General features: G+C 65.8%; 53 protein-coding genes and 1 tRNA gene (2 of these 54 only partly in view). 21 read left to right on the top strand and 33 right to left on the bottom strand.

Translation table 11 applies throughout. The features are described 5' to 3' along the window. The 3 genes in view from lpxK to AC2EAL_RS05710 are tightly spaced (at most 3 nt apart) and all read right to left on the bottom strand, a layout consistent with a single transcriptional unit that may run on beyond the window. Positions 1–680 carry the 5' portion of a tetraacyldisaccharide 4'-kinase gene (lpxK, locus tag AC2EAL_RS05720; protein ID WP_484723201.1) on the bottom strand. 310 nt of this gene lie to the left of the window's left edge, so 680 of the gene's 990 nt are visible here — the first part of the coding sequence; the start codon lies at positions 678–680; its stop codon lies off the left edge, out of view. After that, entirely contained in the window at positions 680–1876 is a 1197-nt protein-coding gene (locus AC2EAL_RS05715; protein WP_484723200.1) for a 3-deoxy-D-manno-octulosonic acid transferase, read from the bottom strand. The genes lpxK and AC2EAL_RS05715 overlap by 1 nt, the downstream gene beginning before the upstream one ends. 3 nt (positions 1877–1879) lie before the next feature. After that, positions 1880–2125: a DUF4170 domain-containing protein gene (locus AC2EAL_RS05710; RefSeq protein WP_484723199.1), complete on the bottom strand. Its 246-nt coding sequence runs from the start codon at positions 2123–2125 to the stop codon at positions 1880–1882. A 161-nt stretch (positions 2126–2286) separates the two neighbouring features. Between AC2EAL_RS05710 and AC2EAL_RS05705 the strand changes: the two genes are divergently transcribed. From AC2EAL_RS05705 to AC2EAL_RS05695, 3 genes are read left to right on the top strand one after another with little or no spacing between them, the layout of a single operon-like run. Then, on the top strand, positions 2287–3168 hold the full coding sequence (locus tag AC2EAL_RS05705) for an SPFH domain-containing protein (RefSeq protein ID WP_137109915.1): 882 nt from the start codon (positions 2287–2289) through the stop codon (positions 3166–3168). Position 3169: 1 nt separating this feature from the next. Continuing rightward, positions 3170–3451 carry an NfeD family protein gene (locus AC2EAL_RS05700; protein WP_484723198.1) on the top strand — a complete coding sequence of 94 codons (282 nt, stop codon included), beginning with the start codon at positions 3170–3172 and terminating at the stop codon, positions 3449–3451. A gap of 1 nt (position 3452) precedes the next feature. After that, positions 3453–3899, top strand: coding sequence for an NUDIX hydrolase (locus tag AC2EAL_RS05695; RefSeq protein WP_484723197.1), 447 nt, complete (start codon positions 3453–3455; stop codon positions 3897–3899). Positions 3900–3996: 97 nt separating this feature from the next. On the opposite strand, the gene AC2EAL_RS05690 is transcribed toward AC2EAL_RS05695, so the two are convergent. Then, positions 3997–4872, bottom strand: coding sequence for an FkbM family methyltransferase (locus tag AC2EAL_RS05690; RefSeq protein WP_484723196.1), 876 nt, complete (start codon positions 4870–4872; stop codon positions 3997–3999). Positions 4873–4890: 18 nt separating this feature from the next. Then, positions 4891–5907 (bottom strand): LacI family DNA-binding transcriptional regulator, encoded by a 1017-nt coding sequence (locus AC2EAL_RS05685; RefSeq protein ID WP_484723195.1) that lies wholly within the window; start codon positions 5905–5907, stop codon positions 4891–4893. A gap of 239 nt (positions 5908–6146) precedes the next feature. On the opposite strand from AC2EAL_RS05685, the gene AC2EAL_RS05680 reads away from it, so the two are divergent. Both AC2EAL_RS05680 and AC2EAL_RS05675 read left to right on the top strand, forming a co-directional pair. Continuing rightward, positions 6147–6222 (top strand) — tRNA-Arg (locus AC2EAL_RS05680). Between the two features lie 77 nt (positions 6223–6299). After that, complete coding sequence (locus tag AC2EAL_RS05675; RefSeq protein ID WP_484723194.1) at positions 6300–7649, top strand: FGGY-family carbohydrate kinase; 1350 nt, start codon at positions 6300–6302, stop codon at positions 7647–7649. Between the two features lie 63 nt (positions 7650–7712). Here AC2EAL_RS05675 and rhaM read toward each other — a convergent pair whose 3' ends face one another. From rhaM to AC2EAL_RS05645, 6 genes are all read right to left on the bottom strand, one after another. Further along, entirely contained in the window at positions 7713–8027 is a 315-nt protein-coding gene (gene rhaM, locus AC2EAL_RS05670) for an L-rhamnose mutarotase (RefSeq protein WP_484723193.1), read from the bottom strand. After that, positions 8027–8983 carry an ABC transporter permease gene (locus tag AC2EAL_RS05665; protein WP_484723192.1) on the bottom strand — a complete coding sequence of 319 codons (957 nt, stop codon included), beginning with the start codon at positions 8981–8983 and terminating at the stop codon, positions 8027–8029. Before AC2EAL_RS05665 ends, rhaM begins: the two co-directional genes overlap by 1 nt. Further along, the gene (locus tag AC2EAL_RS05660) at positions 8980–9984 is read right to left on the bottom strand and encodes an ABC transporter permease (protein WP_484723191.1); all 1005 of its coding nucleotides are present in this window, start codon (positions 9982–9984) and stop codon (positions 8980–8982) included. Before AC2EAL_RS05660 ends, AC2EAL_RS05665 begins: the two co-directional genes overlap by 4 nt. Positions 9985–10135: 151 nt before the next feature. Then, complete coding sequence (locus AC2EAL_RS05655) at positions 10136–11647, bottom strand: sugar ABC transporter ATP-binding protein (RefSeq protein WP_484723190.1); 1512 nt, start codon at positions 11645–11647, stop codon at positions 10136–10138. 67 nt (positions 11648–11714) lie between these two features. Further along, positions 11715–12758 carry a rhamnose ABC transporter substrate-binding protein gene (locus tag AC2EAL_RS05650; RefSeq protein ID WP_484723189.1) on the bottom strand — a complete coding sequence of 348 codons (1044 nt, stop codon included), beginning with the start codon at positions 12756–12758 and terminating at the stop codon, positions 11715–11717. A gap of 40 nt (positions 12759–12798) precedes the next feature. Continuing rightward, the gene (locus AC2EAL_RS05645) at positions 12799–13599 is read right to left on the bottom strand and encodes a DeoR/GlpR family DNA-binding transcription regulator (RefSeq protein WP_484723188.1); all 801 of its coding nucleotides are present in this window, start codon (positions 13597–13599) and stop codon (positions 12799–12801) included. A 158-nt stretch (positions 13600–13757) separates the two neighbouring features. Between AC2EAL_RS05645 and AC2EAL_RS05640 the strand changes: the two genes are divergently transcribed. From AC2EAL_RS05640 to AC2EAL_RS05620, 5 genes are all read left to right on the top strand, one after another. Continuing rightward, the gene (locus AC2EAL_RS05640; RefSeq protein ID WP_484723187.1) at positions 13758–15827 is read left to right on the top strand and encodes a bifunctional rhamnulose-1-phosphate aldolase/short-chain dehydrogenase; all 2070 of its coding nucleotides are present in this window, start codon (positions 13758–13760) and stop codon (positions 15825–15827) included. Between the two features lie 9 nt (positions 15828–15836). Further along, entirely contained in the window at positions 15837–17123 is a 1287-nt protein-coding gene (gene rhaI / locus AC2EAL_RS05635; RefSeq protein WP_484723186.1) for an L-rhamnose catabolism isomerase, read from the top strand. 24 nt (positions 17124–17147) lie between these two features. Next, on the top strand, positions 17148–18203 hold the full coding sequence (locus AC2EAL_RS05630) for a DUF4037 domain-containing protein (protein ID WP_484723185.1): 1056 nt from the start codon (positions 17148–17150) through the stop codon (positions 18201–18203). After that, positions 18200–19186 (top strand): uroporphyrinogen decarboxylase family protein, encoded by a 987-nt coding sequence (locus AC2EAL_RS05625; RefSeq protein WP_484723184.1) that lies wholly within the window; start codon positions 18200–18202, stop codon positions 19184–19186. The genes AC2EAL_RS05630 and AC2EAL_RS05625 overlap by 4 nt, the downstream gene beginning before the upstream one ends. Before the next feature lie 245 nt (positions 19187–19431). After that, the gene (locus AC2EAL_RS05620) at positions 19432–21213 is read left to right on the top strand and encodes an alpha-L-rhamnosidase-related protein (RefSeq protein WP_484723183.1); all 1782 of its coding nucleotides are present in this window, start codon (positions 19432–19434) and stop codon (positions 21211–21213) included. Between the two features lie 3 nt (positions 21214–21216). On the opposite strand, the gene AC2EAL_RS05615 is transcribed toward AC2EAL_RS05620, so the two are convergent. The 12 genes from AC2EAL_RS05615 to AC2EAL_RS05560 all read right to left on the bottom strand — a co-directional run bounded on the left by AC2EAL_RS05615 (position 21217) and on the right by AC2EAL_RS05560 (position 34535). Then, the gene (locus AC2EAL_RS05615) at positions 21217–22002 is read right to left on the bottom strand and encodes a hypothetical protein (RefSeq protein ID WP_484723182.1); all 786 of its coding nucleotides are present in this window, start codon (positions 22000–22002) and stop codon (positions 21217–21219) included. Between the two features lie 3 nt (positions 22003–22005). Next, positions 22006–23733, bottom strand: a complete 1728-nt coding sequence (locus AC2EAL_RS05610) for a VWA domain-containing protein (RefSeq protein ID WP_484723181.1) — start codon at positions 23731–23733, stop codon at positions 22006–22008. Positions 23734–23800: 67 nt separating this feature from the next. Next, on the bottom strand, positions 23801–26251 hold the full coding sequence (gene gyrB / locus AC2EAL_RS05605) for a DNA topoisomerase (ATP-hydrolyzing) subunit B (RefSeq protein ID WP_484723180.1): 2451 nt from the start codon (positions 26249–26251) through the stop codon (positions 23801–23803). Positions 26252–26332: 81 nt separating this feature from the next. Then, positions 26333–26953, bottom strand: a complete 621-nt coding sequence (locus AC2EAL_RS05600) for a LysE family translocator (RefSeq protein WP_484723179.1) — start codon at positions 26951–26953, stop codon at positions 26333–26335. A 9-nt stretch (positions 26954–26962) separates the two neighbouring features. After that, positions 26963–27493 carry a GNAT family N-acetyltransferase gene (locus AC2EAL_RS05595; protein WP_484723178.1) on the bottom strand — a complete coding sequence of 177 codons (531 nt, stop codon included), beginning with the start codon at positions 27491–27493 and terminating at the stop codon, positions 26963–26965. Continuing rightward, a complete protein-coding gene (gene recF, locus AC2EAL_RS05590) occupies positions 27490–28581 on the bottom strand; it encodes a DNA replication/repair protein RecF (RefSeq protein WP_484723177.1) in 1092 nt (363 codons plus the stop codon). Before recF ends, AC2EAL_RS05595 begins: the two co-directional genes overlap by 4 nt. A 28-nt stretch (positions 28582–28609) precedes the next feature. Next, on the bottom strand, positions 28610–29728 hold the full coding sequence (dnaN, locus tag AC2EAL_RS05585; RefSeq protein ID WP_484723176.1) for a DNA polymerase III subunit beta: 1119 nt from the start codon (positions 29726–29728) through the stop codon (positions 28610–28612). Between the two features lie 120 nt (positions 29729–29848). Further along, positions 29849–31204, bottom strand: a complete 1356-nt coding sequence (dnaA, locus tag AC2EAL_RS05580; protein ID WP_484723175.1) for a chromosomal replication initiator protein DnaA — start codon at positions 31202–31204, stop codon at positions 29849–29851. 525 nt (positions 31205–31729) lie between these two features. Next, positions 31730–32005 (bottom strand): 30S ribosomal protein S20, encoded by a 276-nt coding sequence (gene rpsT, locus AC2EAL_RS05575; protein ID WP_484723174.1) that lies wholly within the window; start codon positions 32003–32005, stop codon positions 31730–31732. 163 nt (positions 32006–32168) lie between these two features. Then, on the bottom strand, positions 32169–32945 hold the full coding sequence (locus AC2EAL_RS05570) for an enoyl-CoA hydratase (RefSeq protein WP_484723173.1): 777 nt from the start codon (positions 32943–32945) through the stop codon (positions 32169–32171). Positions 32946–33004: 59 nt separating this feature from the next. Next, complete coding sequence (gene mutM / locus AC2EAL_RS05565; RefSeq protein ID WP_484723172.1) at positions 33005–33856, bottom strand: bifunctional DNA-formamidopyrimidine glycosylase/DNA-(apurinic or apyrimidinic site) lyase; 852 nt, start codon at positions 33854–33856, stop codon at positions 33005–33007. Beyond that, the gene (locus AC2EAL_RS05560) at positions 33849–34535 is read right to left on the bottom strand and encodes a hypothetical protein (RefSeq protein ID WP_484723171.1); all 687 of its coding nucleotides are present in this window, start codon (positions 34533–34535) and stop codon (positions 33849–33851) included. Before AC2EAL_RS05560 ends, mutM begins: the two co-directional genes overlap by 8 nt. An 84-nt stretch (positions 34536–34619) precedes the next feature. Between AC2EAL_RS05560 and ubiE the strand changes: the two genes are divergently transcribed. Together ubiE and ubiB are read left to right on the top strand one after the other, a co-directional pair. Next, a complete protein-coding gene (gene ubiE, locus AC2EAL_RS05555) occupies positions 34620–35372 on the top strand; it encodes a bifunctional demethylmenaquinone methyltransferase/2-methoxy-6-polyprenyl-1,4-benzoquinol methylase UbiE (protein ID WP_484723170.1) in 753 nt (250 codons plus the stop codon). Positions 35373–35469: 97 nt separating this feature from the next. Continuing rightward, positions 35470–37002, top strand: a complete 1533-nt coding sequence (gene ubiB, locus AC2EAL_RS05550; protein WP_484723169.1) for a 2-polyprenylphenol 6-hydroxylase — start codon at positions 35470–35472, stop codon at positions 37000–37002. A gap of 60 nt (positions 37003–37062) precedes the next feature. On the opposite strand, the gene AC2EAL_RS05545 is transcribed toward ubiB, so the two are convergent. The 5 genes from AC2EAL_RS05545 to AC2EAL_RS05525 all read right to left on the bottom strand — a co-directional run bounded on the left by AC2EAL_RS05545 (position 37063) and on the right by AC2EAL_RS05525 (position 41522). Next, positions 37063–37308: a MoaD/ThiS family protein gene (locus AC2EAL_RS05545; protein ID WP_484723168.1), complete on the bottom strand. Its 246-nt coding sequence runs from the start codon at positions 37306–37308 to the stop codon at positions 37063–37065. Beyond that, positions 37308–39560: a xanthine dehydrogenase family protein molybdopterin-binding subunit gene (locus tag AC2EAL_RS05540; protein ID WP_484723167.1), complete on the bottom strand. Its 2253-nt coding sequence runs from the start codon at positions 39558–39560 to the stop codon at positions 37308–37310. The genes AC2EAL_RS05545 and AC2EAL_RS05540 overlap by 1 nt, the downstream gene beginning before the upstream one ends. Then, a complete protein-coding gene (locus AC2EAL_RS05535; RefSeq protein WP_374429437.1) occupies positions 39560–40048 on the bottom strand; it encodes a (2Fe-2S)-binding protein in 489 nt (162 codons plus the stop codon). The genes AC2EAL_RS05540 and AC2EAL_RS05535 overlap by 1 nt, the downstream gene beginning before the upstream one ends. Next, positions 40045–40911: an FAD binding domain-containing protein gene (locus tag AC2EAL_RS05530; protein WP_484723166.1), complete on the bottom strand. Its 867-nt coding sequence runs from the start codon at positions 40909–40911 to the stop codon at positions 40045–40047. The genes AC2EAL_RS05535 and AC2EAL_RS05530 overlap by 4 nt, the downstream gene beginning before the upstream one ends. 212 nt (positions 40912–41123) lie before the next feature. Then, entirely contained in the window at positions 41124–41522 is a 399-nt protein-coding gene (locus tag AC2EAL_RS05525) for an FxsA family protein (protein WP_484723165.1), read from the bottom strand. Between the two features lie 117 nt (positions 41523–41639). On the opposite strand from AC2EAL_RS05525, the gene AC2EAL_RS05520 reads away from it, so the two are divergent. The 3 genes from AC2EAL_RS05520 to AC2EAL_RS05510 are packed head-to-tail and all read left to right on the top strand — an operon-like array spanning position 41640 to position 43924. Next, positions 41640–42299, top strand: a complete 660-nt coding sequence (locus tag AC2EAL_RS05520; RefSeq protein ID WP_484723164.1) for a Tim44/TimA family putative adaptor protein — start codon at positions 41640–41642, stop codon at positions 42297–42299. A 9-nt stretch (positions 42300–42308) separates the two neighbouring features. After that, a complete protein-coding gene (gene mltA / locus AC2EAL_RS05515) occupies positions 42309–43334 on the top strand; it encodes a murein transglycosylase A (protein ID WP_484723163.1) in 1026 nt (341 codons plus the stop codon). A gap of 5 nt (positions 43335–43339) precedes the next feature. Further along, positions 43340–43924, top strand: coding sequence for a Smr/MutS family protein (locus AC2EAL_RS05510; RefSeq protein ID WP_484723162.1), 585 nt, complete (start codon positions 43340–43342; stop codon positions 43922–43924). Between the two features lie 4 nt (positions 43925–43928). On the opposite strand, the gene AC2EAL_RS05505 is transcribed toward AC2EAL_RS05510, so the two are convergent. Then, complete coding sequence (locus tag AC2EAL_RS05505) at positions 43929–45038, bottom strand: alpha/beta hydrolase (RefSeq protein WP_484723161.1); 1110 nt, start codon at positions 45036–45038, stop codon at positions 43929–43931. Between the two features lie 116 nt (positions 45039–45154). Between AC2EAL_RS05505 and AC2EAL_RS05500 the strand changes: the two genes are divergently transcribed. After that, positions 45155–45898, top strand: a complete 744-nt coding sequence (locus tag AC2EAL_RS05500) for an SDR family NAD(P)-dependent oxidoreductase (protein ID WP_484723160.1) — start codon at positions 45155–45157, stop codon at positions 45896–45898. On the opposite strand, the gene msrA is transcribed toward AC2EAL_RS05500, so the two are convergent. Beyond that, positions 45895–46497: a peptide-methionine (S)-S-oxide reductase MsrA gene (gene msrA, locus AC2EAL_RS05495; protein WP_484723159.1), complete on the bottom strand. Its 603-nt coding sequence runs from the start codon at positions 46495–46497 to the stop codon at positions 45895–45897. The two genes, AC2EAL_RS05500 and msrA, sit on opposite strands and share 4 nt — an antisense overlap. Before the next feature lie 198 nt (positions 46498–46695). Here msrA and AC2EAL_RS05490 point away from each other — a divergent pair, with 198 nt between their 5' ends. Further along, a complete protein-coding gene (locus AC2EAL_RS05490) occupies positions 46696–48606 on the top strand; it encodes an alpha/beta fold hydrolase (RefSeq protein WP_484723158.1) in 1911 nt (636 codons plus the stop codon). Positions 48607–48622: 16 nt separating this feature from the next. After that, positions 48623–48868, top strand: a complete 246-nt coding sequence (locus AC2EAL_RS05485; protein WP_484723157.1) for a hypothetical protein — start codon at positions 48623–48625, stop codon at positions 48866–48868. A gap of 868 nt (positions 48869–49736) precedes the next feature. Here AC2EAL_RS05485 and AC2EAL_RS05480 read toward each other — a convergent pair. Next, the gene (locus tag AC2EAL_RS05480; protein ID WP_484723156.1) at positions 49737–52007 is read right to left on the bottom strand and encodes an adenosylcobalamin-dependent ribonucleoside-diphosphate reductase; all 2271 of its coding nucleotides are present in this window, start codon (positions 52005–52007) and stop codon (positions 49737–49739) included. A 145-nt stretch (positions 52008–52152) separates the two neighbouring features. Next, positions 52153–53328 (bottom strand): porin family protein, encoded by a 1176-nt coding sequence (locus AC2EAL_RS05475; protein WP_484723155.1) that lies wholly within the window; start codon positions 53326–53328, stop codon positions 52153–52155. A 79-nt stretch (positions 53329–53407) separates the two neighbouring features. On the opposite strand from AC2EAL_RS05475, the gene AC2EAL_RS05470 reads away from it, so the two are divergent. Together AC2EAL_RS05470 and AC2EAL_RS05465 are read left to right on the top strand one after the other, a co-directional pair. Next, entirely contained in the window at positions 53408–53902 is a 495-nt protein-coding gene (locus tag AC2EAL_RS05470; protein WP_484723154.1) for a CAP domain-containing protein, read from the top strand. A gap of 192 nt (positions 53903–54094) precedes the next feature. Continuing rightward, entirely contained in the window at positions 54095–54514 is a 420-nt protein-coding gene (locus AC2EAL_RS05465; protein ID WP_484723153.1) for a DUF1489 family protein, read from the top strand. Here AC2EAL_RS05465 and AC2EAL_RS05460 read toward each other — a convergent pair. Then, complete coding sequence (locus AC2EAL_RS05460) at positions 54511–54855, bottom strand: hypothetical protein (RefSeq protein WP_484723152.1); 345 nt, start codon at positions 54853–54855, stop codon at positions 54511–54513. The two genes, AC2EAL_RS05465 and AC2EAL_RS05460, sit on opposite strands and share 4 nt — an antisense overlap. Positions 54856–54949: 94 nt before the next feature. On the opposite strand from AC2EAL_RS05460, the gene AC2EAL_RS05455 reads away from it, so the two are divergent. Continuing rightward, positions 54950–54969: the 5' end (the start) of a DMT family transporter gene (locus AC2EAL_RS05455; RefSeq protein WP_484723151.1), read on the top strand. Its footprint extends 838 nt past the window's final position; the window shows 20 of its 858 coding nt (coding positions 1–20); the start codon lies at positions 54950–54952; its stop codon lies beyond the right edge, outside the window.

Genomic DNA, 54969 nt, shown 5'->3' with positions numbered 1-54969 from the left:
TCCATGCCCATGGCGAGGGGCCTAAGCTCTCCACGCAACCGGGGCACGGTGATGGCAACACCCCAGGTGGTGTCGAAGCGGGCCTGGGCGGCATCGTCGCCAATCGTCAGGACCAGATCGGCGCGGGCAAGGCCCGTGGCGACGGGTTCCCGCAGGGGGCCGGCCGGGATGCAGCGACCATTGCCGAAGCCGCGCGCCGCATCGACGACGACCAGCGCGAGGGAGGGCTTCACGGCGGGGTTCTGGAACCCATCGTCCAGAAGGATCACCCGCGCCCCGGCCGCCTCGGCTGCGCGGACGCCGGCAGCGCGGTCCTTCGCCACCCAGACCGGTGCGAAGGCCGAGAGGAGGAGCGGTTCGTCCCCCACATCGGCGGCCCGGTGGCGGGCCTCGTCGACGCGGACCGGGCCTTCCAACTGGCCGCCATAGCCGCGGCTGACCACCTGCACCGCATGCCCGCGTGACAAGAGGCGTTCGGTGAGCGCGATCACGGTCGGTGTCTTGCCCGCGCCCCCTGCCGACAGGTTGCCGACGCAGATGACCGGGACCTGCGGCGAGTAACCGGGCTGCCGCAAGCGGCGCGCGGTGCCGGCGGCATAAAGCCAGCCAAGGGGCGCCAGAAGGCGCGGGATGAGCCCCGGACGGTCCGGTGGAGCGAACCAGAATGCGGGGGCGCGCATCAGTCTTCCCCGTCCATGACGGCGCGAATGCGCTGCACGACGGTATCGGTGACCTCGGCCCCTTCACTGGCGACGGACCATGCCGCCTGCGCCAACCGCGCGGCCCGGTCGGGCGACAGAAGATCGCCCAGCGCCTCGCCCAGGTCGGCGGCAGAGGCCACCGCCCGCGTCGCCCGTGCAGCCCCGAGACGGCCGAAGACCGGACCAGACTGGCCGGTCTTCGGGCCATGCAGGATCGCCGAACCGAGGACGGCAGCCTCCATCGGATTGCGGGTGGGGCCCTTGCCGGACAGCGTCCCGCCCAGGAAGGTGACCGGCGCAAGTCGATACCACAGGCCGTATTCGTCGGGATCTTCGGCCACCAGTATCTCGACGTCGGCGTCGGGGCTTTCCTCGGCCGCGCGTTCGGCGACGATCCAGTCCCCGGATGCTTGCAGCGCCCTGGCCAAGGCTGCCGCGCGGGACGGCTGTTGGGGCATGAGGATCAGCAGCAGCCGGTGCGAATGCTGCATCGCGCGGCGATGGGCCTGCAGGACGGCGGATTCTTCAGCTTCGGTGATCCCGGCGGCGAACCAGACCGGGCGCGCCGCCAGCAGCCGGGACAGCACGGCGCGGTCGTCATCGGCCACCGGCAGGACCGCGCTTTCCTCCTCCATCCGGCCGATGACTGCGACGGATGACAGGTTGGCACCACCCTTGCGGAAGGCCCGCGCCGCCGCTTCGTCGATGGCCAGGATACCGCGGAACCGGCCCAGGATCTTGCGCATCAGGCCGGGATACCAGCCGTCGCGTTCGCGCAGGAAGGCGGGGGCCTTGCCGTTGACCATCAGCATCGGAATCTTCCGTTCCGCTGCCTCGTGCATCAGGGCGGGACGCAACTGGCCCCCGGCGAAGATCGCGACCTCGGGGCGCCAGTGGTCAAGGAAGGCGCGTGCGTCCACGACGTTGTCGGGGGGCGGTTCCTGCAGCACCACGCCGTCCAATGCAGGACCCGCGACCGGCGCTGTCAGCAGGACGGGCAGCCCGTCCTCTTCCACGAGCCTTCGGGCCAGGGCGCGGACCGGGCTGACCAGGCCTTCGCCCGGGGCATGCAGCCAGACCAGCCGCCCGGCAGGCCGCGCCGGTCGTGTTCCGGCCTCGGCCTGATCGCGCCGCTGACCAAGGTTGTACAGCGTCAGACCAAGCGAGGAGGCCATGGTCTAGTTGCCCAATTCCTCGGTCGCAGAGGCCGGGCGGGATTCATCGCGCAGCCGGTGGATATGGGCGATGAAATAGCGCATGTGGGCATTGTCCACCGTGCGCTGCGCCTCGCCCTTCCAGGCTTTGAACGCGCTGTCGTAATCCGGGAACATCCCGACGATATGGATCTGGCTGACGTCGCGGAAGACGTTCTTCTGGGGGTCCACAAGCTCGCCCCCAAAGACGAGATGCAGGCGCTGGGTCATGATCGGCTCCGTTCAGGTCAGGCGCGGCGACACTATCCGCTTATGGCGACAGGGGGAAGTGAGGCGGCGGGAAGTGAGGAAGGGGGGTCTTGCGCAGGCGGGGATGAGGGGTCACATTCCCGTCAACGCCTGCAGGGCGGAGTTGAACCGGAGGATTTGACGTGGATCTTGACTTTCTGATTGGCTGGCCGGGCGTCTACCTGGCCATCGCGCTTTTCATCATCCTTTGCATTTTCCTGGGCGTGCGGATCGTCCCGCAGTCGGAAAAGCATGTCGTGGAACGGTTCGGACGGCTGCGGGCGGTGCTTGGGCCCGGCATCAACTTCGTGGTGCCGTTCCTTGACCGCATCGCGCACAAGGTCTCCGTCCTGGAACGCCAGCTGCCGAATGCCTCGCAGGATGCCATCACCGCCGACAACGTGCTGGTTAAGGTCGAAACCAGCGTCTTCTACCGGGTGACGGAGCCGGAGAAGACCGTCTACCGCATCCGGGACGTGGACGGGGCCATCGCGACGACCGTGGCTGGTATTGTCCGGTCCGAGATCGGCAAGCTGGAACTGGACCAGGTCCAGTCGAACCGCGCGCAGCTGATCGAGCGGGTGCGCGAGCAGGTCACGGCGATGGTCGATGACTGGGGCGTCGAAGTGACCCGGGCCGAAATCCTGGACGTGAACCTCGATGAGGCGACGCGGGCGGCGATGCTGCAGCAGCTGAACGCCGAACGCGCGCGCCGGGCACAGGTCATGGAGGCCGAGGGCAAGAAGCGGTCGGTCGAGCTTGCCGCGGACGCCGATCTTTATGCCGCCGAGCAGGCCGCCAAGGCGCGCCGGGTGACGGCGGACGCCGAGGCCTATGCGACCGGCGTCATCGCCGGAGCCATCAAGGAGAACGGGCTGGAAGCCGCGCAGTTCCAGGTCGCGCTGAAGCAGGTCGAAGCGCTGCAAGCCGTGGCCGTGGGTCAGGGCAAGCAGACGATCCTCGTCCCCGCCAACGCGCTGGAGGCCTTCGGGGATGCGTTCAAGATGCTGAAGGGACGGGGCTGAGATGTTTGCGACCCTGATGGGAACCTGGTGGGTCTGGGTGATCCTGGGCTTTGCCTTGGGCGTGCTGGAGGTCTTGGCTCCCGGCTTTATCTTCCTGGGCTTTGCCATCGGCGCAGTGGTGACCGGTGTCCTGGTCGGCATCGGCGTCCCGGCCGGGCCTGCGGCGCTGATCCTGATCTTCGCGATCGTGTCGGTATTGTCCTGGCTAGTTCTGCGCCGCGTGGTGGGGGTCCGCGAGGGGCAGGTCAAGATCTGGGACCGCGACATCAACGACCAGCGCTGAGGTGGAGTTCGTCGGGTCCAAGGCCGCGCTGTTCTGCGACGGCTTCGTCCTGACCTACCTGCGCGACGAAAAGCCTGGGCTGCGCTGGCCCGGGCTTTGGGACCTGCCGGGCGGCGGGCGCGAAGGGGCGGAAAGCGCCGAGGACTGCCTGCTGAGAGAGCTGTGGGAGGAGTTCGGGCTGCGGCTGTCAGTGGACCGGCTGGTCTGGCGGCGGGTGTTCCCCTCGATGATGGATGCCGAGCAGAAGTCGGTCTTCTTCGGGGGCTGGCTGACCCGGGAGGAGATCGCGGCGATCCGGTTCGGGGACGAGGGGCAGGGCTGGGAGCTGATGCCGGTCGCAGGCTTCCTAGGGCATCCGAAAGGGGTGCCGGAAATGCAGCGGCGGGCCGGGATCGTCTGGGCCGAGTTCGAAACTGTCCACGGTGGACGGGGTTTGCTCCGCGATTGATTTCAATATGTTAGGCGCGGCGATTTACCGTTGGTTAACCTATCAGCCGCGTAGGGTGCGCTATAGCGCACCATCCGACGGTGCGCCGTAGCGCACCCTACGCTGTGGGACGAACGGCTTGCAAAAGGCGCTGGCGAAGGGCGTCCGACAATGCGCCCTTCTCAACCAGCAGCCCCGCCAGCCGCAGGGTTGCGCTGAGGGCGGGGTAGCACAGCGCAAGGATCAGGAAGAGCCGCGTCAGGTCTTCGACCGGCAAGCTGTCCCACCGGGTGAAATCGCGCAGGTAGATGGCATCCGCGTCGATCACTTGCCCGATGTCCTGCCGCTTGGCGGTGAAGTAGAGGTCGTTCGGTGTGCCTGTGAAGGGGAAGCGGTGCGCCGAGGCAAAGCCAAAGAACCGAAGGCCCAGTGACTGCAGCAGTGCGTCCTGATCCGCGAAAGACGGCTGGCCCTGGTAGATCGGGGTGAAGGCGACCTCGGTCTGGATGCAGAGGGCGCCCTGCAGTTTCTGCTGGCCGCAGCGAAAGGCCGCGAGTTCGCCGCCCTGGATGTCGATCTTCAACCAGTCGATGCGCGGCAGGTCGGCGAGATCGTCCAGCCGCACGGTCAGCACCGGTTGGCGCGCGGTGACCTCGGTCAGGGCGGCGAAGGAGTGGATATGGGCGGTGACGGCCGGATCGGGCGCAAGCGTCGAGACAAAGCCCGGATGGCGGGTCAGGTGCAGGGTCGCCGGGCCGCCGTCGCCGATCACGTGCGGCAGGTAGCGGCGGGTGGCTGAGGTCGGGAGTTTCGCCAGTTCGTCGGGGTTTGGCTCGAACCCGGTCAGGCGGGCAAGGCCTGCGGCCAGAAGCGGAGCGTAAGGTGGCTTTTCACTGGTTGGCAGACCCGAAGCCCCGACGTCCACCACCTCGATGGGCGCGGCAAGCGGCAGGGCGCGGATCAGGTCGGCGACGAGGTCCTCGGGGAGCTTCATGCCGCCGTCTTGTGCATGTCAGCGGCGAATCGTGTCGCCTGGCTGCAGGGTCGGGAACAGTTCGACCTTCTCGCCCTGGGTGGCCTTGCCGGCGATGATCTCGGCCGAGCGGCGACCGATTTCCAGGCGGCAGGCGTCCATGGTCGCAAGCTTGCGCGGCAGGCCGTCGAGGAGTTCGACCCCGTTGAACCCGGCAAGGCCGATGCGGCCGGGGACGTCGAGGCCCTGGTCGAGGCAGTAGAGAAGCCCCCCTGCCCCGATCATGTCATTGGAATAATAGAGGAAATCTACACCGGGTGTCCGGTTCAGCACGGCCGCCGTCATCTCGCGCCCCTTCAGAAGGGCCGAGCCGCCCGAGTAGTATTCGCGGTCGACGAGGCTAAGGCCGGCTTTGGCCAGCGCCTCTTCAAAGCCTTCCAGCCGCTTCTTGGCGCGGAAGTCGTTCGGCATCTGGGTGCCGAGGAAGGCGATGTTGCGGTACCCGGCGGCGATGATCGCCTCGGCCATTTGGCGACCGGCGCGGCGGTGGGAAATGCCGACGGCGTGGTCGATGGGATCGCCGTCGATGTCCATGATTTCCACGATCGGGATGCCAGAGCGGGCCAGCATGGCGTGCGAGGCGGCAGAGTGTTCGAGACCGGCAATAATCATGCCGGAGGGCCGCCAGGACAGCATCTCGTAGATGACCGACTCCTCGCGGTCGGGTAGGTAGTTGGTGACGCCGACGACGGGTTGCAGGCCAGTGCCTTCCAGGGTTTCGGAGATGCCGGTCATCACCTCGGGGAAGACCATGTTCGAGAGGCTGGGGATCACGACGCCGACGAGGTTCACCCGCTGGGACGCCAAGGCCCCCGCGATCTTGTTCGGGACGTAGCCCAGGGCGCGGGCGGCCTCCAGCACCTTTTCGCGGGTGGGGGCCGAGACATCGCCCCGGTTCCGCAGCACCCGGCTGACCGTCATCTCCGAGACGCCCGAAGCTTCGGACACATCGCGGAGCGTGAGGGTGTGGCGCGGGTCGGGGGTGGGCTTGGTCAACTGCACGGTTCCGTTACTGCGTCCCCCTTGTTACCGCCAAAGACAAGGCTTGTCCAAGGCGGTTTCGTCTGCTACTGTTACCGCTAACAGCCGTATGGTTGGCGATATCTGGCGCGTCCTTGCAAGCTCTCAAACTGGACACGACGGACCAAGGGGGAGGTAGTGGGCCAAAACTTGCCTCCCCTTTTCATTTCCAGTGGTTGCTTTTGTGCGCCTTTCGACGCATTCAGGTCGCGCGTGGCCCCGTAGCTCAGGGGATAGAGCGGCCGCCTCCTAAGCGGCAGGTCGATGGTTCGAATCCATCCGGGGTCACCACCTGCCTGTGTTGGCGCTTCCCCTTGTGAAATCAGTCGGATAGGCTGTTCCCGGCACTTTCGTTGGGGGAACGGGGAATGCGGCGGATCGCGGTACTGGACATCGGCAAGACCAACGCCAAGGTGCTGGTCGTGGACCTGGCGACAGGGGTGGAGGAAGTCCTGGCGCGGACGCCGAACGCGGTGGTGCGGGACGGGCTGTATCCGCATCACGATCTGGAGATGCTGTGGGGCTTCGTGCTGTCCGGTTTACGGTTGGCGGTGGAGCGGGGGGTCGATGCCGTGTCGATTACCACGCATGGGGCGGCTTGTGTGCTGGTCGATGTCGACAGCGGGCTGGCGCTGCCGATGCTGGATTATGAGCACGTGGGGCCGGACTCGGTTGCTGCCGAGTATGACACGGTGCGGCCGGGGTTTGGGGAGACGGGGTCCCCTAGGCTGCCTTTGGGGCTGAACCTTGGGGCACAGGTGTTCTGGCTGGCGCGGGCGTTTCCAGGGGAGTTTGCGAAGGTGCGGCATGTGCTGACCCTGCCGCAGTATTGGGCGTTCCGGCTGTCCGGCGTGGCGGCGAGTGAGGCGACCTCGCTGGGCTGCCATACCGATCTGTGGAACCCGTGGGAGGGGCGGTTTTCGTCGCTGGTCACGCGCATGGGATGGGAGGGGCTGTTCCCTCCGGTTCGGAAGGCGGCGGAGGTGCTGGGGCCGGTGTTGCCTTCGGTCGCCGAGGCGACAGGGTTAGCGGCGGGGACGCCGGTGTTGTGTGGCATCCATGATTCCAACGCGTCTTTGGTGCCGCATTTGGGCAAGGCTCCGTGTGGGGTCCTGTCCACAGGGACCTGGATGATCGTGATGGCCCTGGGGGGCCGGGCGGTGGAGCTGGATGCCGCGCGGGACGTGCTGGTGAACGTGAATGCGCTGGGGCAGCCGGTGCCGACGGCGCGGTTCATGGGGGGGCGCGAGATGGAAGAGATCATGGGGGGGCGGATTGTGGAGCCGTCTGCGGAGGATCTTCGCGCGGTGCTGGAGGGCCGGGTGATGGCGATGCCGTCGTTGCATCCGGAGACGGGGCCGTTTCCGGGGAAGCGGTTTGGCTGGATTGGGGGAGAACCGGAAGGCGGCGCGCGGATGGCGGCGGCGTCCTTCTATGCGGCGCTGATGGGGGCGGAGTGTCTGGACCTGGCGGGCGCGGAGGGGCCGGTGATCGTGGAGGGGGCGTTCGGGGGGAACACGGCGTTCCTGCGGATGCTGGCGACGGCGACGGGGCGGGTTGTGAAGGGCTCGGGTCAGGGGGCGGGGACGGGCTTGGGCGCGGCGCTGCTAGCAGGGCCTTTGGCGGTGAAGGCGGCTCCGGCGGTGGAGGTGATGCCCGAAGGTGATCCCCTATGGACCGGGTATGTGTCTGCGTGGCGGGAGGCTGTCGCCCGGTGACGGCTCCTCGTGCGCCTTCGGCTTCTCGTCGCAGCGACGAGTGACGAAGTCATCGAGGAGCGGTCAGGGGAGGTAGAAGGTCTCGGTCAGCGGGATCGCGACGGGGGAGCCGTCGGGGTTCGTGGCCATGATGTCGCCCATGTAGGACCACCACTTTTTCATCACCGGGTGGTTCGGCAGGTCGTCCATCGCATGGTCGTCACGGCGTTCGAGGTAGCCGAAGAGGGTGTTCGTTTCCCGGTCCAGGTGGATCGAGTAGTTCGAGATGCCGGTGTCCTTCAGAAGCTGCACCAGTTCCGGCCAGATCTCGTCATGGCGGCGGGTGTAGTCGGCCTCCATGCCGGGGTTCAGGCGCATCTTGAAGGCGTGGCGTTGCATTACGCTTCCTTTCGTTTGCGGGCTTTGAGGTCGGCCATCAGGTTCGGCAACAGGACCGAGCCGATCAGGAGGACGCCGATCACGCCGGTCTGCATGTGGCCAGTGATGCTCAGAAGGCCCATGCCGTTCCGCAGGTTGAGGACGATCAGGATCGACAGGAGCACGCCCACCATGCTGCCTTTGCCGCCGAAGATGCTGACGCCGCCCAGGAGGACCATCGTGATGATGTCAAGCTCGAACCCCAGCGCGGTGTCGCCGCGGACGGAGCCCAAGCGGGCGGCGTAGAGGAGGCCGCAGAGGGCGGAAATCAGCGCGGAGAGGAGGAAGAGGACGGTCTTCACCCTGGCGACGTTGAGTCCGGAGAAGCGGGCGACCTCGGCGTTCGTCCCGATGACGATGACCTGACGCCCGAAGGAGGAGCGGTGGAGGGTCATGCCGAGGAGGATGAGGAGCAGCACGAACAGGATCATCGAGAGGGGGATCGGGCCGATGAGGCCCTTCTGGCCGAGATCGGTGAACCATTGCGGAAAATCCCCAAGCGAGTTGTCCTGGACCAGGACCCGGGCGAGGCCGCGGAAGCCGATCAGCATGGCCAGTGTCACGACGAGGGACGGAATGCCGACGCGGGCGATGAGGACAGCGTTGACCATTCCGGCGATCAGGCCTGCGGCAAGGCAGATGAGGCAGGCGAGGCCCCCGGGCATGCCTGCGTTCACGAGATAGCCGAAGAGCGCGGCGGAGAGGCCCATGATCGAAGCGACGGAGAGGTCGATCTCGGCGTTGATGATGACGAGGGTCATGATCAGCGCGACGATGATCTTCTCGATGTGCAGCTGGAACAGGTTGATCTGGTTCTGCACCGTCAGGAATTCGGGCGCGAAGCTGGCGTTGAGCGCAAGGGTGGCAAGGAAGACGGCGAGAAGGCCGGTTTCCCAGGGGGTGAGGAGTTTGGTCACTGCGTTCCCCCCTTGCGAAGTTTGGACAGTTGGCGGCTGGCGAGCGTATCGAGGGTGACGGCGGCCATGATGAGGCCCCCCAGAAGCGCGTCGCGCCAGAATTCGGAGACGACGGCCCAGCGGGTCAGCGAGTTGTCGATGGTGTCGACGAGAAGCGCGCCCATCAGCACGCCGATCATCGAGCCGGAGCCGCCCATGATGGAGACACCTCCGACGACGACGGCGGCGATGGACTTGAGCTCGTAGCCGAGGCCCGCGACGACGGTGATGTTGCCGAACTTCGCCAGGAACAGGAAGCCGGAGAGACCGGCGAAAGCCCCGGCCAGGACGAAGGCGGTGAAGACGACGCGGTTGGCGTTGATCCCGGCGATCACAGCGGCGTCGGGGTTGGAGCCGACGGCGTAGAAGCGGCGGGCGGGGCGGTAGAAGGTGAGCGCGAGGCCAGTGACGAGGACGGCGACGAGGGCGAGGACCACGGTCACGCGGATGTCGAGGTCGCCGATGGAGAAGGCGTTGGCGGAGGGGAGGTCAACGAGCCACTGCGGCAGGCTGGCGGTGGTGATGGTCTTGGCATCGGACCATTCGACGAGGAAGCTGCGGAAGAGGGCCAGCGTGCCGAGGGTCACGATGATCGAAGGCACCCGGCCCCAGGCGATGATGATGCCGTTGATCGCACCAAGGACCGCGCCCAGCGCCATGCAGAAGAGGACGGCGAGGACGGGGTGGAGGTCGGGCATGGCGTTCAGGGTCTGCCCAGCCATGTAGGCCACGACGCCGAGGATCGAGCCTGCCGAGAGGTCGATGTTGCGGGTCATGATGACGATGGCCTGCCCGACCGCGATCGGCAGCACGACAGCGGCGGAGGTGCTGATCCGGTTGAACATGCGGGGCGACAGGTAGCCCTCGATCTGCGTCGCGAAGAAGAGGATCGTGGCGAGAAGGGCGAGGCCGAGGGCCACGAGGCGCAGGGTCTGCGGCGAGGCGCGGGTGAGGAGGGTCATGCGGTGTCCCCTTGGGTGGGGGCGGTTTTCGAAATGAGCGCTGACGCGCGAGCCTTATGTCTCGCCTCTGCGCGCGAAGGGCGCGCAACCGGCTCGGACTGCCTCCGGCGGGGATACTTAGCGACAGATGAAATGGTCGTGGGGCGCGCGGTCATGCAGCGGGTCTTTCTGCGGTGGCCTGTCCGGCGGCGAGCGCGATGACGCGTTCCTGGGTGGCGTCCTCGATGGGGAGGATGCCGGCCTGGCGGCCCTCGCGCATCACGAGGACGCGGTCGGCCAGCGCCAGGACCTCGGGCAGGTCGGAGGAGATGACGAGGATGGCGACGCCTTCACTGGCGAGCTGGCGGATGATGGCGTGGACCTCGGCCTTGGCGCCGACGTCGATGCCGCGGGTGGGTTCGTCGAAGATGAGGACGCGGGGTTTGGTCTCCAGCCACTTGGCCAGCATGACCTTCTGCTGGTTGCCGCCCGACAGTTTGCCGACCTCGATCAGGGTGTCGGGGGAACGGATGGCAAGGCGTTTGCGGTAGGTTTCGGCCATAGCGGCCTCGGCCTGCCGGTCGATGAGGCCGAAGGGTTTCAGGAGTTTCTTGAGGCTTGCGAGCGAGATGTTGGCGAAGATGGAAAGCGGCATCGCAAGGCCGAGCTTGCGGCGGTCTTCGGAGACATAGGCGATACCCAGGTCCATCGCCTGTTGCGGCGTGGTGATGCGGACTTCGCTTCCGGCGAGGGTGATGGTGCCTTCGGTCGCAGGGGCGATGCCGAAGAGGGAAAGGGCGACATCGGTGCGCCGCGCGCCGACGAGACCGGCGAAGCAGAGGACCTCGCCCTTGTGCAGGTCGAAGGTGATGTTCTGGAAGACGCCGGCGCAGGTGAGGTTCTTGACGGAGAGAAGCGTATCGCCATGCGGGTTGGCGGCGGTCTTGACCGCGAAGCTTTCCAGCGCACGGCCGACCATGTCCTTCACCAGGCCGTCTTCGGTGACCTCGGCGATGGGCTTGGTGGAGATATGCGCGCCGTCGCGGATCACGGTGACGCGGTCGGCGATGCGGAAGATCTCGTCCAGGCGGTGGGAGATGTAGATGACTGCAACGCCCTGGGCCTTCAGCGCGCGGGCGATGTCGAGGAGGCGGGCGACTTCGTGGGCCGAAAGGCTCGCCGTGGGTTCGTCCATGATCAGGACCTTGACCTTCAGGGACAGCGCGCGGGCGATCTCAACCGTCTGCTGTTCGGCGAGCGTCAGGCCCGAGGCGGCGCGGCGGACGTCAAGCTTGACGCCGAGGGGGGCGATCAGCGCCTCGGCCTCGGCATAGATCTCGGACCAGCGCATGATGCGGCCCTTGGCGCGGTTCGAGATGAAGATGTTCTCGGCGACGTTGAGGTCGGGGAAGACCATCGGCTCCTGGTAGATCGCGGCGATGCCGGCGTCTTGTGCGGCCTGGGTGGATCTGAGCGTGACGGGCTGGCCGTCGACCGTGATGGTGCCGGTGTCGGGCTGGTGGACGCCGGTCATGATCTTGATGAGCGTGGACTTCCCCGCGCCGTTTTCGCCGACGATGGCATGGACCTCGCCCGGCATGACCGACAGCGACATGTCCTTCAGCGCCTGGGTGGCCGCGAAGGATTTGGACAGGCCAAGAAGTTCCAGGACCGGCTGGGCCATGGGGGATGTTCCGGGAATGAAGGGAAGGGGGCCGCGCGTGGCGACCCCCAGGGAGCAAAGGCAGCCGTCAGTTGGCGGCGGCTTCGACGTTGTCCTTGGTGTAGACGGTGAACGGCCCCATCAGCACGCGCTTGGCGCCCGGACGGCCGGGGTCTTCCTCGATCTTGAAGGCGCCCATGCGGCCGGCGTTGAACTCCTCACCGATCTCGCCCTTGATCGCGCCGGTCGCCAGCGCATAGGAGGCGTGGTAGGTGAGATACCCGAGGTCGACGAAGCTCCACAGCGCGAACTGCGGGGCGCAGCCGTTCATCGTGTAGCTGACCATTTCCGCCGGCAGGCCGAGGCCGGAGACCTTGACCTTCTCGCAGAGGCCTTCGTCCTGCATGGCCTTCGACGCGGCGACGATGCCGACGGTGGTCGGGGCCATGATGACCTTGAGGTCGGGGTACTTGTCGACGAGGCCGAGGGCCTTGTTGTAGGACTCTTCCGACTGGTCGTTGCCATAGACGACGTCGACGAGCTTCAGGTCCTTGTACTTGTCGCCCTTCAGCGCCTCTTTCATCATGTCGATCCAGGCGTTCTGGTTCGCGGCGTCGGGGCTGGCCGACAGGACCGCGAATTCGCCCGAACCACCGGCAAGGTCATAGGCCATGTCGGCCATCACGACACCGATCGAGCCGAAGTCGACCTGGGCCACGAAGAAGGATTCGCCCGCGCCGTTCGGGATCGGGCTGTCCCAGGTCACGACCTTGGTGCCTGCGGCCTGCGCGGCCTCGGCGGCAGGCGCAATCTGGTCGCCCGCGTTGTTCGACAGCATGACCACGTTCTGCTTCTGGGTGGTGGCGTTGGTCAGCATTTCGATCTGGCCGGCTGCCGAGTTTTCCGGCGTCGGGCCGATGAATTCCAGCGTGCCGGTCGAGCCGAGCTCTGCCGCGGCTTCCTGTGCGCCACGGTTGGCCTGGTCGAAGGGCAGGATGCCCAGGAATTTCGGCAGCAGCACCGCATTGACCTGCTGGCCCGGAGTTGCGGTGACGGGTTCGGCCATCGCGGTCGAGCCCATCAGGGTCGCAAGGCCTGCGGCAAAGGCAAGGCCGGTAAGTTTCATCATCATTAGTCGTCTCCTCCCGTTTGTTATGCCTGCCGTGCCCTTCTCAGGCGGCGGTCAGGACTTTGGCTTCCTTCACGTCGATCAAGACCACCTCGACGCCCAGCTGTCGAAGGTGGTCCAGCATGTGGGGTGGCGCGCCCGTGTCGGTGACCAGCGTGGTGACGCGGGACAGGGGGCAGACCACCATGTTGCCGCGCGCCTCGAACTTGGAGCTGTCGGCGACGACAATCAGGTTTTCGGTGCGGGTCAGAAGCTTGGCTTCGGCCCGGGCCACCAGCGGATCGCTTTCGATGATGCCGAGCGGCGTGATCGAATAGCAGGACATGAACATCTTCGACGCGGCGAAGTGCTGGATCGCGTCTTCGTCGAAGGGGGAGAGGATGATCCCGGCCTCACGATACAGCTCGCCGCCCGGCAGGACGACGCGGTTCATCGAGTTGGCGATGAGTTCCTGCGCGATGGGGAAGGAGTTGGTCAGGACCTGCATCCGGTGCTGGCGCAGGTATTGCGCCATGAACCAGGTGGTGGAGCCCGCGTTCAGGATGATCGAATCGCCGTCATGGCAGAGATTGGCCGCGCCCTGGGCCACCGCTTGCTTCAGGTCGGCATTGAGCGTCTGGCTGGCGTCGAAAGAGGGAGCGGTCAGCGGGGTCTGGCCAGAGGCCACCGATTCCGCGCCCCCGTGGACGCGGCGCAGCTGGCCGGAGTCCTCCAGTTTCGCCAGGTCGCGGCGCAGGGTGGCGACCGAGGCGCCGGTGACGCCCACAAGGTCGGCCACGCGGACAATGCCGCGGTCCCGGAGGCGGGTCAGGATCAGCTGCCATCTTTCGCGTTCGTGCATCATGGTTGGGAAGGCTGTCAGAATCGCTCATATCCGTCAACAAACAATCGCAATGCTGCATTGCGGAAGATTCTCTGCGGTGCAGTATGGCGTTTCGTGATTGACTGTGAGCGTTTCGTCCCTATCCTTGGCTGCAACTTTTTCAGCCAAAGTCCGGACCGATGACCCAGGAAATCACGCTCAAGTCCCTGTGGGACGACGCTTATGCCGCCACCTTGGATGAGCCTGGGAAGCTTCTCTACCGGTCGAACCTGCTGGGGTCGGACCTTCGAATCACCAACTTCGGCGGGGGGAACACGTCCGCGAAGGTCATGCACAAGGACCCGCTGTCGGGTGAGGACGTGCAGGTGCTGTGGGTCAAGGGCTCGGGCGGGGACATTGGGTCGATGAAGCTGGACGGCTTCGCGACCCTCTACATGACCAAGCTGATGCAGCTGCGCTCGCAGTACCGGGGCCTGGACCAGGAAGACGCGATGGTCGAGGCCCTGGGGCACACGATCTTCAACCTGAACCCCCGCGCGCCTTCCATTGACACTTGGCTGCATGGGTTCGTGCCTTATACCCACGTCGACCACGTCCATTCCGACGCGGTGATCGCGATTGCGGCCTCGGCGGATCAGGTGCGGCTGACGGAGGAGATCTTTGGCGGGGAGCTGGGGTATCTGCCCTGGCAGCGGCCGGGGATCGACCTCGGGATCAAGCTGGGCCGCATGGCCGAGGAGAACCCGAAGCTGAAGGGCGTGGTGTTGGGGCAGCATGGGCTGTTCACCTGGGGCGCGACGGCGAAGGACTGCTACCTGCTCACGCTGGAGATGATTAACAAGGCCGCCGTCTGGCTGGATGCCAACGTGAAACGGCCGGTATTTGGAGGCGAGAAGGTTGCGGCTTTGCCGGCTGACGACCGCAAGTCGACGGCGCGGCGGTTGATGCCGCTGATCCGGGGGCGCATTTCAGGCGGGGCGCATATGGTCGGCCATTTCACCGACGCGCCGGAGGTGCTGGAGTTTGTGAACTCTCGTTCACTTGACCAGCTGGCACCGATGGGGACCTCCTGCCCCGACCATTTCCTGCGGACGAAGATCAAACCATTGGTCGTCCCGGCGGATGCCGATGCGGGCGCGCTGGACGGTCTGATCGCGGGCTATCGCGCGGACTACGCGGCCTACTATGACCGCTGCAAGCGCCCCAACTCCCCGGCAATGCGCGACCCCAACGCGGTGATCTACCTGGTGCCGGGCGTGGGGATGATCTCTTTCGCCAAGGACAAGGCGACGGCCCGGGTCTCGGCAGAGTTCTACGTCAACGCGATCAATGTGATGCGGGGGTCTTCGGGCGTTTCCCAGTATCAGGGCCTGCCGGAGCAGGAGGCTTTCGACATCGAATACTGGCTGCTGGAAGAGGCGAAGCTGCAGCGGATGCCGAAACCGAAGCCGATGGCGGGCCGGGTGGCCTTCATCACCGGTGGCGCAGGAGGGATCGGGTCGGCCTCGGCAGAGCGGCTCTTGCGCGAGGGCTGCAACGTGGTGCTTGCGGACATCGACCAGACCGCGATGGACGAGGTCGTGGCGGGCTTCGCCAAGCGCTATGGCAGCGACATGGTGCGCGGCGTGGTGATGGACGTGACGTCGGAGGCGGCCGTGATCGGGGCGGTGGAGTATACCGTGGGCGAATACGGCGGCCTCGATGTGCTGGTGAACAACGCGGGGATTACGTCAGCGGCGGCTGTCGAGGATACGACGCTGGCGATGTGGAACCGGACGATGGACATCCTGTCGACGGGGTATTTCCTCGTGGGGCGTGAGGGCTATCGTGTTCTGAAAGCTCAGGGAATCGGCGGGTCGATGGTCTTCATCTCTTCGAAGAACGGGGTGGCGGCCTCGCCCGGCGCATCGGCCTATTGCACGGCCAAGGCGGCGGAGATTCACCTCGCCCGCTGCATGGCGCTGGAAGGGGCGCCACTGGGGATCCGGGTCAACGTGGTGAACCCTGACGCGGTGCTGCGGGGGTCGAAGATCTGGAAGGGCGAGTGGTCCGAACAGCGCGCGGCGTCGAACAAGATCGCCGTGTCGGAGCTGGAAGAACACTACCGAAAGCGCAGCCTCTTGCAGCGATCGGTCTTCCCGGAGGATATCGCGGAGGGGGTCTACTTCTTCGCCTCCGACCTGTCGGCGAAGTCGACGGGCAATTTCCTGAACGTGGACGCGGGCAACGCCGTGTCCTTCACGCGATAGGGGGCGGGGATGCTGGTTTCCGAGGATCTGGTCGGCTCGCTGAACGAAGCGGCGCGCGTGGCGCATGAGGATGAGTTTGGCGCCTTGGGGCGGAAGCTCGCACGGCGCGGGGTGGACATAGAGGCGTTGGTGAAGCGGGCAATGGCCTGGTCGGTGGCCGTTCCGACCTGGGGCGTGGGGACCGGGGGGACGCGATTCGCGCGGTTTCCAGGGAAGGGAGAGCCGCGGAACATCCACGACAAGCTGGCCGATTGCGGGGTGATCCAGCAGCTGACGCGGGGGACGCGGACGGTCAGCCCGCATATCCCGTGGGACAAGGTGTCCGACTACAACGCGCTGCGGCAAGAGGCGGCGCAGTATGGACTGGGGTTCGATGCGGTGAACTCCAACACCTTCCAGGACCAGATGGATCAGCGGTTGTCGTATCGCTACGGGTCGTTGGCGAACGCCCGTTCCGATACCCGCGCGCAGGCGGTGGCGCACAACATAGAATGCATCGAGATCGGGAAGGCCCTGGGCGCCCCGGCTCTGACGGTCTGGATCGGCGACGGCACGAACTTCGCCGGGCAGCAGAGCCTTGGGCGGATGTTCGAGAACTATCTTTCCGCGATGGAAGAGGTCTATGCGGCCCTGCCTTCGGGCATGGCGATGTTCATCGAACACAAGATGTACGAGCCGGCCTTCTATTCGACGGTCATCAGCGATTGGGGGTCATCGCTGATGGCGGCGCAACATCTGGGGCCGCAGGCCAAGTGCCTGGTCGACCTCGGCCACCACGCGCCGAATGTGAACATCGAGCAGATCGTGGCGCGGCTGGTCCATGTCGGGCGGCTGGCGGGGTTCCACTTCAACGATTCCAAGTATGGGGATGACGATCTGGATTCGGGATCAGTAGACCCGTTCCGCCTGTTCCTGGTCTTCAACGAACTGGTCGAGGCGGAGTTGCGCGGTGCCAAGGGCTTTGCTCCGTCCTACATGATCGACCAGAGCCACAACGTGACCGATCCGATCGAAAGCCTGATGGGTTCGGCGGTAGAGATCGCGCGGGCCTATATCCAGGCGTCGCTTGTTGACCGTGCGGCTTTGACTGAGGCGCAGGAGGCCAACGACGTCATGGCCGCGCACCGTTGTCTGAAGGCCGGGTTCCTGACCGACGTCTCGCCCATTCTGGCCGAGGCGCGGATGCGGCAGGGCGGGGCTTATGATCCCATCGCGGCCTATCGCGCCAGTGGGTATCGCGACCGGGTGGCAAAGGAGCGGCCGGAGGTGAAGGGGTCCTCGTCCGGGATCGTCTGACGCGCCGGAGGGGAGGCCGGGAGGATGACAAAGCACTCGATCATCGACGAAAGCCATGCCTTCTGGGACGAGGTGGTGCATTCGTTCCTTGCGGCGCGCTTTCCGGCCGAGACCGCACAAATGGCGGCGGGGGTCTTCGGCTACGGGTCCGAGGTCCTGCGGCTGGATGACGAGTATTCCACCGACCACCACTTCGGGCTGCGGGTGAACGTGCTGCTGCCTGAAGTGGTGATGCAGGCACGAGGGGCGGCGATCGAGGACGCGCTGGCCGAAGGCCTGCCGCAGGTCTGGCGGGGTCGCGAGTTGCGCGAGGGGTATACGCGGACCAAGGGCGTGGCGCTGGGGTCGCTGGAGCATCACCTGCGGTCGACCATCGGGCTGGACGCCCCACCGAACAGTCATTCACAATGGCTGGCAATCCCGGAAGAGGACATGATGCATGTCATCGCAGGGGAGGTCTGGCATGATCCCTCGGGCCGGTTTTCTGCCGTGCGCGAGGCCTTGGCGGCCTACTATCCGGAGGAAGTCCGGCTGCGGCGGCTGGCGCATTGGTGCCGGTATTTCAGCGGCATGGGGGTCTATGCGCTGAAGCGCGCGCTTCTGCGGAACAACGAGCTTTACGCCAGCACCACCTTTGCCCGGTCCCTGCGCTGGGGGGTACAGATGGCGTTCCTCTTGGACCGGCAATACTATCCCTATGACAAGTGGCTGACAGTGATGTTCCATCGCCTGCCCCGGATGGGCGCGCGGCTGGCGGCCATCGTAGAGGAAGCGCCGAAGCTTTCGACGCCTTGGGAGCGGAAGCTGGAGCTTCTGCACCAGATGTCGGACGTGCTGGATCAGGCGATGGTCGAGGACGGGTTGATCGCGCCGCACCCGCGTTACAAGGTCTCTGCAACCTCGGGCTACCGGCTGCTTGAGTCAGCCTATGCCGAGCTGATCCGCAAGTGCCCGGCCGAAATCCGGGGCATCGTTCCGCAGTGGGAGCAGGTGCATTGGGAGGGGTTCCACTCTGAATTCGTCGCTGGAGTGGGGCTGGAGGACTGGCGGCGGATGCTGCTTCTGGAGGAATACGAATGAACGGTTATGAACGCGTGATGGCGACGATCAACCACCAACCGGTGGACCGCACGCCCATCGACTGCTGGCTGTACCAGAAGCAGTTCCTGGAGCGGCTTGAAGCCGACTACGGCCCGCGGGAGAAATTCATCGAGGAGTTCGGGATCGACGTCTTCGTCGGCCTCATGCCCTTCCCGAACCAGCACGGGCGCAAGTTCGACATCCATGAACTGGCCGACGTTCCGCTGGAGGACCCCCGCGATCCGAAGTGGCTGAACTTCACCGACTGGAACTACGATTTTGGTGGCACGAACATCGCCACGGCGATCCGCGACCACAAGGGCAAGCGCTGCGTGCTGGCGCATTGCTGGGGGATGGTCGAGGGCACGTCGAGCTTCCTTGGGATCGAGAATTGCTGGATGAACCTGGGCGGCAATCCGCAGCTTATGGCCAATTTCTTCGACCGTTACGCCGACTGGATGTGCGTGCAGGTCGACCAGATGATCGAGGCGGGGGTCGACATGATGACCCTGTCCGACGACTGGGGGTCGAACGGGACGATGCTGTTCTCGCCGAAGTCCTGGCGGGCGATCATCAAGCCCTATGCGATGCGGGTGGTGCAGCACGCAAGATCCAGAGGGATGCCGGTCAACCTCCATTCGGACGGCTATATCCTGCAGGTCGTCGATGACATCATCGAGATGGGCTACACCTCCTGGCATCCGGTGCAGGAAAGCGCGGGAATCAACCCGCGTGAGGTCAAGGCGAAGTGGGGCGACAAGATCGTCATCTACGGGTCGCTGGACGTGATCGACGGGCTCTTGAAGTACGACGGCGAGGAGCTGGACGAGTACATCACCGAACGCTTCGGCATCTACGCGCCGGGTGGCGGGTTCATCTTCAACGGCGGGCACTTCATTCAGCCGGACATTCCGCCGATGCGGCTGGTGCGAGCTTACCGGCTGGTGAACAAGCTGGCGGCGCAATACGGGACGCTGCAGTGAAGCCACCTAAAGGCACGGTCTGGATCGGCCCGGCGCATCCTTTTGACTTGCGCGACGCATATGTGAACTTTCGCTCGGATTTTTCGCTTTCGGCTGCGCCGCGCGAGGCCGTTTTGCGGTTAAGTGCAGACAGTCGGTACCGGATTTGGGTGAATGGGGTGTTTGTGGGGCGAGGTCCGGAGCGGTCCTGGCCTGCGTCAATGGCGGTGGATGAACGTTTGGTCACGAATCTGCTTCGCCCGGGAGTGAACCGGATCGCCGTACAGGTCTACTCGCCCGGTCATTCCCATTTTGCCTATGTCCATCGCGGGGCTTGTGGGCTGATCGGGTGGCTGGAAGTGGATGGAAAGGTCGCCGAGACCACCGGCCCGCACTGGAAATCCCGGCGGGATCGGTCGTGGTCAGACCGGGTGGAGCGGGTCTCGATCTACGGCACGGGGGTTGAAGACCGGGATTTGCGGCTGGAGGAGGATTGGGTGGAGGCTGATGCCTCTGCCTGGGACGCGGCGCGGGTGGTGCAGGGGGCGGAGGGGCCGATCTGGCAGAGCCTTCGGCCACGGGCGACGGCGTTACCGGGGGAGGAAGTGCGGTACCTTGCGACGCCCTGGCAGGTCAGGACGGGGGCCTCGGTGTTTCCTTCGGATGATCCGCACGGCGATCTGCGAAAAGCCTTTTCACTTACGCAGTCTGGCACGAACCCCGCCCTTCTGCCGCGCGGCACTTCGGCGATCTGGATCTTCGACCTTGGAGAAAGCCGGGCCTGTCTGGGCGGCGTCGAACTTACGGCGGCGGGGGGTGAGCGGCTGCTGATCTCGTACGCTGAGAAGCTGCGGGACGGGGAGTTGCTGCTGCCCGACCCGGAGACCTATTGCCGGATGCGGCCTACGGATCGGTTCACTTTGCGGCCGGGGCGGCAGGTAGTGGGGGGGTTCACTGTTCGCGGCGCCCGGTATCTGGTGTTTGCGCTGGAGGGGGGTGGGATTTCTCCTGCCCCCAAGTTCCATGCGCGGCTGCCGGTGACGCCGGTGATGGAGCGGCCTCTGCCCGCTTTGGACCAGACGATGCAAGGCGTGGCGGAGATGTGCCGCCGGACGACGCTTGCCTGCCTGCAGGACGGGTTCGTCGATGGGGTCTGGCGGGAAAGCAGTCTTTGGCTGGGCGACGCCGTGGCCCAGGATTGGGCGCTGCGGGGGATTTCGGATGATCCGCGGCCTCTGCTGTTCGCCATCGACATGGCGGCGGAGGGGGTGGATGCAGAGGGGCTTCTGCCCTCGGTCCTGCCGGGGGAAGTGCCAGCCTATGCGGTGACGGATTACAACTTTTCCTGGGTGGAGCTGCTGGCGGGCTGCGCGACGCATCCGGGGGTGGCCGAGCCAGAGGCGGTGTGGCAGCGGCACTGGGGTGTGCTGGTCCGGATGCTGGAGCGGATCGCCTTGGCGCGGGGTCCGGATGGCCTGCTGCGCAATCCGCCGGGGCGGCGGCTGTTTCTGGACTGGTCGCCAATGAGCCGGGCGGAGCCGAACCTGACGCTGAACCTGCGCTATCTGCACGCGCTGCGGCTGGCGGCGGGGATGGCCGGGCAGGTTGGTCGGACGACGGATTGGGCGGAGCAGGCGGGGGAGATGACGCGGGCCTTGCAGGGGCTCTGGGGGCCGGACGGATGGCGCGAAAGTCCGGGTGGAGAGGCGGCGAGTCAGCTTGGGCTGGCGCTGTTGGTCCTGACTGGGGTGGTCGAGGGGGCGGATGCGGAACGTCTGGCCGAGCGGATCGTGGCGCGGTCGCTGGACCTGCGCGACGGGGTGGTGGAGGGGCAGCCCGCGCTCGCCAGCCCCTTCATGCACCACTATCTTTTCCTTGCGCTGCAACAGCTTGGCCGCCGCAAGGACATCCACGCGATTATCGCGGCGCGCTGGGGGCGGTGGGTTCGCGAAGGCCGGGTGACCACGCCGGAGAACTGGTCGATCGACTTCCCCGACGGGTCTGCCTGCCACGGATTTTCGGCGCACCCGCTGGGCTGGCTGGTCTGACGGCTACTTGGCCGTAAAGCCCGCCTTGAGGTCGCGGCCCAGCAGTTCCAGCGCAGCCTGGTCGCCCTTGGACAGTGACAGCAGGGCCTGCGCGACCAAGGTGCCGAATTCGGCGACGGCGTGGTCCAGGGCCATCAGGCGGTCATCGGCATGGGCGACGAGGCTGCCCGTCGCCTGAACCTGAGCGCTAAGCCCGTCAGCGGCCTTGCGTGCGGTGGCGGCGACCTCGGGCTCGGCGCCTTCGGCAATGCGGGTGACCTCGGTCAGGCGCTGGCGGGCCATCTGCGCCATCCCGGCCTGAAACCGCGCTGCCCCCCGACGCGAGGCGGCGGAGCGTGCCTCATACGCGATGGTATCAAGGCGCTGATCCAGCGAGGGCAGGACCGTCCCCACTGCCCGCGCGAGGGCCCGGGGCGCGCCGGCCTGGGCGGATGCCAACTGCAGGCGCTGTTCGATGGCCTGCCGCGCGAGACGGGTGACATCGGGATCGGCGCGAATCTCTTCGCCGAAGAGGGCGGCCAGTTCTTCCCGCAGGACCATGGGGTCATCGGGGCGGGAGACGAGGCCGAGAAGCGCCCGCAGGACGACGAAGCCCAGGCCTCCGGCCAGGCCCGCCTGCCAGGCGACGGGGGTCAGGACCCCGCGCACGCCCAGCACATAGGCTCCGGCGGTCATGATCAGCACCGCCCCCAGCGCCAGCGCCGCGCCACGGTCGGCCAACGCATCCCAGAGACGGCGGCGGGCAAGGCGGCGGCGCAGCGAGGGGCCACGGTCGGGGGTCGGGGCCATGCGCTATTGCTCGGCCGAGATCTTGAGATAGGCGTTGCCAACCGAACCCACGGCGGCATCAAACCGCGCCCCGCCGGTTTCGCGCGCCAGGCGATCCATCAGCGGCCCGTCAACCTCGGTCCCGAAGGCGAGGACGAAGACCCTTGGGCCGTCGCCGGACTCATCGGTCGCCGACAGGCAGGTCGCCATCATCTGGTTGGCCGAGAATTCGCCGGTCGTGTCCCTGCCGTCCGACAGGACGACGATGCCGTAGAGGCGGTTTTCGCCCCGGGCGCGGTCGGCGGCCTGTTCCTGGCGGAGTAGATCAGCCGCCCGGCAGACCGCCCCGTGCAGGTTGGTACCGCCATCCGCCGGCAAGGACAGGACTTGCTGGCGCAGCCGTTCGACCACATCGGACACCGGCGAAATCGGGGTAAGGATCTGAGGGGTTTCGTTGAAGGCGATCAGGCCCACACGATCCTTCGGGTGCAAGCGCCCCAGAAACTCGGCCGTCGATTCCGTCGCAGTACGGATCGGTTCGCCGGACATCGAGCCCGAGACGTCCAGCGCCAGGATCACGGTGGCCTTGCGCTTGGTGTTGTAGAACTGGTCGATGATCGCCTCGGACACGTCCGGAGAGGGGATGGCGAAGTTCGGGATCGTCGCGGGCGAGGCCGCAAGATCGGTGAGGCCGACCTTCGCCAGCGCCGAATCCGGGGGAATGGCGCCGTCGAGAGGCCGGACGAAGTGGTTCGCCGCCTGGGCCTGCACGTCGGGGGATTTCAGGTGGTCGAGGAACAGCTGCGCGGCCTCGGCCTGTTCGGGCGTGACCCAGCTGGCCCCGTCCAGGATGCAGTAGGGATGGTCGCTCCAGAACGTGCCATCGGCGGGGTAGACGAAGACCAGGGGCCAGCGCAGTTGTGCGCCTTTTTCGGCGTTGGTGCGCATGGTGCCTTCCTCGAAGGCGGCGGCGACATGCAGGAAGGCTGGCCCCCGCGCGGCCATGGCGTTCAAGAGGTCGGTGGTGACCATCCCGTACTTCGAGGTGTTGGCCGCGAGCGTCTCCAGCGCGGTCTGCACCTGGGGGGAGTAGATGTCGGTGGCGGTGATGCCTTGCGTCTTGCCAGTGACGGAATAGATGACCTGGGTCAGGAACAGAAGGCCCGCGCTGGAGTATTGCGGGTGGGTATGCCCGAGCCGCAGCTTGCCCCATTCCGGATGACCAAGGCTGGACCAGCCTTCAGGATTGTTCGCCAGATCAATCAGTTGCGCCATGCGGATCGGCTGGTCGGGCCAACCTAGCGCCTCGGCCATCGGCTCCCAGATCGCGAGGCCAACGGGCGTGTGGACAGTGGGTGCGCAGGCGGCGCTGGTGATCGGCTTCGGGTTCTTCAGCGCCCATTTCTGGGTCAACTGGTCGACCCAGGCGGCTTCGCCCGGGCTCCACACCGTGGGTTGCAGGGTGCCGTCGGCGATCTGCAGCATGGATTCGCCGGACAGGACGGACGAGACCGTGACCATGATCGGTTGGCCCGCCGCGGTCTCGGCCCCGGTTTCGGCAAAGCTGGCGACGGCGGCTTCCAGCCAGGCCTTCTTGGTCACCGACGAGGCGATGCGGATCTCGACCGGTTCGCCCTGTTGGCCGGGCAGCAGGCTTTGGATGTTGCCACCCAGACCGAAGTAGACGGTCGCCGTCGCCGCCGCTGCGGCAGCCCCCAGGATGCCCAGGAAGTCACGTCGTCCGGATGCCATGGCCTGTCCCTATACCGTCACTGTCGGGCGGAGATTGCCATGACCGGAAGTATCCGAACAGCCCCCGTCAGAAATCCAGATGTTCGACCGACAGGGCGTTCTGCTGGATGAAATCGCGGCGGGGTTCCACCACGTCGCCCATCAGCTTGGAGAAGATGTCATCCGCCTCGGCCAGGTCGTCGACCTTGACCTGGAGAAGCGTCCGCGCCTCGGGGTCGAGGGTGGTTTCCCACAGCTGGTCGGGGTTCATCTCTCCGAGGCCCTTGTAGCGCTGGAGCGTGAGGCCCTTTTCGCCTTCGGCGAGGATGGATTTCAGCAGGTCGATGGGGCCGTGTATCGCCTGTTCGCGATCCTTGCGGACAAGGCGGGCGGGGTCGCGGTAGATGTCGCGGTACTGGCCGGCGATCTGGCTGAGCCTGCGCGCCTCGCCCGAGCGGAGGACGGCGCCGTCGAGGGTGCGGAGCTCCTCGACCCCGCGCAGGATGCGGGACAGGCGGATGCCGTGGTCTTGCGTGATGCGGCCTTGCCAGCCACGCTCGAACTCCGGCGCGATCAGGTTCAGGCGTTTGGCCACCGTGTCGGCGACCAGTTGCAGGTCGGCGTCGGCCTTGCCCGGATCGAAGGCGCCGGCGAGGGCGGCCTGTTCCAGGATCGGACGCGGGTAGTGGGTCGGGAAGGCGTCGAGCACGCGGCGGAACTGGCGGGCGCCTTCGATGACTCGGGCGAGGTCGTTGCCGGCGATTTCCTGCCCGTCGGTCAGGCGGAGGACGGCGCCTTCGGTGCCCATCTCGATCAGGTAGTCATCCAGCGCGGCCTGGTCCTTCAGGTAAACCTCAGACTTGCCGCGGGCGACTTTGTACAGAGGCGGCTGGGCGATGTAGAGGTAGCCGCCCTCAATCAGCGCGGGCATCTGGCGGAAGAAGAAGGTGAGGAGCAGCGTCCGGATGTGGGCGCCGTCGACGTCGGCGTCGGTCATGATGACGACCTTGTGGTAGCGCAGCTTGCCGATGTCGAATTCGTCGCGGCCGATGCCGGTGCCGAGGGCAGTGATCAGAGTGCCGATCTCCTGGCTGCCGAGCATGCGGTCGAAGCGGGCGCGTTCCACGTTCAGGATCTTGCCGCGCAAGGGCAGGACGGCCTGATTGGAACGTGACCGCCCTTGCTTGGCGGAACCGCCGGCGGAGTCGCCCTCGACAAGGAAAAGTTCCGACTTGGCGGGATCGCGTTCCTGGCAGTCGGCGAGTTTGCCGGGAAGGGATGCCACATCCAGCGCGGTCTTGCGGCGGGTCAGTTCGCGGGCCTTCCGGGCGGCCTCACGCGCCAGCGCGGCCTCGATGATCTTGCCGACGATGATCTTGGCTGGGCCGGGGTTTTCCTCGAACCATTCAGCGAGCTTTTCGTTCACCAGGTTCTCGACCGCCGGGCGGACCTCCGACGACACCAGCTTGTCCTTGGTCTGCGAGGAGAACTTCGGGTCCGGCACCTTGACCGACAGCACGCAGGTCAGCCCTTCCCGCGCATCATCGCCGGTGAAATCCACCTTCTCGCGCTTGGCGATGCCGGAGGACTGGGCGTAACCGGTGATAGTGCGGGTCAGCGCGCCCCGGAAACCGGCCAGGTGAGTGCCGCCGTCGCGCTGCGGAATGTTGTTTGTGAACGGTAGTACGGTTTCGTGGTAGCTGTCGTTCCACCACATCGCCACTTCGACGCCGATGCCGTTCTTTTCGCCCACCATATAGATCGGTTCAGCCATCACGCTGGACTTGGACCGGTCGATATACTTCACGAATTCGCGGACGCCGCCTTCGTAGAAGAGCTCGATCCGCTGCGGCTCGGCGTGACGTTCGTCTTCCAGGATGATGCGGACACCGGAGTTCAGGAACGCAAGTTCGCGCAGCCGCGTCTCCAGCGTCTTGAAGCTGTAGTCGAGGTTCGAGAACGTCCCGTCCGGCCGGTTGGTCTTGGCCGAGGCGAGGAAGCGCACCTCGGTGCCCTTGCGGCCGGGGGCCGGGCCGACCTCGTGCACGTGGATCGTGCAGTCGCCATCCTCGAACCGGGCGCGGTATTCGGTATCGTTGCGCCAGACCGTCAGCTCCAGCCATTCGGACAGGGCATTCACGACCGAGACGCCGACGCCGTGGAGGCCGCCGGAGACCTTGTAGGCGTTGCCGCTGTCGTCCGTGTTGTTGAACTTCCCGCCGGCGTGCAACTGGGTCATGATGACCTCGGCCGCCGAGACGCCCTCTTCGGCATGGATGTCGACCGGGATGCCGCGGCCGTTGTCGCGCACCGAAACGCTGTCGTCGGCGTGGATTTTCACCACCACTTCCGTCGCATGACCGGCCAGCGCCTCGTCGATGCCGTTGTCGACGACTTCGTAGACCATGTGATGCAGGCCCGAGCCATCGTCGGTGTCGCCGATATACATGCCGGGGCGCTTGCGAACCGCCTCTAACCCCTTGAGAACCTTGATGGAATCAGCGCCGTATGCGGCGGTGTTCTTGGGCTGGTCAGCCATGCGTGGGAAACCCTTGTCGTTGCCCGCGATTTATAGCGGTTTGGCCGGGGAATGTCACGTCCCGCACACAAGATTTAGCGATCAGAGGAAGGGGATTGCCAGCCCGACACCGATAAGCAGGATGCCCGAGGTGACATTCAGCTTTCGCACGCTTTCGGGGCTGGACAGAAGCTGCCGCGCGCGGTCGAGGAAGAGGGCGAGGCCCAGGTTTCCCAGCGCCGGGATCAGGGCAGAGATGGCGATGATGACGGCGATGTCGGGGGCGGTCAGGCGTTCCAGAGTGAAGAAGCCGGGCAGCGCGCCCATGTAGAACAGGATCGCCTTCGGGTTGCCGATCACCGCGGCGACGCCCACGGAAAAGCCCGCCCACATGCCGGGACGGGTCAGGCGGCTGTCGGCGTTCAGCGTGGCGGCGGGCTTGCGGATCAGGAGGTATCCCATGACCAGGAAGATCGCGGCGGCGACCCAGCGGAGAATGGACAGGAAATCTCCGTAGGCGGTCTCGATCCAGCTGAGGCCGAGGATGGCCGCAAGCGGCCAGATCAGGTCGCCCAGCGCCACGCCCACGGCAAGCGGCCAGGCGGCGGCAAAGCCTCCGGAGAGGGCGCGGGCGGTCAGGGCGACCCAGACGGGGCCAGGAACGGCCCATAGGCCCGCCATGCCAAGCGCGTAGAGGAGGAGTTCGTGGAGCGAGACGGTCATTGGAGGGGTTTAGAACAGGCCGCCGAGGAGGTCGAGGGGCTTGGTTTCGTCCCAAGGAGTGGACGCCAGATCAAGGACTTGCAGGTGCTCCTCGGGCCGGTCGCGGTGGAGCGGGCCACTGCGGGCATCGGTCAGGTCGATGTAGGTGAGCGGATTGCGGATCGGCCGAAAGCCCGCGGCGGGGTAAAGCTGCGCGGTGCCGAACAGGACGACATGGCGGGCCGGGGACTGCCGGGCGGTCGAGATGGCCGTTTGCAGGAGGGTCGCGGCATGGCCCTGTCCGCGATAGTCCGGGTCGGTGGCGACGTCGGCGATGCCTGCGATGGTCGTCAGGTCCTCTCCCAGCCGCACGGCGCGCAGCTGGACGGCGAGGTGGGCGATGACCTGACCGTCATGGCGGAGCACGTGGCGCCAGGTATGGCGGGTCTGGAAGAAGCTGCGGCCGCCAAAGTCGGTGGTGAAACAGCGGGCGAGAAGCGCGGCGATGGCGGCCTCGTCGGCGTTTATGAGCAAGTGTTCGGGAATGGTCTCCGGCCTCATGTGGTCACCGCGGACATACCTTGCGTTTCGGCGACGCGGAGGGTGCGGCCCCGGTCACCGAGTGCGGCGAAAAGGTCAGCTTCGGTGCCCGTCATCAGCGCCTGGGCATCCAGCGCGCAGATTTCATCATAGAGCGCGGCGCGGCGGTGTTCGTCGAGATGGGCGGCGACCTCGTCAAGGAGGAGGATCGGGGCACGGCCAAGGTCCTGCGCCAAAGCACGGGCATTGGCGAGGATCAGGCTGATGAGAAGGGCCTTCTGCTCGCCGGTGGAACACTGGTCAGCGGGGATGTCCTTGGCGGTGTAGCGGGCCAGCAAATCGGCGCGGTGGGGGCCGACAAGGGTGCGCCCCGCTGCGATGTCGCGGCGGCGGCATTCGGCGAGGGCCTGGGCGAGGTCTTGCGGTTCCTCGCTGCCCTCGGGGCCGGTGAGGGTAAGGTCGGCAGAGGGGAAAGCGCTGGCAGGATCGGCGGCAGTGGCGATACGGGCAATTGCGGCGCGGCGGTGGCGGGTGATGGCTTCGCCCGCCTCGGCCATCTGGGATTCGAGGGCGGCATACCAGTGCGCGTCGGTCACCTGGTCCTTGATCAGCCGGTTCCGGTCGCGCATCGCCTTTTCGTAGGTGAGCGAGTGTTCGGCATGTTCCGGGAAGAAGCTGAGTGTCATCCGGTCAAGGAAGCGGCGGCGGCCCTCGGCAGCCTCGATCCAGAGGCGGTCCATCGCCGGGACCAGCCACAAGACGCGCAGGATGCGGCCAAGGCTGGCCTGGGTTGCGGCCTTGCCGTCGATGCGGACCTGCCGCGCCTCGCCGGCTTCGGCCCAGGTCTCGAGGTCGTGGGCAGCCGTCAGGCCCTGGACGGTGGCGGTGATTTTCCAGCCCAAGCCCTCGGGCTTCCGGGCGAGGTCCTCGGCGGCGGCACGTCTTAAGCCCCGGCCTGGGGAGAGCAAGGAGACAGCTTCCAGGATGTTGGTCTTGCCCGCGCCGTTCGGGCCGGTGATTGCCACGGGGCGGCCGTCGAAGGTCAGCCGCGTGGCCCGGTGGCTGCGGAAATGCGACAGGGCGAGGGTTTCGATCGCCAGACCGCCCACCGGATTTCCCTTTCAGTGCAAGCGGTTGTCAGACCCGCATCGGCATGACGACGTAGACGGCAGAGGTGTCGTTGCCCTCACGCATCAGGGTCGGGTCGGCGGAGGAGTTGAAGAGGAACACGGCGTTCTCGCGGTCGACCTGGCTGGCGATTTCCAAGAGGTACTTGGCATTGAAGCCGATCTCCAGCCGGTCATCGCCGTAGGCGACGGCGAGCTCTTCCTCGGCAGCCCCGCTGTCGGGCGAGTTCACGGACAGGATCAGCCGGTCCTCCTCCAGCGACAGCTTCACGGCGCGGGAGCGTTCGGAGGACACGGTCGCCACGCGGTCGACGGCCTTGGCGAACTCGGACGCGTCGACTTCCAGCTTGCGGGTGTTCCCCGTGGGGATCACGCGGGTGTAGTCGGGGAAGGTGCCGTCGATTACCTTGGAGGTCAGGGTGATGGCCGGGGTCGCAAACCGAACTTTCGTCTCGGACACCGAGACGGCGATGGAAGCGTCGTCATCGTCCAGAAGCTTGCGCAGTTCGCCCACCGTCTTGCGGGGCACGATGACGCCGGGCATGCCGTCCGCGCCTTCCGGCAGGGGCGCGTCGATGCGGGCCAGGCGGTGGCCGTCGGTGGCGACGCAGCGCAGGACCTTGCCGCCCTCACCCTGCGAGACGTGCATGTAGACGCCGTTCAGGTAATAACGCGTCTCCTCGGTCGAGATCGCAAATTTCGCCTTGTCGAACAGCCGCCGCAGCTCCGGCGCCTTGGCAGAGAAGTTCGAGGAGTATTCCGACGAGGCCATCACCGGGAAGTCTTCCTTCGGCAGCGTCGCCAGGCTGAAGGTCGACCGGCCCGCGGTGATGGTCAGGCGACCGGCGGCGGCGTCCTCGGTCAGGTTGACCAGCGCGCCATCGGGGAGCTTGCGGACGATTTCGTGCAGCATGACGGCAGAGACCGTCGTCGCCCCGGCGCGTTCCACCATGGCGGGGGCGCGGTCCACCACCTCGATATCCAGGTCGGTGGCGCGGAAGCTGACTTGCGCGCCGTCCGCCTCGATCAGGACGTTCGCCAGGATCGGGATCGTGTTGCGGCGTTCGACCACCGACTGCGCCTGGGCAAGCGCTTTCAAGAGCGTGGCGCGTTCGATCGAGAGCTTCATCTGGCTTCCCCCTGCCGACCCGTTGAAGGGACGACGAATTTATCCGGTTTCCACCGGTTCACAAGTGTTGGAGTGGACTGTGAAAGGCTTTGCAGGGGCCGTCAAGTGCGGCCCCTGACCTCAGCCCTGCAGAAGGCGGCGCAGAAGCTGCAGATCGTCGGCCAGCTGGCTGTCGGTGGTCATCAGCTCCTCGATCTTGCGCACGCCGTGCATGATCGTGGTGTGGTCGCGGCCCCCGAAGCGGCGGCCGATTTCCGGCAATGAACGCGGGGTCAGCTGTTTGGCGAGATACATCGCCACCTGGCGCGGGCGCGCGATGGTGCGCAGGCGCTTAGGCCCGATGAGGTCGGACAGGCGGACGTTGTAGTGTTCAGCCACCTTGCGCTGGATTTCCTCGATCGAGAGCTTCCGGTCGGACGAGCGCAGGATGTCGGCCAGGCAGTCCTGGGCGAGATCCAGCGTGATCTCGCGCCCGACGAGCGAGGCAAAGGCAAAGAGACGGGTCAGCGCGCCTTCCAGCACGCGGACGTTGGTGGTGATGCGGTGCGCGAGGAACTCCAGCACGCCATCGGCAAGGACCAGGCCCTTGTACTGGCTGCGGTAGAAGTCGACCTTCTGCTGCAGGATGCCCAGGCGTAACTCGTAGTCGGTCGGATGCAGGTCGACGACCAGGCCGCATTGCAGGCGCGACTTGATGCGTTCTTCCAGATCCTTGATCTCGCCCGGGGCGCGGTCGGCGGAAATGACGATCTGCTTGTTGGCGTCCACGAGGGCGTTGAAGGTGTGGAAGAATTCTTCCTGGGTCGAATCCTTGCCGGCAATGAACTGGACGTCATCGACCATCAGCACGTCGACGGACCGGAACAGCTCCTTGAAGTCCATGACCTGGCGGTCACGCAGCGCCTGGACAAAGCGGTACATGAACTGTTCCGCCGAGAGATAGAGGACACGCAGTTCCGGGTGGCGGGCCTGCAGGTCATGCGCGATGGCATGCATCAGGTGCGTCTTGCCGAGGCCGACGCCGCCATACAGAAACAGCGGGTTGAAAGTCACCGGCCCGCCTTCGGCGACGCGACGGGCAGCGGCATGGGCCAGTTCGTTCGGCTTGCCGACCACGAAGCTGTCGAAGGTAAAGCGCGCGTCCAGCGGCGCGCCGGGCAGCTCTTCCTCGGACACCCGGGCCCGGGTCGTCCGGGCGGCAGGTTTCGTAGCCTTCTGGGGCTGGGCGGCCGGGGCGGCTCCCACGGCAAATTCCAGGCGGTCAACGGATTCGCCGGCGCTGGTCAGCTGGGTCCGGATGTGGTCGCCGTAATTCCGCTGCACCCAGTCACCGAAGAAGATCGTCGGCACTTCAAACCGCGCGACCCCGTTCTTCAGATGTGAAAGCTTGAGGGGTTCGATCCACGTTGTGTAGTTGTGCTTGCCGACCCGCTTGATCAGCTCTTCTCGAACCTGCCCCCAGGTTTCATTCGTCATTCGATAACCTGCCACTTCCCTGAGCCTCGGGCCTAACGCCCTGATCCTGCCCTGTTTCCTACTTGTGCGAGCCAGATCGACCAAACCGCCACCCAGCCCGAAAGGGCCGAAGGGACTGCAGTCTGTCAGTGGGACGGAACCGCGCACGCCAACCAGCCGGTCATCCGGCAGCATGGCAACGCAAGACGGGATGGCTTGAACGCCATCGCCAATCATTTGATCGCAAAAGAAAAACTCAGATCCCTTGCCCCTTGGGGCGCACGGTCTGTGCAGCAGCTTTTCCTTTGCGACCCGTTCTTGTCCCCCAAGACGAAGTGAATCGCAGGGTCACGCTAACAACCCCCGCGCGGGCTCTGCAACCGAACAACGCGCTTGACAGAGATTCCGGAAAATCGAATCCGATGGCTCTGGCAAATCGGCAACGCGGGGTCAAAAATCCTCATCCGGAAAGCGCAGAAATGCCGAAGGGCGCAACCCTTGCGGGCGCGCCCCTGACTGTTCCGGATTCGGTCCGATCCGGTCGGATCAGGCCTTCGGTGCGGCCACGGCCTTCACGCGCGAGGCCAGGCGCGACATCTTCCGCGCAACGGTGTTCTTGTGCAGGACGCCTTTGGTCACGCCACGGGCCAGTTCCGGCTGGGCGGCCTTCAGCGCAGCCTGGGCAGCTTCGCCGTTGCCCGAGGCAATGGCTTCTTCCACCTTGCGGAGGAAGGTACGGATGCGCGAGCGGCGCGCCTTGTTGACGGCGTAACGGGCCTCGGACTGGCGGGCGCGTTTCTTGGACTGTTCAGTATTTGCCATGGGTGGCTTCCTTGCGGTCGATCGGTTTCAATTCTGTCGCACGAAAGACCAGAAGGCCCCATCCCGAAGGATGGATCTGATTCTTGCCTAAGCGGGCCCACGCGCATGTGGCGCTGCCTATAGGGGATAAGAACCGGAAAGAAAAGCCCCCGCCTCGATCAACTCAGCGGTCGCGGAACTGCGGCTGGCGCTTTTCCAGGAAGGCGGCCATGCCTTCCTTCTGGTCCTCGGTCGCGAACATCGCGTGGAACATGCGGCGTTCGAACAGCAGGCCTTCCGCCAGGCTGGTCTCCTGCGAGCGGTTGACGCATTCCTTGACCACCATCGCGGTGACCGTCGACTTCTCGACGATCTTCTGCGCGGCCTTCATCGTCTCTTCGATCAGAGACTTGGCCGGAACCACTCGGCTGACCAGGCCGCAGCGTTCGGCTTCGGCGGCGTCCATGAAGCGGCCGGTCAGGTGCATATCCATCGACTTGGACTTGCCGACCGCGCGGGTCAGGCGCTGGGTGCCGCCCATGCCGGCGACGATGCCGAGGTTGATCTCGGGCTGGCCGAACTTGGCGCTGTCCGCCGCGATGATGAAATCGGCCAGCATCGCCAGTTCGCACCCACCGCCCAGGCAATAGCCGCCCACGGCTGCGATGATCGGCTTGCGGGCCTGGGCGATGACGCGCGCCTCGGGGCCGAAGAGGTCATCGAAGTAGACGTCGATGAACGACTTCTCGGCCATCTCTTTCACGTCCGCGCCAGCGGCGAAGGCCTTTTCCGACCCGGTGATGACAACGCAGCGGACCTTGTCGTTCGCTTCCGCCGCCGTCACGGCCGCCGCGAGTTCCCGCATCAGCTGCAGGTTCAGGGCGTTCATGGCATCGGGGCGGTTCAGCCGGATCAGCGAGACATAGTCCTCGGTCTCGACGATCAGCGTTTCATAGGCCATTGCGGCCTCCTTCTTGGCAGACTTGGGGGACTCCTAGCACCAAACGCCGCGTTGGCAAGTCACCTCTGGCAGGATGGGCACCAGAAGGACGACCGGCCGGACTGTACGGTGCGGGTGATCGTGCCGGTGCAACCGGGGGTCTCGCAGGGGTCGCCTTCCCGGTCATAGACCTGAAAATGCTTGGAAAAATAGCCAAGCTCGCCATTGGCCTGGCGGAAATCGCGCAAGGAAGAGCCGCCTGCCTCGATGGCTTCTGCCAGCACCTCGCGGATGATCGGGACCAGGCCGTGGACCTGGGCTTCCGCAAGGTCGCCCGCAAGCCGCAACGGGCTGATCCCGGCGCGGAACAGGGTCTCGGCGACGTAGATGTTGCCAAGTCCCGCGACGATCCGCTGGTCAAGGAGGGCGGCCTTGATCGGGGTCTTGCGGCCCCGTAGCCGCCCGGCAAGGTAGGGTTCGTTGAAGTCGTTGCCGAAGGGCTCGGGGCCGAGGTCCTTCAGCAGCATGTGGTCCCCTGCCCGGTCCGTCGGCATCAGGTCCATCGCGCCAAAGCGGCGGGCGTCGTTGAAGGTGATCCGCGCGCCGCCATCCATGTGGAGGACGACATGGTCGTGTTTCTGCGGTGCGGGATGGTCGTGGTAGAAGGTCCCCAGCTGCGCGCCGGAGATCAGCATCCGCCCCGACATGCCCAGATGCACCAGCAGCGTCTCGCCGCTGTCGAGATCGGCCAAGATGTATTTCGACCGCCGCCGCAGCGCGGTAACCCTGCGTCCGGTCAGCCGGTCGGCCATCCGGTCCGGCAGGGGCCAGCGCAGGTCGGGACGGTTGACCTCTGCCCGGGCGATGACCGCACCCTCCATGACCGGCAACAGGCCGCGGCGGACGGTCTCGACCTCGGGGAGTTCAGGCATCGGCCATCCGGTTGCGCCGGATCTGGGCCAGCGCGAAATCCTTGAAGTCCTCGACCCCGACGCTGTGTTTCAAGACCTTGGCCTTTCCGCCGGGGTGGAAGTGCAGTTGCAGTTCATAAGCCCCATCATCCCCGATCTTCCACAGGTCGCGCCAGCGGTATTCGCGACGATGGAACAGCATCCGGGTCACGATCAGCATGTCACGATCATAGCGCGTTTCGGAGGTGAAGATATAGATCACCCCGTTCACGGCGGCCATGAGGCACAGGGCAATCATGGTCTTGCCGGCGGGACCGGGATCCGCGACCTCGAACCCGTTGATATGACCCGCCGTCACCAGCTGATAGGCGAAGTAGAACATGGCGCCGCAGAGCCCCAGGACGAACAGCCGCACGCCGATCGCGGGCCGCAGCACGCGCTGGTCCAGCGTCATCGGCGCCTGCCCTCCGCTGCCGATCTGCGCCAGTTGGTCAAAGTGCCACGGCAGGGCCGCGCCCTGCAGCACTCCCGCCGGACCGATCGTGCCTGCGTCCTTGTGTCGTTCGATTTCCCTCAGGCGGCGGCCTAACTTACGCCTGGCTTGCAGGATCGGGAACACGATGACCAGCACGAAGAACAGGACGCCGAATACCCACAGCGTGAAGCTGCCACTTGTTTCGATCAGGTCTTTCAGGGGCATCGCGCGCACTTTCTCAACAGGGAGGTTTTCCTTTTGCGCACTTCAGTATAACTCGATCCCGGCAACAGTTGGGCGGCATTCTGAATGACTAAGGCATCGGACAAGACCACCCACTTCGGATTTCAGGACGTGCCCGAGGCCGAAAAGGCCGGGATGGTGCATGGTGTCTTCAGCCGCGTGGCCTCGAAATACGACATCATGAACGACGCGATGTCCCTGGGCATCCACCGGCTGTGGAAAGACGCAATGATGGACTGGCTGGCGCCCCGGCCCGGCCAGCGGCTTCTGGATGTGGCGGGCGGGACGGGCGACGTGGCCTTCCGCTTCCTGAAGCGCGCGCCCGGGGCGACGGCGGTCGTCTGCGACATGACCGAGCCGATGCTGATCGAAGGCCGCAAGCGGGCCGAGGCGGAAAGCCTGGCGGCGAGCCTCGACTGGGTCGTGGGCGATGCGATGGCGCTGCCGTTTGAAAGTAACAGCTTTGACGTCTACACGATTTCCTTCGGCATCCGGAACGTCACCCGCATTCCCGACGCCCTGGCCGAGGCCTACCGGGTGCTGAAACCCGGCGGGCGGCTGATGGTGCTGGAGTTCAGCCAGATCCCGAACGACCTGATGCAGAAGGTCTATGACCTCTACTCCTTCAACATCATCCCGGTGATGGGCCAGGTGATCGCCGGGGATCGCGCGTCCTACCAGTACCTGGTCGAATCGATCCGCAAGTTTCCGGACCAGGAGACCTTTGCGGCCATGATCCGCGCAGCCGGGTTCGGCCAGGTGAAGTACCGCAACCTGACCATGGGCATCGCGGCCCTCCATTCCGGCTGGAAACTGTGATGACGCGCCGCTCATCGGTCCCGTTCGGTCCCTCTTCGCTGTGTCGCCCCGCGATGAGCGACCGAAGGGACGCGAAGAGCCGTCCGGAGTGCGGCATTTGAAGGGACCCCACAACATCATCCGGCTGATCCGGACCGGCGCCACGCTGGAGCGGACGGGCGCCATGGACGTGGTGCTGGAAGCCTTCCGCGCGCCGCCCCGCCTGCGCTTTGCCGCGCGGATGCTGGGCTGGCCGTTCAAGTGGCTGGGCCTGAAGGGCGACCCCGAGCTGCCGCCCGCCACCCGCGCGCTGACCGCGCTTGGCCCGGCCTACATCAAGTTCGGCCAGATCCTGTCCACCCGTCCCGACATCGTCGGCGACGAGCTGGCGCAGCAGTTGAAATACCTGCAGGACAAGCTGCCCCCCTTCCCGAACGAAACCGCCAAGAAGATGATCGAGGCAGAGCTGGAGCTTCCTGTCTCTACGCTCTTCTCCGACTTCTCCGAACCCGTTGCCGCGGCCTCCATCGCCCAGGTGCACCGGGCGCGGCTGGCCGACACAGGCGAGGAGGTCGCGGTCAAGGTGCTGCGCCCGGGGATCGAGCGCGCTTTCCGCAAGGACATCGACGCCTTTTACCTTGCGGCCCGCTGGATCGAACGGCTGGCGCCGTTTTCCCGCCGTCTGCGGCCCGTTGAAGTCATCAAGCACTTCGAGGGCGTGGTGATGGCCGAGTTGGACCTGCGGCTGGAAAGCTCATCCGCCGCCGAGTTCGCGGCGAATACCGAGAAGGACGAAGGTTTCCAGGTGCCAAAGCCGCACTGGTTCCTGTCGGGCCGCAACGTGATGACGCTCGGCTGGGCCGAGGGCATCGGGCTGAACGACAACGCGCTGATCGATGCCGCCGGGCATGACCGCCGGGTCCTGGGTGCGCGCGTGTTGCAGCTGTTCCTGAACCACGCACTGCGCGACGGGTTCTTCCACGCCGACATGCACCAGGGCAACCTGAAGGTCGCGGCCAATGGCGACATCATCGCCTACGACTTCGGGATCATGGGCCGCATCGACGAATACACCCGCCGCGTCTATGCCGAGATCCTGATGGGCTTCATCCGCAAGGATTACCGCCGGGTGGCCGAGGTGCATTTCGAGGCCGGTTACGTCCCCGCCGACCGTGACATCGACGAATTCGCCCGTGCGCTGCGCGCGGTCGGCGAGCCGATCTTCGGCATGGACGCCAGCCGCATCTCGATGGCGCGCCTCCTCGCCTATCTCTTCGAGGTGACCGAGCGGTTCGGGATGGAGACGCGGACGGAACTGATCCTGCTGCAGCGCACGATGGTGGTGGTGGAGGGCGTCGCGCGGGGGCTCGACCCCCACATCAACATCTGGCAGGTCGCAAGCCCCATCGTCGAACGCTACATCCGCGAGAATGTGGGGCCGAAGGCGGTCTTGCGCGATCTGGTGAAAACTGCGCGCGTGCTGGCGCGCTTTGGCCCGAAGCTGCCTGCGCTGGTCGAGGCTCAGCTGATCCGCGCCGGGAACCCCGCGACGCTGCCGCCGCGCCCGCCAAGCTCGATCCGCTGGGTGATCTGGCCCTTGGTGGCCGTTGTGGCCTTCGCAATCGGGTGGCTGGCCAAGGCTTACCTGTAGCGCGCCACGAAATTTCTGCGTAATTTCGAGAACGATTTTTCGCCGAAAAATCGTGCGCCCTTAGCCGCCCTTCAGCCGCTGCAGCAGGAAGACCTCGCTGTCCGCCTTGACCGGCGCCGCGCGGTTGTTGGCGATCACCTCGCCGTCCACCGCGACCGACAACCCCGCCTTGATCGCGGGCCCCAGACCCGGATTCGCCTTCTCCAGCGCATCCAGCATCTGTCCCACGGTCGCGGCGTCCACCTCCACCACCTCTTGCCCGTCGGCGAAGCGCCGCAGGCTGGCCCAGAGATGGACCTTCGGCATTACGCCCGGTTGGCCTTGATCGCCGCCAGCACCTTCGGCGGCGAACAGGGCAGGCTGCGGATCCGCGCGCCCGTGGCCCCCGCGATGGCACTTGCGATGGCCGGCAGCGGCGGGGTGATCCCCGTCTCGCCCACGCCGCGCACGCCGTAGGGGTGGCCGGGGTTCGGGACCTCGACGATCACCGTGTCGATCATCGGCAGGTCGCTGGCCACGGGGATGCGGTAGTCCAGGAACACCGGGTTCTGGAGCCGCCCGTCTTGCCCATAGACATACTCCTCGTTCAACGCCCAGCCGATGCCCTGCGCCGCCCCGCCCTGGTACTGGCCTTCCACATAGGCCGGGTGTACCGCCGTCCCTGCGTCCTGCACCACCAGATAGCGCAGCACCGTGGTCCGCCCTGTCTCCGGGTCCACCTCAACGTCGACGACATGGGTGCCAAAGCTTGCGCCCACGCCTTCCGAGGCCGTCACCTCGTGGTGGCCGGAAATCGGCCCGCCCGAGCCGCCCATCTTCGACCCGATCTCGCCAATCGACATGGGTGGGAACTTGCCCGCATTGGGGCCAGCCGGGTGCGCAGCACCATCCTTCCACTCGACGGCCTCGGGATCGATCTCCCATTCCGCCGCCGCGCGCTTGCACATCTCCTTGATCGCCTGCCCGGCCGCCAGAACCGCCGCCTTGCCGCTGGCAAAGGTCGCGCGGCTGCCGTGCGTTGGTTCGTTGACGCCTAGCGCACCGGTTTCCACCACGTTCACCCGGACGTCTTCATACGGGATACCGAGCGTTTCCGCGACCATCAGCCCGATGGAGGCACGGCTGCCGCCGATGTCCGGCGTGCCGATCATCACCGTGGCCGTCCCGTCCTCACCCACCGCCAGCGAAACCGAGGTCTCGCCGCCATGGTTGAACCAGAAGCCCGAGGCGACGCCCCGGCCCTGGTTCTTGCCCAGGGGGATCTTGTAGTTCGGATGCGCCTTCGCGGCCTCCAGCGTTTCCTGCAGACCGATCACGTTGTAGACCGGCCCGTAGGACGACTTGGACCCGTTCTTCGCCCCGTTCTTCAGCCGCACCTCGATGGGGTCGAGACCCAGCTCACGGCACATCTCGTCGACCAGGCTTTCCACCGCAAAGGCCGCCATCGGTGAGCCCGGGGCGCGGTAGGCCGCGGCCTTCGGGCGGTTGGCGATGACTTCCACCGCCTCATGCTTCAGCGCGGGAATGTCATAGCAGGCAAAGGCACAGGGCAGTGCCTCGCCGATGGGGGACATGCCGGGGAAGGCCCCGCCCTGCATGCGGAAATAGACCTGGCCGGCGGTGATCGTGCCGTCCTTCTTCATGCCGAGCTTCACGTCCATCGACGCGCTGGCCGTCGGCCCGGTTGCCCGCAGCACCTCGGAGCGCGACATCACCAGCTTCACCGGCCGCCCGCCCGCCTTCTTCGACAGGGCCAAAGTCAGCGGCTCCATGAAGATCGTCGTCTTGCCGCCGAAGCCGCCGCCGATCTCGGACGGGGTCACCCGCAGGTTCGCCGCCTCGATCCCGAGGACCGCCGCAGACATCCGGCGGATGTACCAGTGGCCTTGCGTGCAGACCCACATCTCGCCCCGGCCATCTTCGCCCATCTGACCCACCGCCGCGTGGGGTTCGATGTAGCCCTGATGCGTCGCCTCGGTCTTGTAGGTGTATTCGCGGACGATGTCGGCAGCGGCAAAGCCCGCGTCCACATCGCCGTGCCCGAACTCCATGTAGCGGGCGACGTTGCCATGCATCCCTTCCGGCACCGAATAGTCCGCCACACCGGGACGGATCACCGGAGCGCCAGGGGCCATCGCCGCATCGACGTCGGTCACATGCGGCAGGACCTCGTAGGTCACCTCGATCAGCCGTGCTGCGTCCTGCGCCAGCAGGGCCGAAGTCGCCGCCACCGCTGCCACCGCGTGGCCGTCGTAGAGAGCTTTCTCCCCGGCCAGAGTGTTGTCCTGCAGGTTCAGGTCCTCGCCCGTCAGGCCCGTCGGGAGGTCGGCGCGCGTGACCACGGCCTTCACGCCTTCCAGCGCCAGCGCCTTGGACGCGTCGATCTTCACGATCCGCGCATGGGCATGGGGCGACCGTACCACGGCGGCGTGCAGCATCCCCGGCAGGGAGAAGTCCGCGCCGTACCGGGCGCGCCCTGTCACCTTGTCCAACCCATCCGGGCGGTTGGGCCGGGTGCCGACGTACTTGTAGCCAGTCTTCACATCATCCCGTGCCATCACGCAGCTCCCCGATGTTCCTGACGCATTTCCGCCGCCGCGTCCTGAACGGCGCGGATGATCTTGTCATAGCCCGTGCAGCGGCACAGGTTCCCGGCCAGCCAATACCGCACCTCGGTATCCGTCGGGTCCGGGTTCCGCTCCAGCAAAGCCTTCGCCGCGACAAGAATCCCCGGAGTGCAGAACCCGCACTGCAGGGCCGCATGTTCGATGAACTTGCGCTGCAAGGGGTGCAGCTCTTCCTTGGCCATACCTTCGATGGTTTCCACCCGCTTGCCGTTTGCTTCCGCCGCCAGCATCAGGCAGGAGCAGACCAAGGTCCCATCCACGGTGACCGAACAGGCCCCGCAGTCGCCGGTGCCGCAGCCTTCCTTGGTGCCGGTCAGGTCCAGATGGTTCCGCAGCGCATCCAGAAGCGTCTCGCGCGGGTCGGCGAGGAACTCCACTGGGTCGCCGTTGACGGTGGTGGTGACGTGAATCTTGCTCATTTGCTTGTTCCTTTCGCCCGGTCATAGGCGATCTTGGCTGCCCGGCGAGCGAGAACACCTGCCACGTCGATCCGGAACTCCTTCGTCCCGCGCTTGTCCGAGATGGGCTTCGCCTCACCCTCTGCCGCCTTGGCCAGCGCCGCCAAAGCCGCGTCGTCCAGCGTCGTGCCGATGATCGCCTTGGCGCAGGCTTCGGACAGCAGCACCGTCGGAGCCACCGCGCCAAGCGCAACCCGCGCCTCGACGACCTTGTCCCCGTCCAAACGCAGGCTGACCGCGCAGCCGACGACAGCAATGTCCATCTCGGTCCGGGGAATGAAGCGCAGGTAGCAGTCCCCGCCGTTCTTCCCGCGCGGCGGCAGGGTGATCGAAGAAATCACTTCCCCTTTCGCCAGATTGGTCTTCCCCGGCCCAGCAGGAACCTTCTCGACCGGAATGTCCCGCGACCCGTTCGGCCCGGTCACAGTGACCATCGCCCCGGCAGCATACAGCCCCGGTACCGAATCGGCGGCAGGAGAGCCGTTGCACAGGTTCCCCGCCAGCGTCGCCCGGCCCTGCACCTGCGTGGACCCCACCAGGTTCATCCCTTCCACGACGCCCGGCCAGTCCGCCACCAACTCGGCATGGCCGCCCATTACGATCCCCGGCACCGCGACGCCGATTCGCCAGCCGCCGTCCTTGGTGCGCTCGATCTTGTCGACGCCCGGGATGTGCTTGAGGTCGATCAGGTCATCCGGCTGCACCATCCCGGCGCGCATCTGCACCAGAACGTCCGTGCCTCCCGCCAGAAACCGCAGGGTGCCAGACGCCCCCGCCGCAATCGCGGCCGCATCGGCAAAGCTAGTTGGGGTGTGGTATCGCATAGCGCCTCCCTGACCATTCCCTGGGCGGTCTTTGCCGCCGTTCGTTGTCGATTTTGCTGCACCCGGGCTGCCGCCGCAATGGCAGTCTGCGACGCCTTCGGTCTGGCGGCGACCAAATCTGCCGAACCGCCTGTGGCCCGTCTGGCCGGAACACTTGCATTTGCATCCAGTCGAGTCCAGCCACACCACGACAAGTCAGGTGGGGACAGGGGTCACTCGATGTGTTCGCGGGTGATGATGGTCACCCCTTTCATCCGGCGCACGGCAAGCCGGATCAGCAGCCCCCGCACCGGCGGCAGAAGAAGCAGAAGGCCAAGCGCGTCGGTAAAGAACCCGGGCAGGATCAACAGCACCGCCGCCGCCGCGATCAGGCCCTGATGCACGACGGGCGAAAACGGGTCGTCGGCCATCCGGCCCCGGAAGCCTTCGACGAACTCCTGCCGCGCCACCCGGGCGCCAGAGACGGCCCGCGATTTCAGCAACAGCACGCCCAGAACCGCGGTCAGCACGACCCAGCCCAGTGTCAGCCACAGGCCCAGCCACGCCCCAAGCGTCACGAAAAGCGCAATCTCCACCAGCGGAAGCGCCAGAATTCCAAGGACGATCCACATCACCGCTCTCCGCCCGTCCGATCTTCCGCCCTTGTGGTAGACTTCGGCGGGCCCCCACCCTACATAGGGTCAAACCGTGCCCAATCCAACGGAACAACAAAGGTTCAGAGGTCAGCAATGAACGGCTCCTTGATCCAGCTCCTGGTGCTTGCCGGGATCGCGATCTTCCTAATCCTCAAGCTGCGTTCGGTGCTTGGAACGCGCGAGGGGTTTGAAAAGCCGCCGATTCCGCTGGAAGAGCTGCGCCCGCGCGTCCGCCGTGACTTCGAGGTGATCGAGGGCGGGCCGGACCGCGACATCACCGACCATGTCGCCGAAGGCTCTGACGCCGCCCGCGCGCTGGCCGAGATGAAGAAGGCCGAGCCCGGCTTTACCGTCGGCCCCTTCCTGCAGGGCGCGCGCGGCGCCTATGAGATGATCCTTACGGCCTACGAGAAGGGCGAGCTGGACCGCATCCGCCCCTTCCTGTCGGATGATGTCGAGGCGAGCTTCGCCGAAGCCATCACCCAGCGCGAGGTTGACGGGCTGACCATCGAGGCGAACTTCCTTGGGATCAAGGAATTGTCCCTGCACGATGCGACCTTCACCCCCGAAAGCCGGTTCGGCGAAATCTCGGTCCGTTTTGTCGCCGACCAGACCTATGTCGTGCGCAACAAGGCGGGGGAAATCGTCGAAGGCTCGCCGCGTGAGGTCAAGAAGACCCGCGACATCTGGACCTTCGCCCGCCAGATGGGGTCGGACGACCCGAACTGGCAGCTTGTCGCAACCGGCGACTGACGCGTTGGGATGCGCGGGTCCCTGGTCCTCCTTTCGGTTGCGGCGGTTCTGATGACCGCCTCACCACCCCGCGCCGAGGTGCTGGATTTTGAATCGCTCGACGGCTGGTTGGACGACGACCACCTTGCTGCGCTGACCACGTTCCTGCAGACCTGCGACCTGATCGACCAGCCCGACTGGAAACCGATCTGCGCAATGGCTGCGGATGTGCCGAAGGACGATGCCTCGGCCCGCAGCTTCTTTGAGCTTTTCTTCAAGCCGGTGGTGGTGGGCAATCCCCCTGCCCTCTTCACCGGCTATTTCGAGCCCGAGCTTGACGGCTCGCCCACCCGCACGGGCCGGTTCAAGTACCCGATCTACGCCCGCCCGCCGGAACTGCGCGATGGCGTGGCCTACCACACCCGCGCGGCCATCGAAGGTGGGGCGATTGCCGGGCGCGGGTTGGAGATCGCCTGGCTGGACGACCCGGTCGATGTGTACTTCCTGCAGGTCCAGGGTTCGGGCCGGATCCGGATGACGGATGGCTCTGTGGTTCGCGTGGGCTATGCCGGGAAGAACGGCCATGCCTACCGGTCGGTGGGGCAGGAAATGGTCCGCCGCGGCACGCATACGATGGACCAGGTCTCGGCCCCGGAAATCGCGAGTTACGTGCGCAGCAATCCCACCACGGGGCGCGATCTTCTGGACACCAACCCGTCCTATGTCTTCTTCCGCAAGATCGGCACGCTGAACCCCGAAGACGGACCTATCGGCGCCATGGGCCGGTCGATCACCGCGCTGAGGTCGGTGGCCATCGACCCCAAGTTCACCACCCTGGGCGCGCCGGTCTGGATCGAGAAGGACGGTCGCCGCCCGATCCGCAGCCTGATGGTCGCGCAGGATACCGGTGGCGCGATCAAGGGCATGCAGCGCGCCGACATCTTCTACGGCACCGGCAAGGATGCGGGCGATGCGGCTGGGACGGTCAAAGACCCCGGCCGGATGGTCCTGTTGTTGCCCATCGACCGCGCCTTCGCGATGCTGGACGACGAATAGGTCAGATGCCCCGCCGCCGCCACCTTTCGCCCGAGGAAGCCGACCTCTGGCGCAGCGTCGCACGGACCGCCCGGCCCTTGCACACGCCAAAGCTGCACCTGCCCGAACCGCCCCCCGCCCCAGAACCACCGCCCCTCGCCCACGCGAAACCCCGCCTGTCACCCTTCCTTCTGGGCGAAAAGCACCGCGCCCCGGAAAAGCGCGACGTGGCACCCAGCTTGCCCGATCTCCTCGGCCAGGCCCCGCTGCGGATGGACGCGGGCATCCACGCCAAGATGACCCGCGGCAAGCTGGCCCCCGAAGCGCGGATCGACCTGCACGGGATGACGCTGGCCGAGGCGCACCCCGAACTGATCCGCTTCATCCTGAACGCACAGTCCGCCGGATTGCGGCTGGTTCTGGTCATCACCGGCAAGGGCAAGCGGCGTGAAGACAATGGCCCGATCCCGCACCGCATGGGCGCGCTGCGCCATCAGGTGCCGCACTGGCTGAACCTGCCGCCGTTGGGTCCCGTCGTGCTGCAGATCAGTGAGGCGCATCTGAAGCACGGCGGCAGTGGAGCCTATTACGTCTACCTGCGCCGCCGCTGACCGCTTACCGGGGGACCGGGCGGGGTCGACTTTCGGCAATCGCGCCCACGGGGCTCAGGACGATCTCGGTCGCGTTTCGCACGGTCAGCACCAGCCCTGGCAACAGGCCAACCCGCGCCCGGGCGTCGGCGGTGAAGGCATCAGAAATTCCGACCAGCCCGCCGAACAGGCTGAGGAGCGCGGGGTTCTCGCCCAGGTTCAGGTGGCCGTCCCCCGTATTGTAGGCCGCCGTATCCAGATAGATCACGTTCAGCTCTGCGATCTTGGCCACGCTGTCCATGTTGCCCAGCCGGTCCCCTGTTCCCGACAGGGTGGCAGACAGGCCTAGCACCCGGTCGCGGGAACTGCCGAAGATCACAAAGGGCTCGGGCAGCTTGCCGATATCCTTCGCCTGGGCGCGGAACACATCCAGGTCCAGGTCCGGCGCGATCAGCACCACGCCCTTGATCCGGTCCAGCGCACCGGGGCCGTCCTTCAGCGCCATCTGCCGCAGCCCCTCCATCGTGAGGAACGCCCCCATGGAATGCGCGACGATGATGATCTCGCGCGCGCCCGCATCCTCGACCTCGTCCAGAAGCGAGACGAAGCCGGACCGCGCAAACAGCACCGAATCGCGGTCGTAGACATAGCCCAGCGCCGACCCGCGCGAGGGCCATGCGTAATGCACCGCCACCCCCGGCACCTTCAGGTCGTGGTGCATCTGCGCCACCCGGTACACGCCTTCGGCCATGGTGTTGTTGAAGCCGTGGACATAGACCACCGCATCGGTCTGCCCGCGCAGCTTCATCGCGGCCCGCAGGGCCCTGCTGAAATCATCGCCCGTATCAAAGTCACGCTGATCCAGCGTCAGGAAGTCGCGCTTGCCGTCCGGCTGCCGAACCCTTGGCGGCCAGTTCACCTCGCCCGGCTCACGGTCCGGCGGGATCGCCACGTCATAGCGCAGGAACGCGGGCTCATCCGATCGACCGAAGGCGTAGATCTCGCCATCCTTCATCCGCGTCGTGCCGACGAAGATCGTCTCGGGCGTCCCGCCTGCCAGCCCGTTTGGGGCCATCGTGAACTCACCCCGCGCCGAGCAGCCGGCCAGCACCAGGATCATCAACAGCTTGCGCAAAACGGTCTCTCCTTTCCGGCGACCCTCTGCCCCGCGCTGGCCAAGGTCAACCCATCCCCGGTGGACAGTGGCGCGCCTCCGCCGCAGACTGGAGGCCAGCAGGACAGGAGACCGCCATGCAGCTTTCCGGCAAGACCGCCCTTGTGACCGGCGGCAATCGCGGCATCGGGCTTGCGACCGTCCGCGCCCTGGCCAGCGCCGGGGCGACCGTCCATTTCACCGCCCGTAGTGCCGCCAACATCGCCGCCGCCCAGCGCGAGCTTGGCGACATCCCCGCCACCGGCCACCTGGCGAATATGACCGACCGCGAGGCGATGGCCACGCTGTTGGAGCAGCCCTTCGACATCCTGGTGAACAACGCCGCCGTCATCGCGCCCATCGGCCGCATCCTGGATATCGGGGCTGAAGACTGGGCCACCAGCATCGACATCAACCTCACTTCGGTCTTCCACGCTACTCAACGCGCCTTACGGCACATGGTTGCAAAGGGCGGCGGGACCATCGTCAACATCTCTTCGGGTGCCGCACACAGACCGCAAGAAGGCTGGTCCGCCTATTGCGCCGGGAAGGCGGGCCTGGCCATGCTCACCCGGTCGGTGCATCTGGAATATGGGTCGCAGGGCATCCGCATCTTCGGCTTTGCACCCGGGGTGGTGGACACCGACATGCAAGGGGCGATCCGGGCCAGCGGCATCAACCCAGTCTCGAAGATCCCGCGCGCCGACCTTGCACCCGTCGACCAGCCCGCCCGCGCCATCGCCTGGCTCTGCACCCCCGCCGCCGACGCCCTGGCCGGGCAGGAGCTTGACATCCGCGCCCCGGACCTGCGCGCAGCTGTCGGTCTGCCGCCGCTAGCCTAGTGCGACAGCGCCTCGGCGCCCCAAAGCTCGCGTACCCTTGCGTCCCGGCCGCAGGAATCGCGGTAGAACTTGTAGGCATTGGCCTTCTTCTTCGGGCCGGCGCGGGTCAGCACGATCTCGGAGGACTTGTAGTAATCCTGGTGATAGTCCTCGGCGATCCAGAAGGTCCCGGCATCCAGGACCGGGGTCACGACTGTCTGGCCCAGCACCTGTCCCGCCTTTGCCACCGCCGCCTCGGCCGACTTCCGCTGCGCCGCGTCCTGGACGAAGATCGCTGTCCGGTAGGCATCACCCCGGTCGCAGAACTGCCCGCCTGCATCCAGCACGTCGACCGAGCGCAGGAACTTGGCGATCAGCTCGTCATAGCTGATGACCGCCGGATCGAAGGTGATCTCGACCGCCTCGTAGTGGCCCTCGTGGTTGCGGTAGGTCGGGTTCTGCAAGTCGCCGCCGGTATAGCCCGAGACAACCTCGCTGACCCCGGCGACCTTCTCGAAATCCGATTCCACGCACCAGAAGCAGCCGCCCGCAACGATGGCCGTCTCGGCCTGCGCCGTCCCGGCAAAAGCCGCCAGCAGCACCAGCACCAAACTCCGCATCCCGGACCTCCATCCCTTTGGCGAGGCCAGCCTCTGCCGGTCCCAAGGGGCGGGTCCAATCACCGATCCGTGCATCACCGCATGGTGAAGCCGGCGCGGGCCATCGCTACCCCCTTGGCCAAAGCATCCCGTCGCACTAGCCTGCGCATTCCACCGGGGGCAGCCGCCGCCGACCCTCGCGCGAACGGAAAGGCCCCGATGCGTCACCTCGTCCTAGCCCTGGGGCTTATCGTCGGACCTGCCCATGCCGAAATCTCGCTGCAAGATGCCGCCTCGGGGCTGGACCTGTTTCCCTGCGACCTCAGCAACCTGACCTGCACCTCACTGACCGTCCCGCTGGACCACCGCGCCAACGACCCGTCTGAGACGCTGGAAATCACCTTCGCGCTGTCCTTTGCCACCAACGAGAGCCGCGGCATCCTGTTCTACTTCGTCGGAGGGCCCGGCGGATCGGGGATCGCGTCGGCAGATTCCTACCTGTCCGCCTTCGACCCGAGCCTCGTCGAAAACATGGACATCGTCTTTGTCGACCAGCGCGGGATAGGGTCAGTGCACGGGTTGTCCTGCCCCAGGGCCCAAGCCCGGTTCGACACCGCACCAACCTCGCTGGACGACCCCGAGGCGATCCTTCGCACCGCGCAGGACTATGTGACCGGCTGCATTGCCGAGCTTGACGCGGATGCCCTGCTACCAGTGGTGGCGACCGACCAGGCGATCCGCGATTCCGAGCTGTTCCGCCAGTCGCTCGGCGCGCCGAAGGTCTGGCTGTACGGCGAAAGCTACGGCACCCAGTTCGTGCAGGCCTATGCCACCCAGTTCCCGACCGCCGTTCGTGGCGTGATCCTTGACGGGGTGGTCGACCTGACCCTGGATGCCGAGGGCTTCTACCGCCGCTACACCCTGGCGGCCGAAGCTTTGCTGGCGGAAACCTTCGCCCTGTGTGACGCGCTGCCCGCCTGCGCCCGGGACTTCCCGGGTGGTGCCGCCGCCGCGCATGACGACCTTGCGCGCCGGGCGGCCGAGGCCCCGATCCCCGTCGCCTATCCCTTGGCCGACGGCACCACCGCCACGCGCTTCTTGACCACCGGCCTTCTGGAAATGAACGCCTTCTACGCGCTCTATTCCCCCGAAGGCAGGGCGGAATACCTGCGCACCCTGGCCGCGGCCCGGCAGGGCAACCTGGTGCCGATCCTGCAGCTTGGCTATGTGAACGCCTATATCGACGCCGAGACCGAAATCGGGTTCGAGGATCCGGGCTGGTACGGTGCTGCCTATTACGCGATCACCTGCACCGATTACGACAGCGGCCCGGGCACCCCCGAAGAACGCGCCCGCCGCATCCTCGACGAGGCGCAGGCCTTCGCGCCCCAAGCGCCGCGCCTGTTGCGGTCCTACTACCTGGAACGCGTGGCTTGCGCCCTCTGGCCACACCAGGGTCCGGCGGTGCGACCCGCGCCTTACGCCGGGGGTGATTGGCCGACTCTGGTGCTGAACGGCGACCGCGACCCGATCACGCCGATCTCGATGGCCTACTCGGTGCTGGACAATGCCGCCAATGCCTATGGCGTGTTCATGGCGGGCGGGCCGCATGTGATCTGGGGCCGGGGCCTTGCCTGCCCCGACACCATCGTGCAGGCGCTGATGTACGACGGCACGCTGCCCACCGCGCGCGAACAGCTGTGCGAACAGGAGCCGACGGCGCCCTACGAGCCGCTGACCCTGACCGACCCCGCCCAGCAGTCAGACCCCCTGACCGTCGCCCGGGCCGTCGAGACCGAGCTTGCAAGCTTCATCCCCCTGGCCGGCTGGGACGGCCAGCACCCCACCACCTTCGGCTGCCCGCTGGGCGGCACCCTGTCGGCCACGGCGACGGAGGAGGGCACCGCCTACAGCTTTGCCGCCTGCCGGTTCTGGCCCGAGATCACGGTGGATGGCACGGGCAGCGACGTGGCGACCGAAGACGGGGCGGATGGGCTGATGCTGGACCTGACCGTGTCAGGCAGCCAAACCGGACGCCTGAGCTACCACAACAACCGCGCCGACGAGGCCGTCAGCCTGACCGGCACCTGGAACGGCCAACCGGCAAGCCTGCCGCGGAGTGGGTTGTAAGGGGGTCGAGGGCCGGATGGACTGCGGAATCTACAAGACCTTTATGGGCCACGCGCTGGAGGGCCACCGCTTTTCCCTGTCAAACGCCTACAAGGACATGCGCTATCTCGAGAGCATGGCCAACTCCGCCACCGTCACGACGACGATGGCGAGCGCCGCGAAGAACAGCTTTGCGGGGGCGGCGACGCAGGGCGGAGCGGGGCCGGAGGACTATGTGCCCCACTTGGTAGATTTCGTGGCGCGGGCGAACGGGGCGAAGTAGGTCAAAGCCCGATCTGGCAGGGGCCATCGCCCCTGCCACTTCCTACGTCAAGTTGAAGGAACCGGGCGGAGGCCCAAAGCCTCCGTCCAGCCCCCGCCCGCCCCTCGGCGGGGGCTTCTCCCCCGCCCGGGCAGGGGCCGGACGGTGTTGCACTTGGTTCAACCGGTCTTGCGTCACCGTTGGGCATCAGCGCGGGGAAAGGCAGTGCCTTTCCTTCTCCGTGCTTACTGTGGCGGGGCCAGAGGACTAGGTGCCCCAGTTAACGGATTTCGTGGCGAGAACGGATGGGGTGAAGTAGCAAGCCAATTCTTAACGTCGAGATCGAAACCGGCTTTCTCGAATTTGCCCAGCGATTTCGTCTGCAAGGAATTGAGCAGCTCTTAACGATTCATGGATTTCGCCGAGCTTCGACCAGTATACAGCCCACAAGCCTGAATCGACTAGTTCTTCCAGATTCTCAGCGGATTGCGGATAGGCTTCAACGTATCGAGCTAAGCGATCTACTCTCTGCTCCAAGTCTTTGACTCCGCGCGACTTTGGAGAGTTCTTGGAATCACCCCTGACCCACTTTTCCCAATCTTGTCCACTCTTGGATTGATTGCATCTCCCGCATGCGGGTACGACATTGCCCTTCCCCGAAAAGAAGCCCGTTGGCCTCTTGTTTCTAACGAGAGGCAGCAAGTGGTCCCAGTCATTTGCGGAACTGCCGCAGTAAACACACGTCATCTCGCCTGAAGATTGGCCGAAGAACGCAAGAACTTCGGCCTTATCAGCCTCAGACGGTGGATCGAAAGGAATTATTGACTGAACGAATGCGTTCGTGATGCTTGAAGAGCGACTGGGTATCTTGAGTGGCTTCCTCAATTCATCACCCACACTTCGAATGCCCGCACGACCCGCAGGTCAGGCACCCCTCCACCATCCGCAGGTCATAGCTCCCGCAGGACGGGCAGGCCTTCCCTTTAGGCGCCTCTCCGACACGCAGCAGTTCGGCCTTGGGGTCGGATTTCAGGCCCAGCCCCTCGCCCTCGATGAAGCCGATGTCGATCAGGTGGCGCTCGATCACTCCGCCGATGGCGGCGAGGATGGACGGGATATACCGACCCTCCATCCAGGCCCCGCCGCGGGGGTCGAAGACGGCTTTCAGCTCCTCGACCACGAAGGAGATGTCCCCACCCCGCCGGAACACCGCACTGATCATCCGGGTCAGGGCCACGGTCCAGGCGAAATGCTCCATGTTCTTGGAGTTGATGAACACCTCGAACGGGCGGCGGTGGCCGGCGATGATGATGTCGTTGATGGTGATGTAGAGCGCGTGTTCCGAGCCCGGCCATTTGACCTTGTATGTTTGCCCTTCCAGCGCGGCGGGGCGGTCCAGGGGTTCGGACAGGTACACCACTTCGCCCCCCGTCACCGGCTGTGACGCCACGGGGGCGGTCTGCTTTTCGCTGACGGTCAGCACCGACCCCGTCACATCGTTCGGCCGGTAGGTCGTGCAGCCTTTGCAGCCCTGGTCCCAGGCAGCCATGTAGACCTCCTTGAACGCGTCAAAGCTGATGTTCTCGGGGCAGTTGATGGTCTTGGAGATGGACGAATCCACCCATTTCTGCGCCGCGGCCTGCATCCGGACGTGGTCCAGCGGCGGCAGGGTCTGGGCGTTGACGAAATGGTCAGGCAGCGGCTTGTCGCCATGCTTTTCGCGCCAGAGGCGGACGGCATAGTCGACGACCTCCTCCTCCGTCCGGGAGCCGTCCTTCTGCAGGACCTTGCGGGTATAGGCATAGGCGAAGACCGGCTCGATGCCGCTGCTGACGTTCCCGGCGTAAAGCGAGATCGTCCCGGTCGGCGCGACCGAGGTCAGGAGCGCGTTGCGGATGCCGTGCTGGGCGATTGCCTCGCGGACATCGGCGTCCATCTGCTGCATGTTGCCCGAGGCGAGGAAGCCCTCCGCATCAAACAGCGGAAACGCGCCTTTCTCCTTCGCCAGATCGACCGATGCGAGATAGGCTTCGCGCGCGATGGCATGCATCCAGTCCTCGGTCGCGGCCACCGCCTCGTCCGAGCCATAGCGCAGCCCGCACATCAGAAGCGCATCGGCCAGCCCGGTGACCCCCAGCCCGATCCGCCGCTTGGCCTGCGCCTCTGCCGCCTGTTCGGGCAAGGGAAAGCGCGAGGCGTCCACCACGTTGTCCATCATCCGGACGGCAGTGCGGACCAGCTTGGCAAGATCGGTCTTGCAGACATGCGCCTTGTCTTCGAACGGATACCAGACCAGCGTCGCCAGGTTGATCGACCCCAAGAGACAAGCGCCATAGGGCGGCAGGGGCTGCTCGCCGCAGGGGTTGGTGGCGGCGATGGTCTCGACATAGCCGAGGTTGTTCATCGCGTTGATGCGGTCGATGAAGATCACCCCAGGCTCGGCATAGTCGAAGGTCGACCGCATGATCTTGTTCCACAGATCGCGGGCCTCGACCGTCTTGTAGACCTTGCCGCCGAACACCAGCTCCCACGGGCCGTCGGCCTTGACGGCGGCCATGAAGGCGTCGGTCACCAGGACGGAAAGGTTGAACATGCGAAGGCGGGCCGGGTCGCGCTTGGCCTCGATGAAGGCCTCGATATCCGGGTGGTCGCAGCGCATCGTCGCCATCATCGCGCCCCGGCGCGACCCCGCCGACATGATCGTCCGGCACATCGCGTCCCAGACGTCCATGAAGCTGAGCGGGCCGCTTGCATCCGCCGCGACGCCCTTCACCTCGGCCCCGCGCGGGCGGATGGTGGAGAAGTCGTAGCCGATCCCCCCGCCCTGCTGCATGGTCAGAGCGGCCTCTTTCAGGCCAGTGAAGATGCCCTCCATCGTGTCCGGGATCGTGCCCATGACGAAGCAGTTGAAGAGCGTCACGCTGCGCCCCGTCCCCGCCCCCGCCGTGATCCGGCCCGCCGGGAGGAACTTGAAGCCTTCCAGCGCGGCATAGAACTCCGCCTCCCACTTCGCGGGGTCCTTCTCCACCTCGGCAAGGGCACGGGCGATCCGCCGCCAGCTGTCCTCGACGCTGCCGTCGATGGGCGTGCCGTCCGCCTCCTTGAAGCGGTACTTCATGTCCCAGATCTGTTCGGCAATGGGGGTGTCGAAACGCGACATGGGGCGAATCTCTCTGTCTGTTGTGGATAACTGGAACGAAGGACCCAAGATACGCCCCGAACCCCTTCGGGTCAACGAGAGGCTGCCGCCTTCGCGCGCCCGGGTCGCCGCAAGCACGGTCACCCCTGGCGCCGCTAGCTGCACCCTAGAAGCGTGACTGAAAGCCCAGGCTGGCCCTGAATTCGGAGGTGTCATAGCGCGCGACGTTCGACCGCGTCCGCGTGGCACTCACCGACAGGACGGGCGAAAACCCCATCACGGCAACCTGTTCGAACACCAGGCTGGCCCCCAGGCTGGCAAAACGGTCGCGCCGTCCATCAAAGGAAAGCACGAATTCATCGTAGTGCTTGCCACCCAGTTCCAGCGAAAACGTCGGGGCTGTACCCAGCAGCCGCCACGCCGGGCTGACGCTCACTCCACCTCGCAGCTCGTCGAAACTGTCAGTGCTCAGATCCGAATCGGTCTTGCGGCCAGACAGCGTCCAGCGCCACAGCGCCCCATTGCCGTCCGTCTGGGCGTAACTGATCCGCCCGTCGTAGACCCGGGCATCGGCGCGGTCTATGCTCTGGCTGACCTGATCCTCAAGCCCGAACCCGATCGACATCGCGCCTTGGCCAAGCTGGAAATCCTGCTGCGCGGCGACCTTTGCATAGCGGTACAGCGGCTCGCCGCCATAGTCGATCTGCCCGCGATGCAGCGACACGGTGGTCAGCCCAAGGTCTTGCCCCAGGAACAGTTGCTGGCGCAAAAACACCTCGCCCATCACCAGGGCGTAGTCGCTGCCCGAAACGTCCGGGGCTGCGGCCTGCGCTGCCGAGGACAGGGTGTAGGTGCGCCCATACAGATTGACCCCAAGGCTGGTTACAGCGCGGTCGGACTTGGCCAACCGGTAGCTGAACGCGACGCTGGCCGCGTATTCGGTGCCAGACAGCGCCACGCTGGCGGGGTCAAAAATCAGCAGGATATCGCCCAGCGAGAAGAACTCGGACTCTGCCCCGTTGTTGACGTTGTCCGTCGGCGCAACGTTCGCCCAGACATTCAGCGTGATCGGGTTGGCTTCGGCGGCGATGGCATAGGCCTCGCGCAAGACTGCCTCATCTTCAGGCCCCCGGGCATGACGAAAAGCCCGCCTGATCCACCACTGCGCGGCCATCGGGCGACCCGAGTCGAGCAGTTCGCCAGCGCGGGTCAAGGCCGCGACAAATTCCGGCTTTGGTTCGCCTGCCTCCTGCGCCTCCAGGGGCGATGCGGACAGCAGGCCAAGGGCAAGAACGGCGGAAACCAGCCCACACGCTAGAGTTGTTCCTGGGCGTCTGGACATGAGATATTTGTCTGCGCAATCTCAAAATTGTCAAATTTGTCTGCGTAATCGCAGATGGATTGTCAAGCAGGAGAGACCAATGCGGAAATTCGCGGCCATTGTTGTCATTGCGGCGTTGCCAGCCTGCGGGGGCTCATCGACCGGGTCTGGCGGAGGGGTGGTGACGACGCCCCCTCCGACGGCCGCGCCCCCGGCCCCGGAGAACAACAGCTTTGAAGTGCTGCTGAACAATGTTCGCGTTGCGAACGGTGCACAGAACGTTACATATGACGCCCGCCTTGGCCGGGCAGCGCAGGGCCATGCTGTTGATCTCGTGGCGAACAACCGATTCTCACATACCGGAACGAACGGTTCGACCGTGGGCGACCGCGCAAGGGCTCAGGGCTACATCCCGACGGCCATCGCCGAGAATATTGCCCGTGGCCAGCAGACCGTGACGTCGGTGATGGCTGACTGGACAGGCTCATCCGGACACCATGGCAACAACATCAATCCCGCGTTTGAGGACTTTGGCCTTGGCGTTACTGGAAATGGCGGAAACAAGACCTGGGTTCTGGTTCTTGGTGCAGAGTAACAGCCGCTAAGCGCAACCATCACAGCATGGCGCTGGCCCGGTCACCTGGGCCAGTTATTGGGTGCACGTGCCCGATACCAGGGTCAAAGGGCAGCGTTGATTGCGCCAGCCACGCACCGCTAGTCCACTCGCCCCTTCCGGCACCTCTGGACCCGGCCTTGCACTCGTCCTGCCGGCGGCTATCTTCGCCGCATGATACATCTCCTGAAGCTTTGCGTCGGCGCTGACTCGGTCGAGGACCTTTTGGACTGGCAGCGCAGCCAGCGCCCGCACTGGCCCGAAGGCCGCGCGATCCACGTCACCCGCATGTGGCCCAAGCGCGAGGCCGATGTCCTGGAAGGCTCGCTTTACTGGGTCATCAAGGGCGTGATCCTGTGCCGCCAGCGGATCACCGACCTGCAGGAGGTCAACCTGGGCGACGGTATTCCGCGCTGTGCACTGGTGCTGGACCTTGATGTCATCCGCACCGAAGCTGCCCCCCGGAGGCCGTTCCAGGGCTGGCGCTACCTTGACCCGAAAGACGCCCCGCGCGACCTGCCGAAAGGCCGCGCCAAGGACGATCCGCTACCGCCGAAACTGGCGCAGGCGCTGGCCGAATTGGGCTTGCACTAGTAGTTGTTCGGGTTCCCCGCGACGATGGTGCCCGTGCCGCCTTCCACGCCATCCTGTACCCAGGTCACCGCCTCGCCGTCGATGCGGACGCCCCAGCAGTCCTTGCCCTCGCCGTAGTCGAAACACATCGTGTCGCCCTCGACCGTCCAGGTGCCGGAGTAGCCGTCGCCCTTGATGGCGCCGTCAGCCGCATAGAATTCGGTGTAGGCACCACTTGCCGTCATGCTCCCCTGCACCGTGTTGTCGCTGATCGCAGCAGTGATCTCGGCCCCAGTCGCCATGGTTTCGGCAAAGGCCGGAGCGGATAGGGCCAGAAGGGCAAGGGCGGTGAGGCGGATCATCGCAGTCTCCATGGTTGCTGCCCGGTAAGGTAGGCGGAGGCAGAAAAGGTCAACGGGCTTTTCATTCCTGTACGGCAGGTCCATGACTTGCGCCATGCCCCGCCCGCTTCTCCT

This window comes from Tabrizicola sp. T74, from assembly GCF_057219935.1.
Note: the sequence above shows the minus strand (reverse complement) of the source record. Positions and strands in the feature narration are given on the sequence as shown.

Excerpts from the sequence above, each read along its gene's own strand:
- AC2EAL_RS05715 (WP_484723200.1), bottom strand. The coding sequence starts at position 1,876 with ATGGCCTCCTCGCTTGGTCTGACGCTGTACAACCTTGGTCAGCGGCGC.
- AC2EAL_RS05710 (WP_484723199.1), bottom strand. The coding sequence starts at position 2,125 with ATGACCCAGCGCCTGCATCTCGTCTTTGGGGGCGAGCTTGTGGACCCC.
- AC2EAL_RS05700 (WP_484723198.1), top strand. The coding sequence starts at position 3,170 with ATGTTTGCGACCCTGATGGGAACCTGGTGGGTCTGGGTGATCCTGGGC.
- AC2EAL_RS05690 (WP_484723196.1), bottom strand. The coding sequence starts at position 4,872 with ATGAAGCTCCCCGAGGACCTCGTCGCCGACCTGATCCGCGCCCTGCCG.
- AC2EAL_RS05675 (WP_484723194.1), top strand. The coding sequence starts at position 6,300 with ATGCGGCGGATCGCGGTACTGGACATCGGCAAGACCAACGCCAAGGTG.
- rhaM (WP_484723193.1), bottom strand. The coding sequence starts at position 8,027 with ATGCAACGCCACGCCTTCAAGATGCGCCTGAACCCCGGCATGGAGGCC.
- AC2EAL_RS05660 (WP_484723191.1), bottom strand. The coding sequence starts at position 9,984 with ATGACCCTCCTCACCCGCGCCTCGCCGCAGACCCTGCGCCTCGTGGCC.
- AC2EAL_RS05655 (WP_484723190.1), bottom strand. The coding sequence starts at position 11,647 with ATGGCCCAGCCGGTCCTGGAACTTCTTGGCCTGTCCAAATCCTTCGCG.
- AC2EAL_RS05650 (WP_484723189.1), bottom strand. The coding sequence starts at position 12,758 with ATGATGATGAAACTTACCGGCCTTGCCTTTGCCGCAGGCCTTGCGACC.
- AC2EAL_RS05645 (WP_484723188.1), bottom strand. The coding sequence starts at position 13,599 with ATGATGCACGAACGCGAAAGATGGCAGCTGATCCTGACCCGCCTCCGG.
- AC2EAL_RS05640 (WP_484723187.1), top strand. The coding sequence starts at position 13,758 with ATGACCCAGGAAATCACGCTCAAGTCCCTGTGGGACGACGCTTATGCC.
- rhaI (WP_484723186.1), top strand. The coding sequence starts at position 15,837 with ATGCTGGTTTCCGAGGATCTGGTCGGCTCGCTGAACGAAGCGGCGCGC.
- AC2EAL_RS05630 (WP_484723185.1), top strand. The coding sequence starts at position 17,148 with ATGACAAAGCACTCGATCATCGACGAAAGCCATGCCTTCTGGGACGAG.
- AC2EAL_RS05625 (WP_484723184.1), top strand. The coding sequence starts at position 18,200 with ATGAACGGTTATGAACGCGTGATGGCGACGATCAACCACCAACCGGTG.
- AC2EAL_RS05615 (WP_484723182.1), bottom strand. The coding sequence starts at position 22,002 with ATGGCCCCGACCCCCGACCGTGGCCCCTCGCTGCGCCGCCGCCTTGCC.
- AC2EAL_RS05610 (WP_484723181.1), bottom strand. The coding sequence starts at position 23,733 with ATGGCATCCGGACGACGTGACTTCCTGGGCATCCTGGGGGCTGCCGCA.
- gyrB (WP_484723180.1), bottom strand. The coding sequence starts at position 26,251 with ATGGCTGACCAGCCCAAGAACACCGCCGCATACGGCGCTGATTCCATC.
- AC2EAL_RS05600 (WP_484723179.1), bottom strand. The coding sequence starts at position 26,953 with ATGACCGTCTCGCTCCACGAACTCCTCCTCTACGCGCTTGGCATGGCG.
- AC2EAL_RS05595 (WP_484723178.1), bottom strand. The coding sequence starts at position 27,493 with ATGAGGCCGGAGACCATTCCCGAACACTTGCTCATAAACGCCGACGAG.
- dnaN (WP_484723176.1), bottom strand. The coding sequence starts at position 29,728 with ATGAAGCTCTCGATCGAACGCGCCACGCTCTTGAAAGCGCTTGCCCAG.
- dnaA (WP_484723175.1), bottom strand. The coding sequence starts at position 31,204 with ATGACGAATGAAACCTGGGGGCAGGTTCGAGAAGAGCTGATCAAGCGG.
- rpsT (WP_484723174.1), bottom strand. The coding sequence starts at position 32,005 with ATGGCAAATACTGAACAGTCCAAGAAACGCGCCCGCCAGTCCGAGGCC.
- AC2EAL_RS05570 (WP_484723173.1), bottom strand. The coding sequence starts at position 32,945 with ATGGCCTATGAAACGCTGATCGTCGAGACCGAGGACTATGTCTCGCTG.
- mutM (WP_484723172.1), bottom strand. The coding sequence starts at position 33,856 with ATGCCTGAACTCCCCGAGGTCGAGACCGTCCGCCGCGGCCTGTTGCCG.
- AC2EAL_RS05560 (WP_484723171.1), bottom strand. The coding sequence starts at position 34,535 with ATGCCCCTGAAAGACCTGATCGAAACAAGTGGCAGCTTCACGCTGTGG.
- ubiE (WP_484723170.1), top strand. The coding sequence starts at position 34,620 with ATGACTAAGGCATCGGACAAGACCACCCACTTCGGATTTCAGGACGTG.
- AC2EAL_RS05545 (WP_484723168.1), bottom strand. The coding sequence starts at position 37,308 with ATGCCGAAGGTCCATCTCTGGGCCAGCCTGCGGCGCTTCGCCGACGGG.
- AC2EAL_RS05540 (WP_484723167.1), bottom strand. The coding sequence starts at position 39,560 with ATGGCACGGGATGATGTGAAGACTGGCTACAAGTACGTCGGCACCCGG.
- AC2EAL_RS05535 (WP_374429437.1), bottom strand. The coding sequence starts at position 40,048 with ATGAGCAAGATTCACGTCACCACCACCGTCAACGGCGACCCAGTGGAG.
- AC2EAL_RS05530 (WP_484723166.1), bottom strand. The coding sequence starts at position 40,911 with ATGCGATACCACACCCCAACTAGCTTTGCCGATGCGGCCGCGATTGCG.
- AC2EAL_RS05525 (WP_484723165.1), bottom strand. The coding sequence starts at position 41,522 with ATGTGGATCGTCCTTGGAATTCTGGCGCTTCCGCTGGTGGAGATTGCG.
- AC2EAL_RS05520 (WP_484723164.1), top strand. The coding sequence starts at position 41,640 with ATGAACGGCTCCTTGATCCAGCTCCTGGTGCTTGCCGGGATCGCGATC.
- mltA (WP_484723163.1), top strand. The coding sequence starts at position 42,309 with ATGCGCGGGTCCCTGGTCCTCCTTTCGGTTGCGGCGGTTCTGATGACC.
- AC2EAL_RS05510 (WP_484723162.1), top strand. The coding sequence starts at position 43,340 with ATGCCCCGCCGCCGCCACCTTTCGCCCGAGGAAGCCGACCTCTGGCGC.
- AC2EAL_RS05500 (WP_484723160.1), top strand. The coding sequence starts at position 45,155 with ATGCAGCTTTCCGGCAAGACCGCCCTTGTGACCGGCGGCAATCGCGGC.
- msrA (WP_484723159.1), bottom strand. The coding sequence starts at position 46,497 with ATGCGGAGTTTGGTGCTGGTGCTGCTGGCGGCTTTTGCCGGGACGGCG.
- AC2EAL_RS05490 (WP_484723158.1), top strand. The coding sequence starts at position 46,696 with ATGCGTCACCTCGTCCTAGCCCTGGGGCTTATCGTCGGACCTGCCCAT.
- AC2EAL_RS05485 (WP_484723157.1), top strand. The coding sequence starts at position 48,623 with ATGGACTGCGGAATCTACAAGACCTTTATGGGCCACGCGCTGGAGGGC.
- AC2EAL_RS05480 (WP_484723156.1), bottom strand. The coding sequence starts at position 52,007 with ATGTCGCGTTTCGACACCCCCATTGCCGAACAGATCTGGGACATGAAG.
- AC2EAL_RS05475 (WP_484723155.1), bottom strand. The coding sequence starts at position 53,328 with ATGTCCAGACGCCCAGGAACAACTCTAGCGTGTGGGCTGGTTTCCGCC.
- AC2EAL_RS05470 (WP_484723154.1), top strand. The coding sequence starts at position 53,408 with ATGCGGAAATTCGCGGCCATTGTTGTCATTGCGGCGTTGCCAGCCTGC.
- AC2EAL_RS05465 (WP_484723153.1), top strand. The coding sequence starts at position 54,095 with ATGATACATCTCCTGAAGCTTTGCGTCGGCGCTGACTCGGTCGAGGAC.
- AC2EAL_RS05460 (WP_484723152.1), bottom strand. The coding sequence starts at position 54,855 with ATGATCCGCCTCACCGCCCTTGCCCTTCTGGCCCTATCCGCTCCGGCC.